At 56.7% G+C, this 56,863-nt stretch carries 60 protein-coding genes and 2 tRNA genes (1 of these 62 cut by a window edge); 22 read left to right on the forward strand and 40 right to left on the reverse strand.

Features of this window, described 5'->3' with window-relative positions; genetic code table 11:
- Positions 1–482: 482 nt before the first annotated feature.
- From Q8N04_12270 to Q8N04_12280, 3 genes are all read right to left on the reverse strand, one after another.
- Positions 483–1,373 carry a D-alanyl-D-alanine carboxypeptidase family protein gene (locus Q8N04_12270; GenBank protein ID MDP3091448.1) on the reverse strand — a complete coding sequence of 297 codons (891 nt, stop codon included), beginning with the start codon at positions 1,371–1,373 and terminating at the stop codon, positions 483–485.
- Between the two features lie 40 nt (positions 1,374–1,413).
- On the reverse strand, positions 1,414–1,602 hold the full coding sequence (locus Q8N04_12275) for a hypothetical protein (GenBank protein MDP3091449.1): 189 nt from the start codon (positions 1,600–1,602) through the stop codon (positions 1,414–1,416).
- A gap of 336 nt (positions 1,603–1,938) precedes the next feature.
- Positions 1,939–3,096: a VCBS repeat-containing protein gene (locus tag Q8N04_12280; protein ID MDP3091450.1), complete on the reverse strand. Its 1,158-nt coding sequence runs from the start codon at positions 3,094–3,096 to the stop codon at positions 1,939–1,941.
- 250 nt (positions 3,097–3,346) lie between these two features.
- Between Q8N04_12280 and Q8N04_12285 the strand changes: the two genes are divergently transcribed.
- Complete coding sequence (locus tag Q8N04_12285; GenBank protein ID MDP3091451.1) at positions 3,347–3,667, forward strand: hypothetical protein; 321 nt, start codon at positions 3,347–3,349, stop codon at positions 3,665–3,667.
- Positions 3,668–3,822: 155 nt separating this feature from the next.
- Here Q8N04_12285 and Q8N04_12290 read toward each other — a convergent pair whose 3' ends face one another.
- The 11 genes from Q8N04_12290 to pheA are packed head-to-tail and all read right to left on the reverse strand — an operon-like array spanning position 3,823 to position 14,746.
- Entirely contained in the window at positions 3,823–4,824 is a 1,002-nt protein-coding gene (locus tag Q8N04_12290; protein ID MDP3091452.1) for a PCP reductase family protein, read from the reverse strand.
- Between the two features lie 19 nt (positions 4,825–4,843).
- Complete coding sequence (locus Q8N04_12295; GenBank protein MDP3091453.1) at positions 4,844–5,122, reverse strand: HU family DNA-binding protein; 279 nt, start codon at positions 5,120–5,122, stop codon at positions 4,844–4,846.
- 59 nt (positions 5,123–5,181) lie between these two features.
- Positions 5,182–6,081 carry a signal peptide peptidase SppA gene (sppA, locus tag Q8N04_12300; GenBank protein MDP3091454.1) on the reverse strand — a complete coding sequence of 300 codons (900 nt, stop codon included), beginning with the start codon at positions 6,079–6,081 and terminating at the stop codon, positions 5,182–5,184.
- Between the two features lie 39 nt (positions 6,082–6,120).
- Complete coding sequence (locus Q8N04_12305; GenBank protein MDP3091455.1) at positions 6,121–7,830, reverse strand: 30S ribosomal protein S1; 1,710 nt, start codon at positions 7,828–7,830, stop codon at positions 6,121–6,123.
- A 55-nt stretch (positions 7,831–7,885) separates the two neighbouring features.
- Entirely contained in the window at positions 7,886–8,584 is a 699-nt protein-coding gene (locus Q8N04_12310; protein ID MDP3091456.1) for a lysophospholipid acyltransferase family protein, read from the reverse strand.
- Entirely contained in the window at positions 8,581–9,240 is a 660-nt protein-coding gene (gene cmk, locus Q8N04_12315) for a (d)CMP kinase (GenBank protein MDP3091457.1), read from the reverse strand. Before cmk ends, Q8N04_12310 begins: the two co-directional genes overlap by 4 nt.
- Before the next feature lie 51 nt (positions 9,241–9,291).
- Positions 9,292–10,608, reverse strand: coding sequence for a 3-phosphoshikimate 1-carboxyvinyltransferase (aroA, locus tag Q8N04_12320; protein ID MDP3091458.1), 1,317 nt, complete (start codon positions 10,606–10,608; stop codon positions 9,292–9,294).
- Positions 10,609–10,615: 7 nt separating this feature from the next.
- On the reverse strand, positions 10,616–11,509 hold the full coding sequence (locus Q8N04_12325) for a prephenate dehydrogenase/arogenate dehydrogenase family protein (GenBank protein ID MDP3091459.1): 894 nt from the start codon (positions 11,507–11,509) through the stop codon (positions 10,616–10,618).
- A gap of 41 nt (positions 11,510–11,550) precedes the next feature.
- A complete protein-coding gene (gene aroF, locus Q8N04_12330) occupies positions 11,551–12,564 on the reverse strand; it encodes a 3-deoxy-7-phosphoheptulonate synthase (protein MDP3091460.1) in 1,014 nt (337 codons plus the stop codon).
- Positions 12,565–12,582: 18 nt separating this feature from the next.
- Positions 12,583–13,665, reverse strand: coding sequence for a histidinol-phosphate transaminase (gene hisC / locus Q8N04_12335; protein ID MDP3091461.1), 1,083 nt, complete (start codon positions 13,663–13,665; stop codon positions 12,583–12,585).
- Between the two features lie 4 nt (positions 13,666–13,669).
- The gene (gene pheA, locus Q8N04_12340) at positions 13,670–14,746 is read right to left on the reverse strand and encodes a prephenate dehydratase (GenBank protein MDP3091462.1); all 1,077 of its coding nucleotides are present in this window, start codon (positions 14,744–14,746) and stop codon (positions 13,670–13,672) included.
- A 441-nt stretch (positions 14,747–15,187) separates the two neighbouring features.
- Here pheA and Q8N04_12345 point away from each other — a divergent pair, with 441 nt between their 5' ends.
- The 8 genes from Q8N04_12345 to Q8N04_12380 all read left to right on the forward strand — a co-directional run bounded on the left by Q8N04_12345 (position 15,188) and on the right by Q8N04_12380 (position 19,231).
- Positions 15,188–15,424, forward strand: a complete 237-nt coding sequence (locus Q8N04_12345) for a hypothetical protein (GenBank protein MDP3091463.1) — start codon at positions 15,188–15,190, stop codon at positions 15,422–15,424.
- Between the two features lie 419 nt (positions 15,425–15,843).
- The gene (locus Q8N04_12350; protein ID MDP3091464.1) at positions 15,844–16,191 is read left to right on the forward strand and encodes a DUF5674 family protein; all 348 of its coding nucleotides are present in this window, start codon (positions 15,844–15,846) and stop codon (positions 16,189–16,191) included.
- Between the two features lie 5 nt (positions 16,192–16,196).
- Complete coding sequence (locus Q8N04_12355) at positions 16,197–16,526, forward strand: hypothetical protein (GenBank protein MDP3091465.1); 330 nt, start codon at positions 16,197–16,199, stop codon at positions 16,524–16,526.
- A gap of 11 nt (positions 16,527–16,537) precedes the next feature.
- Positions 16,538–16,837 carry a HigA family addiction module antitoxin gene (locus Q8N04_12360; GenBank protein MDP3091466.1) on the forward strand — a complete coding sequence of 100 codons (300 nt, stop codon included), beginning with the start codon at positions 16,538–16,540 and terminating at the stop codon, positions 16,835–16,837.
- Positions 16,838–17,065: 228 nt separating this feature from the next.
- A complete protein-coding gene (locus Q8N04_12365) occupies positions 17,066–17,326 on the forward strand; it encodes a transposase (GenBank protein MDP3091467.1) in 261 nt (86 codons plus the stop codon).
- A 338-nt stretch (positions 17,327–17,664) separates the two neighbouring features.
- Entirely contained in the window at positions 17,665–17,991 is a 327-nt protein-coding gene (locus tag Q8N04_12370) for a hypothetical protein (protein MDP3091468.1), read from the forward strand.
- A gap of 352 nt (positions 17,992–18,343) precedes the next feature.
- Positions 18,344–18,562 (forward strand): hypothetical protein, encoded by a 219-nt coding sequence (locus Q8N04_12375; protein ID MDP3091469.1) that lies wholly within the window; start codon positions 18,344–18,346, stop codon positions 18,560–18,562.
- A gap of 282 nt (positions 18,563–18,844) precedes the next feature.
- Positions 18,845–19,231: a hypothetical protein gene (locus Q8N04_12380; protein ID MDP3091470.1), complete on the forward strand. Its 387-nt coding sequence runs from the start codon at positions 18,845–18,847 to the stop codon at positions 19,229–19,231.
- A gap of 511 nt (positions 19,232–19,742) precedes the next feature.
- Here Q8N04_12380 and Q8N04_12385 read toward each other — a convergent pair.
- Positions 19,743–19,937 (reverse strand): hypothetical protein, encoded by a 195-nt coding sequence (locus Q8N04_12385; GenBank protein ID MDP3091471.1) that lies wholly within the window; start codon positions 19,935–19,937, stop codon positions 19,743–19,745.
- 48 nt (positions 19,938–19,985) lie between these two features.
- Here Q8N04_12385 and Q8N04_12390 point away from each other — a divergent pair, with 48 nt between their 5' ends.
- From Q8N04_12390 to Q8N04_12410, 5 genes are all read left to right on the forward strand, one after another.
- A complete protein-coding gene (locus Q8N04_12390) occupies positions 19,986–21,434 on the forward strand; it encodes a DUF2779 domain-containing protein (protein MDP3091472.1) in 1,449 nt (482 codons plus the stop codon).
- Between the two features lie 173 nt (positions 21,435–21,607).
- Positions 21,608–22,681, forward strand: coding sequence for a hypothetical protein (locus Q8N04_12395; GenBank protein MDP3091473.1), 1,074 nt, complete (start codon positions 21,608–21,610; stop codon positions 22,679–22,681).
- Positions 22,682–22,934: 253 nt separating this feature from the next.
- The gene (locus Q8N04_12400; GenBank protein ID MDP3091474.1) at positions 22,935–23,420 is read left to right on the forward strand and encodes a hypothetical protein; all 486 of its coding nucleotides are present in this window, start codon (positions 22,935–22,937) and stop codon (positions 23,418–23,420) included.
- Between the two features lie 93 nt (positions 23,421–23,513).
- Positions 23,514–23,729: a DUF4258 domain-containing protein gene (locus Q8N04_12405; GenBank protein MDP3091475.1), complete on the forward strand. Its 216-nt coding sequence runs from the start codon at positions 23,514–23,516 to the stop codon at positions 23,727–23,729.
- A 106-nt stretch (positions 23,730–23,835) separates the two neighbouring features.
- A complete protein-coding gene (locus Q8N04_12410) occupies positions 23,836–24,087 on the forward strand; it encodes a type II toxin-antitoxin system MqsA family antitoxin (GenBank protein MDP3091476.1) in 252 nt (83 codons plus the stop codon).
- Between the two features lie 252 nt (positions 24,088–24,339).
- Here the strand turns inward: Q8N04_12410 and ruvB are convergent, their stop codons facing one another.
- The 13 genes from ruvB to Q8N04_12475 form a co-directional block, all read right to left on the reverse strand.
- A complete protein-coding gene (gene ruvB / locus Q8N04_12415; protein MDP3091477.1) occupies positions 24,340–25,344 on the reverse strand; it encodes a Holliday junction branch migration DNA helicase RuvB in 1,005 nt (334 codons plus the stop codon).
- A 19-nt stretch (positions 25,345–25,363) separates the two neighbouring features.
- Complete coding sequence (locus Q8N04_12420; protein MDP3091478.1) at positions 25,364–25,831, reverse strand: hypothetical protein; 468 nt, start codon at positions 25,829–25,831, stop codon at positions 25,364–25,366.
- Positions 25,832–25,846: 15 nt separating this feature from the next.
- Positions 25,847–26,455 (reverse strand): Holliday junction branch migration protein RuvA, encoded by a 609-nt coding sequence (gene ruvA, locus Q8N04_12425; protein ID MDP3091479.1) that lies wholly within the window; start codon positions 26,453–26,455, stop codon positions 25,847–25,849.
- 47 nt (positions 26,456–26,502) lie between these two features.
- Positions 26,503–27,261, reverse strand: a complete 759-nt coding sequence (locus Q8N04_12430; protein ID MDP3091480.1) for a YebC/PmpR family DNA-binding transcriptional regulator — start codon at positions 27,259–27,261, stop codon at positions 26,503–26,505.
- Between the two features lie 137 nt (positions 27,262–27,398).
- The gene (locus Q8N04_12435; GenBank protein MDP3091481.1) at positions 27,399–28,247 is read right to left on the reverse strand and encodes a hypothetical protein; all 849 of its coding nucleotides are present in this window, start codon (positions 28,245–28,247) and stop codon (positions 27,399–27,401) included.
- Positions 28,248–28,258: 11 nt separating this feature from the next.
- The gene (locus Q8N04_12440; protein ID MDP3091482.1) at positions 28,259–29,014 is read right to left on the reverse strand and encodes a PCP reductase family protein; all 756 of its coding nucleotides are present in this window, start codon (positions 29,012–29,014) and stop codon (positions 28,259–28,261) included.
- Between the two features lie 25 nt (positions 29,015–29,039).
- Positions 29,040–29,960, reverse strand: a complete 921-nt coding sequence (locus Q8N04_12445) for an Mrp/NBP35 family ATP-binding protein (protein ID MDP3091483.1) — start codon at positions 29,958–29,960, stop codon at positions 29,040–29,042.
- 140 nt (positions 29,961–30,100) lie between these two features.
- The gene (locus Q8N04_12450) at positions 30,101–31,945 is read right to left on the reverse strand and encodes a GTP-binding protein (protein ID MDP3091484.1); all 1,845 of its coding nucleotides are present in this window, start codon (positions 31,943–31,945) and stop codon (positions 30,101–30,103) included.
- Positions 31,946–32,087: 142 nt separating this feature from the next.
- Complete coding sequence (gene cysD, locus Q8N04_12455; protein MDP3091485.1) at positions 32,088–32,885, reverse strand: sulfate adenylyltransferase subunit CysD; 798 nt, start codon at positions 32,883–32,885, stop codon at positions 32,088–32,090.
- Between the two features lie 148 nt (positions 32,886–33,033).
- On the reverse strand, positions 33,034–34,086 hold the full coding sequence (trpD, locus tag Q8N04_12460) for an anthranilate phosphoribosyltransferase (protein ID MDP3091486.1): 1,053 nt from the start codon (positions 34,084–34,086) through the stop codon (positions 33,034–33,036).
- A gap of 1 nt (position 34,087) precedes the next feature.
- Entirely contained in the window at positions 34,088–34,804 is a 717-nt protein-coding gene (locus Q8N04_12465; protein MDP3091487.1) for a phosphoadenylyl-sulfate reductase, read from the reverse strand.
- 25 nt (positions 34,805–34,829) lie between these two features.
- Positions 34,830–37,322, reverse strand: coding sequence for a sulfurtransferase TusA family protein (locus Q8N04_12470; GenBank protein ID MDP3091488.1), 2,493 nt, complete (start codon positions 37,320–37,322; stop codon positions 34,830–34,832).
- A gap of 60 nt (positions 37,323–37,382) precedes the next feature.
- Complete coding sequence (locus tag Q8N04_12475) at positions 37,383–37,832, reverse strand: Rrf2 family transcriptional regulator (GenBank protein MDP3091489.1); 450 nt, start codon at positions 37,830–37,832, stop codon at positions 37,383–37,385.
- A 332-nt stretch (positions 37,833–38,164) separates the two neighbouring features.
- Here Q8N04_12475 and Q8N04_12480 point away from each other — a divergent pair, with 332 nt between their 5' ends.
- The 7 genes from Q8N04_12480 to rplT all read left to right on the forward strand — a co-directional run bounded on the left by Q8N04_12480 (position 38,165) and on the right by rplT (position 42,511).
- Positions 38,165–38,755 (forward strand): helix-turn-helix domain-containing protein, encoded by a 591-nt coding sequence (locus Q8N04_12480; GenBank protein MDP3091490.1) that lies wholly within the window; start codon positions 38,165–38,167, stop codon positions 38,753–38,755.
- Between the two features lie 91 nt (positions 38,756–38,846).
- Positions 38,847–39,119 carry an HU family DNA-binding protein gene (locus tag Q8N04_12485; protein MDP3091491.1) on the forward strand — a complete coding sequence of 91 codons (273 nt, stop codon included), beginning with the start codon at positions 38,847–38,849 and terminating at the stop codon, positions 39,117–39,119.
- A gap of 131 nt (positions 39,120–39,250) precedes the next feature.
- Positions 39,251–39,325, forward strand: a tRNA-Val gene (locus tag Q8N04_12490).
- An 82-nt stretch (positions 39,326–39,407) separates the two neighbouring features.
- On the forward strand, positions 39,408–41,339 hold the full coding sequence (thrS, locus tag Q8N04_12495) for a threonine--tRNA ligase (protein ID MDP3091492.1): 1,932 nt from the start codon (positions 39,408–39,410) through the stop codon (positions 41,337–41,339).
- A gap of 28 nt (positions 41,340–41,367) precedes the next feature.
- On the forward strand, positions 41,368–41,859 hold the full coding sequence (infC, locus tag Q8N04_12500; protein MDP3091493.1) for a translation initiation factor IF-3: 492 nt from the start codon (positions 41,368–41,370) through the stop codon (positions 41,857–41,859).
- 39 nt (positions 41,860–41,898) lie between these two features.
- Positions 41,899–42,099 (forward strand): 50S ribosomal protein L35, encoded by a 201-nt coding sequence (rpmI, locus tag Q8N04_12505; GenBank protein ID MDP3091494.1) that lies wholly within the window; start codon positions 41,899–41,901, stop codon positions 42,097–42,099.
- Positions 42,100–42,142: 43 nt separating this feature from the next.
- The gene (rplT, locus tag Q8N04_12510; protein ID MDP3091495.1) at positions 42,143–42,511 is read left to right on the forward strand and encodes a 50S ribosomal protein L20; all 369 of its coding nucleotides are present in this window, start codon (positions 42,143–42,145) and stop codon (positions 42,509–42,511) included.
- 376 nt (positions 42,512–42,887) lie between these two features.
- On the opposite strand, the gene pheT is transcribed toward rplT, so the two are convergent.
- Genes pheT through fmt form a run of 5 tightly spaced genes read right to left on the reverse strand, consistent with a single transcriptional unit; the run spans position 42,888 to position 49,287 of the window.
- Entirely contained in the window at positions 42,888–44,606 is a 1,719-nt protein-coding gene (pheT, locus tag Q8N04_12515; GenBank protein ID MDP3091496.1) for a phenylalanine--tRNA ligase subunit beta, read from the reverse strand.
- Positions 44,607–44,614: 8 nt separating this feature from the next.
- On the reverse strand, positions 44,615–46,180 hold the full coding sequence (locus tag Q8N04_12520) for a phenylalanine--tRNA ligase subunit alpha (GenBank protein ID MDP3091497.1): 1,566 nt from the start codon (positions 46,178–46,180) through the stop codon (positions 44,615–44,617).
- Positions 46,181–46,190: 10 nt separating this feature from the next.
- Entirely contained in the window at positions 46,191–46,892 is a 702-nt protein-coding gene (rpe, locus tag Q8N04_12525) for a ribulose-phosphate 3-epimerase (GenBank protein ID MDP3091498.1), read from the reverse strand.
- Positions 46,889–48,316, reverse strand: coding sequence for a 16S rRNA (cytosine(967)-C(5))-methyltransferase RsmB (gene rsmB, locus Q8N04_12530; GenBank protein ID MDP3091499.1), 1,428 nt, complete (start codon positions 48,314–48,316; stop codon positions 46,889–46,891). Before rsmB ends, rpe begins: the two co-directional genes overlap by 4 nt.
- An 11-nt stretch (positions 48,317–48,327) precedes the next feature.
- Positions 48,328–49,287, reverse strand: a complete 960-nt coding sequence (gene fmt, locus Q8N04_12535) for a methionyl-tRNA formyltransferase (GenBank protein ID MDP3091500.1) — start codon at positions 49,285–49,287, stop codon at positions 48,328–48,330.
- Between the two features lie 85 nt (positions 49,288–49,372).
- On the opposite strand from fmt, the gene Q8N04_12540 reads away from it, so the two are divergent.
- Positions 49,373–49,449, forward strand: a tRNA-Met gene (locus tag Q8N04_12540).
- 321 nt (positions 49,450–49,770) lie between these two features.
- Here the strand turns inward: Q8N04_12540 and Q8N04_12545 are convergent.
- The 7 genes from Q8N04_12545 to Q8N04_12575 all read right to left on the reverse strand — a co-directional run.
- On the reverse strand, positions 49,771–50,898 hold the full coding sequence (locus Q8N04_12545) for a recombinase family protein (protein MDP3091501.1): 1,128 nt from the start codon (positions 50,896–50,898) through the stop codon (positions 49,771–49,773).
- Between the two features lie 567 nt (positions 50,899–51,465).
- Positions 51,466–51,879 carry a hypothetical protein gene (locus tag Q8N04_12550; protein MDP3091502.1) on the reverse strand — a complete coding sequence of 138 codons (414 nt, stop codon included), beginning with the start codon at positions 51,877–51,879 and terminating at the stop codon, positions 51,466–51,468.
- 103 nt (positions 51,880–51,982) lie between these two features.
- Positions 51,983–52,354: a hypothetical protein gene (locus tag Q8N04_12555; protein ID MDP3091503.1), complete on the reverse strand. Its 372-nt coding sequence runs from the start codon at positions 52,352–52,354 to the stop codon at positions 51,983–51,985.
- A 74-nt stretch (positions 52,355–52,428) separates the two neighbouring features.
- Positions 52,429–53,640, reverse strand: a complete 1,212-nt coding sequence (locus Q8N04_12560; GenBank protein MDP3091504.1) for a hypothetical protein — start codon at positions 53,638–53,640, stop codon at positions 52,429–52,431.
- Between the two features lie 394 nt (positions 53,641–54,034).
- A complete protein-coding gene (locus Q8N04_12565) occupies positions 54,035–54,697 on the reverse strand; it encodes a hypothetical protein (GenBank protein ID MDP3091505.1) in 663 nt (220 codons plus the stop codon).
- Between the two features lie 41 nt (positions 54,698–54,738).
- Positions 54,739–55,974, reverse strand: a complete 1,236-nt coding sequence (locus Q8N04_12570; GenBank protein ID MDP3091506.1) for a PstS family phosphate ABC transporter substrate-binding protein — start codon at positions 55,972–55,974, stop codon at positions 54,739–54,741.
- A gap of 73 nt (positions 55,975–56,047) precedes the next feature.
- Positions 56,048–56,863, reverse strand: the 3' portion of a protein-coding gene (locus tag Q8N04_12575) for a porin (protein MDP3091507.1). The gene runs 642 nt beyond the window's last position; only the last 816 of its 1,458 coding nucleotides appear in the window; the start codon falls outside the window, past its right edge — the gene reads right to left on this strand; its stop codon occupies positions 56,048–56,050.

Here is a 56,863-nt window from a genome sequence, read left to right on the forward strand (position 1 = left end):
TGCTGCAAGGTCTCTCGTTCAGTTGTCGTCAAGGTCAGCGGAGCTGTCGGTCGTCCCGTTCGCAGGGCGTCCTCCCTTCGATACCTGAGGACACCAGCGAGGCACAACTTATTCCACGGACTTCAGAGACAGGACACTAGCTCTCTGTTGTGTAACTAATACCTCTCCCGCGTTTATCACCAAGCGACTATTTTCTCCTCTTATACGTTGCAGCAGCAGGGCTCCCAGCCCAGCTGCTGCACGAATCTCAATAGGACCCTGAGATCCTAACGGGACAATACCAATCAAACCCAAATCGAAGGTCACTGACACCGACTGATTTGTGGAGAATCCCATGATACCTGGATGCCCAGTAGATAAGAGGGCTTCGCGACACCCATCACGTCTGCCGAAAAACCATCCGTATGAAAAACGGGGCTGGCGATATTCGAATGGTTGTGCGCTGATTAAACCCTGCAGACTGGGATGAGATGAAGATGGACTTATTGCATCGTTGCAGTAGATTTCAGCCCGAAATCAATGAGACTCACGGCGGTGTTCCAGCGACGATTGGAGTTTAAGATCACGACCAACAAATCGCTGCCGTTCTGTGAAACTTTCGCAATGAGGCATCGGCCCGCTTTTGAGGTGAACCCGGTTTTGACGCCTTCCACGCCGGGGATGCGTCCCAACAGCCGATTGGTGCTGTGCAAAACATACGCACGGTGACCACTAATCGGGGTGATAATCTCACGTTCCTCGCGCACGAGCGCACGGAAGATCGGATTCTGTAGCGCGACCTCACTGAGCTTCGCCAGATCCTCGGCCGTTGAATAGTGCTCAGGACCATCGAATCCACAGCCGTTGCTGAAGTGGGTATCGGTCAACCCGAGTGCGGCAGCTTTCGCGTTCATGAGCATGACAAACTGCTCTTCATCGCCGCCGACATGTTCCACCGCGGCCAGACAGGCGTCATTGGCCGACACGATCAGCATCGCTTTGAGCAAGTCCTCGAGTTTGAACACTTCACCTGGACGGAGCCGAAGATGCGTTTTGGGCGCCCGCGCGGCATTGCGGCTGATGGTCGCCTGATCATCCAGCTTCCCCTTTTCCAAAATCACCAGCGCAGACATGATTTTCGTGAGACTTGCAGGCGAGAGTCGCTTGAGAGATTCATGCTGGTAGAGCACACGGCCGGATCGAAGCTCTTTCATGAAAATGCTATGAGCGGGAGCCACTCGCCAAGGAAGGCGGTCGCCCGTTGTACTCACAGCTCGGACCTGGCGCTTATGTTTATGGCTATACTCGGCCTGGGCGTCGAGAGGACTTCCCAAGACCAAGGTCCCCAATACCGCAGCCAGAACCGTTGACGTGAGGACAAATGACTTAACCAATGAGGTGCTCCTTACCCGGACGGTGAGCTACAGGGACACATTACAGCGGGTAGGATTCCCGCACTTTCCCGCCACGAACACCGCTATCAATCACCTTATGAAAGAACCGCAGGACATCCGCGAGATCAATCCAGAATCCGCAGTTCAGACAGCGCGCAAAGAGCCGCCGATTCATGAGCGTATAGTGACGCTCGACCATCATAAACCCTTTGCATTTCAAGCAACGCATACCATCGCGTCTATAGGATCATTACCGAATTCGATTGAGAACAACCGCTAAGCATCCGGCCAGAAGGCCTCCACCAAGAATGGTTGTGCCGAAGGAGACTACCGCGGTGGCGCCTGAAGCAGGCTGGGTACCTTCCAATAGATCGCGTATTCCCCCCTGCACCATGAGGACAGCAAGGGTCAGGACTGAACCCATTGCAAACCACCAGGTAAATGTTCTCAGGGGCATTACACTCACACGGACAACAATGTGTCACGGACTCACACCTGTCGGCCACTCTAACGGAGGGTCCAAGACCTGTCAAGAAGTGCCGGCATTGCGTGTCTCGCAGAGGAGTCAATGCTCATTTGAAGCAATTGGCGCTGGCTTTACCGCTTTCAGTCCACGATGAAGAAAAATTGAAACCGTCCCATTTCCATTGTCGGCCGTTACCAATCCCGGCTCTTCGACGGCATTGGTGGTTACCCAGAATGTCGCCAGTGCAAACGGGCCCGCCTTTGTAGGATAGTTCCTGGGTGGATAGTGAAAGGTTCCGTCACCGTTACCGAAGAGGATCGACAGATCGTTGGATTGCAAATTTGCAATGGCGACATCGAGGATCCGGTCGCCATCGAAATCACGAGTAACACCTGCGATAGGACCGGCATCGGCACCTGAATCCTTGCCCGGCAAAAATGTGCCAGTGCCATTGCCGAGGTATGTCGTGAAGCTATCTCGCTCTCCATTGATCACGAGCAGGTCGCGGTGGCGATCGTTATTAAAGTCGGCAAACGTCGCGGAGAGCGGACGTTTGCCGGTCCGATAGTCTTTAGGGTCGCGAAACGTCCCGTCTCCGTTGCCCAGCCAGATCGAGACGGCATTGGACATGGGTCCGCCGTTGGTGACGACCATGTCGATCTTCCCATCGCCATTGAGGTCCGACAGTGCCACAGACGTGGGGGTATCACCATAGGTATATTGCGCCCCATGGTGAAACTCTGGGGTTCCGGTTCCAAGAAATATTTGGATCTTATCGTTTCGCAGCGCAACAACGACATCGGGGTGACCGTCACCATTCAGATCCTCGGTGGCCAGGGCCACTGGCGTTCGATGGACAGGGTAGTGTGGTCCCTCTTCAAACTTGCCGTTTCCTCGACCCATCAGGAACGCGACTTCATCACCTCCCGAGCAGGCCAGCACGATGTCCGCATGGGTGTCGTGGTTAAAGTCCGCCATAACCAAAGTCCGTGGCTCGACACACACTTTGATTTGAGTTTGGTCTCTAAAGCTACCATCACCATTGCCCAGCAGGATCGAGAGGGTGTTACTGGAAATATTGGTTGTGATGAGATCCGTAAACGTATCGTGATTGAAATCGCCAGTCGTAATCGTCGTGGGGTTCTTCCCGACTTTGTAGCTCGCGTAGTAGTAAAACAGATCGGGCGGGTGGTATGGATCGGCCTTGGTGCAGGACCACATCCCGATAGCCAAGAGCCAGCACAGGGCGACTTTCATGGCGTCAACCGCTCGATGAGCGGCACGAGGCGAGACAAGCTTCACAACTTCCCTCTTCGCAAGATATAGGCCTATCGGCCTATTGATTCACGCCCTATTGCCCTATGCAACGCACGCGTGGTCCCGCCGGAGTATACAGAGGGCTTGTTTCACCATGCAATCAACCTGATTTCTTCTTTTGGGGTAAAAATCAGCCTTGTTGATGTCACGAGACTTGCGCTAGAATGAGGCTCACTTTGAGGAGGACGCAATGAGCAAACATGTGAAAGTGGACATCACCATGTACGGGATCGCGGAGGTCCTGAGCTGGTGTCACGACCGAAACAAAGGCCGCATCGGTGGCGTCGATACCGAGGGCTTCCAGAAAATGAAGACGTTACTGGCGGAGAAACCGCAATCGGCGGACTACTTCACCCTCGATCAGTTCTGGAAGAAGAAGGTCGCGCTCGATTTGACAGAAGATGAAGTGGCAACGATCGATCGGTGTCTGTACGATATTCCCAATCTCGACAACGAACCGCTTCCGCAGATCCGCCATAAATTCTGGCCGCAAGCGGTCGGCGCGATCTAGCCAAGAGACTTCTCCCTCCGGAATTGCTCACGCGATTCCGGGGATTCTCACTTATCAGACGCAGTGCCGTTGCTCGCTGACACAAAAGTCAGTAGTGCTGTATGTGTATGACTAGCACAGGAGTACGGTGAAGGTTGATGAAGGCTACAGGAGCGCTAGAGCGCCCCTTCGCCCTTGAGATACCGGCGGAATCGACCCATGAGATCGGCCCCAAGCGTCCCCCCCTCGGGCTTTTTCGCGTTGGGATCGGAAAAATGCCCACGGATTTCCTGTAAACGCTTTTCAGCTTGATCGTTCCCCTGAAGCCGCTTCGTCTTGGTTAGCGCCGTATCAAACGCGTCAAACGTCAGCTCGTTATAGCCGAACGATCGAATACGTTTCACCGCTTTCATCATCGCCTGATTGCGAAACGTCGTCAGGGAGTCCGAGTCGATCTCGGACAAGCCCAGCTTCCTCGCACGCCGTTCCGCCGCCTTTCGGATACCGCTCCTGACGAAATCAGGCGAGGTCTGGAGTCGCTTCCAGGCTTCATCCGACCAGGCCACCTTCTGCTGGGGCGCCTCCCACAATTGCACGACATTCGTCTCATCGATGGTCGTGAACCCTTTTTCCCGGGCCACCTCTTCCGTGTCGTGTCGGATCATGTCACTGACAAATTCCAGCGCGATCGGCGGCGAGTCTTTGATCTTCTGTTGCAGGAGCGCCAACGCACCCTCGCTCCACGTGAGCGGGGGCAACTCGCGCTCACGGGCATCGGCCATCGATTCGACCCGATCGAGTAAATCGATATTGACTTCCATATGCCCGCCTTCGCGAGCCATCTCTTCCGCAATCTGCTTGATCATCCCGCGCATGAACTCGGGAACGGCATCGAGCCGTGCTTTGGCAGCAGCGGTCCAGGGCAACTGCCCTTTCTCCATGGCCTCCGCCGCCGACGCCATACCGGTCGCGCCCCCCATCGACCCCATCATCTGGCCCTTGAACTGGTCCAGCTTAACTTCGTCGATCTCCTCGTAACCGAGTTCCCGCGCTTTCTTTTCAGCCAGTCGCCGGACCATGCCGCGAAGGAAGACCGGAGCACGTTCCATGCGCTGCAACGCACCATCGGTCCAGCGAATCTCGGCGCCGGCAGACTCAAGAGAATCTGAGGATGACATGGGAACTCCTTCTCGCTCGCTATTGGTTCAGTAACTCTTTGAGTTCTTTGCCGGCCTTAAAAAACGGGACGCGTTTCGCCGGCACCGCGACAGTCGCACCGGTCTTCGGATTGCGCCCTTCTTTCATCCGCCGCGCACGCAACCGGAAACTTCCGAACCCGCGGATCTCGGTCTTATCCCCGTTCTTCAGAGAGTCTCGAATACAATCAAAAATGGTATTCACGACGACTTCGGCCTGCCGCTTAGTCAACGTGGTGACTTTCTCCGACATCTGCTCGATGATCTGCGCTTTCGTCATGTCCGTCCTCCCTTCGCACCGTTGATGGACAAGTGCCCTTGCACGCCATTGCCGCGCGATTAATAGGCCATGAGATATTTCAGATTCACCCCTGAATGGAAATCGAATTTAGGCAAGACCGACGAGAGCTTCGACTCCAGCAGCTCGCGAATCGAAAACCGACGGCGCTGCTCAATGACCTTCGGCTCACCTTCGATTCCCACGACATCGGCCGCCAACTGAATCGCATCATCCAGGTTACCAAGCTCATCGACCAGCTTCGCGGCTTTCGCCTGGCGCCCGGTAAAAATCCGGCCATCGGCCAACGCCTGAACCTCGGTCACCTCGAGCGAGCGGCCTTCGGCGACGGCTTCAATGAACTGCTTATGGACATCGTCCATAACGGTTTGCAGCAACCCCCGCTCTTCCTCGCTCATCTTTCTCAGCGGAGAGCCGACGTCTTTGTACTTCCCGCTTTTCACAACCACGCCTTCGACGCCGATCTTCTGGAGAAGGCCCTCGACATTGGCCATCTCCATGATTACCCCGATACTTCCGGTCAGGGTTCCGGGGTTCGCCACGATACGGTCGGTCGCGGCGGCAATATAGTAGCCGCCCGACGCCGCCACGCTTCCCATCGACGCAATCACGGCTTTGTTGCTCTTGGTCCGCACCCGGCGCACCGCGTCGTAAATCTCTTGCGAGGGGACCACCCCTCCGCCCGGGCTATCGATTCGAAGCACGATCGCCTTGACGGAGGGATTCTCACTGAATTTCTTCAGCTCGCCGAGCGTTTCCTGGGCGTCAAGAATGACGCCCTCGATGCGGATCAGCGCAATGCGATCCTCGCCCGAGAGATCAAGATCGGGCAACAATACATTGACCAGGAACAGCAACCCCAAACCACCCCCCACGACCCAAAGAAACTTGCGCAGCAGAGAGCGTTTGGGGCTGCGTTCTGTTGGTTGGTCGTCAGCCATGATGACTCATGTTTGTGTCAGACAACCGTTGGCCTCGCATTAGTCTTCCGCCTGCGACTTTTTACGGCTCTGCTTCGCGGCTCGTCCGAGGCTTTGATCGAGCGCGCCTTGCGTTGAATGATATTCATCGACCTGTCGGCGATCGGAGTCGGATTGATGTTCGCGCAAGCTGAGCGCAATCTTCCGCTCTTCACGATCGACCTTGATAATCTTCGCGGCCACGTCATCTAACAGCTTGAACTTCTCTTCGAGCTTCGCCGCACCGTCCAGTCCGGCTTCGCTGATGTGAATCAACCCTTCGACGCCGCCTTCCAGCTCGATGAAGATCCCAAAGTCGGCCACCTTGCTGACCTTCCCAGTGACCGAATCGCCGACATGGTAGCGCGCCGGAATTTCATCATCCCACGGATCGCGTGAGAGCTGCTTGAACCCGAGTGACAGCCGTTCCTTTTCTTTGTCGATCCGCAACACGACCGCGTCGACCTTCTGCGCCTTCTTGAACAGCTCTGACGGATGCTTGATGTGCTTGGTCCACGACATATCGGAGATGTGAATCAAACCATCGATGCCCTCTTCCAGTCCAATGAAGGCCCCGAAATCGGTCAAGCTCTTCACTTTCCCTTCGATCTTCGTCCCGATCGGATACTTGCTCTCGATCATGTCCCAGGGATTGGGCGCGGTCTGCTTCATGCCCAGCGAAATCTTCCGGCTGGCGGGATCCACGTTCAACACGGCAGCTTCCACCTGATCGCCCACGGTCACGACACGCGAAGGATGACGCACTTCATGAGTCCATGACATTTCCGAGACATGGACCAATCCTTCAACGCCCGGCTCGAGCTCGATGAATGCTCCATAATCCGTCAAGCTCACTACCCGCCCGCGCACCCGCGTGCCGATCGGATACTTCCCGGCCACATTGGTCCAGGGATCGGCGGACTTCTGCTTCAGTCCGAGCGAGATACGGCCGGTCTCCCGATCGTATTTCAACACGTTGACTTCCACACGATCGCCGACGGTGAACATTTCCGACGGATGGCCGACACGACCCCACGACATATCCGTGATATGGAGCAAGCCGTCGATTCCGCCGAGGTCGATAAACGCCCCGTAATCGGTGATGTTCTTGACCATACCCTGAATCAGCTGGCCTTCTTTGAGATTGGCGAGCGTGGTCTTCCGCTTCGTATCGCGAGTCTCCTCAAGAAGGACACGACGGGACACCACCACATTGCCTCGCCGATGGTTGATCTTGATGATCTTCAGCGGGAAGGTCTTGCCGACGAGACCGTCCAAATCGCGCACGGGGTGCAGGTCGATCTGGGAGCCCGGCAAAAACGCTTTGACGCCGATATCGACCATCATGCCGCCCTTGATCCGCGAAATGATTTTCCCGTCGATGCTCTTTTCCTCATTGAAGAGCTTTTCGAGCTCTTCCCAGATCTTCATCTTGTCGGCTTTTTCTTTGGAAAGAACCAAGTTGCCGTCGTCATCTTCACATTCTTCGATGTAGACCTGGAGGCTGTCGCCCACCTTGAGGGCCTGGAGATCATCCGGCGAGAATTGATCGCTCGGGATCATGCCCTCGGACTTGTAGCCGATATCGACGACGACTTTATCCTTCGTCAATGCCACTACGCGGCCTTCGGTGATCGTGCCCTCCTCAAGATTACGGAAGGTCTCCTCATAGAGGGCGGCCAACGCGGCGCGGTCTAACTTCGGTTCATTCCCTGTTGATGCGGTACTCATGGACAGATCCTAATCCTCCGGCATGGGCCGGGTGCTGATGGTGAAGAAACCGGGCTCACTCAGCGTTGCGAGCTCCGGTAGTCGGCGGCTCCGGTGACACTCGCTCGCCTTCATGTCCCACCATGGGAGGAGGAACATTTCCGAGGGCGGCGATATGCGTGATCACCGTGCGGCTGACCTGTTGGTAAAATCGCTTGGCATCTCCCTTATCGTGTTCTTTGGGATGCCCGCTCTCGAAAGTCAGCGGGTCTCCCAGCTTCACCGTCACCTGCCGAAACCTTGGCCACCTGGCACCGGTCGGCAAGACGTCGAATGTCCCTTTCAAATAGGCTGGCACCACCGGACAACCGGTCTGCGAAACGATCACCCCAATGCCTGATTTCGGCTGCCGCAAATGGCCATCGTGACTGCGTCCGCCTTCCGGAAAGATCACCACGACCTTACCGGCCTGAATCAGGCTGATCGCTTTCCCGAATGCCTCCCGGTCTAACCGGCCCGGTCGGAGCGGGATCCAGCCAAGCCGCTGCAAAATCCCGTTAAGCACCGGCACAGGAAACAAGTCGTTGCGTCCGAGATACCAGGCCCGCCGCTTCATCCCGCAACCCAGAAGCGGAATATCGACGTAACTGGCGTGATTGGCCGCAATGAGTATTCCGCCGGTCCGCGGCAACGTCCCTTCCACTTTGTACCGAAACAAGACCGCTGCGGAGACTCGCACCAAGACCCAGAGGATCCCGTAGACCAACCCGCTCACGAGACCGCCGCAACCACCGCCAGCATCTGCTCCACCACATCTTCAATCCGCAACGACGAGGTATCGATCAATCGCGCATCGGCTGCGGGCACGAGCGGCGCGACCGCGCGCGTTCGATCCCGTTCGTCGCGACCGGACAAATCCTGATAGGTCTTCTCCATCGGCCCGCCATGGCCGGCAGCCACCAGCTCGCGATGGCGACGCTCGGCCCGCACGGTCGCGTCTGCCTCAAGAAAGAATTTCACCGGCGCTGAGGGAAACACTTTGGTCCCGATGTCACGGCCTTCAGCCACGACCGAGCCGCGCTGCCCGATTTGGCGTTGCACCGGCAAGAGCCATTCGCGGACGGCAGGGATCGCCGAGACGATAGAGGCCGCTGCCGTCACGTCGGGCGTACGCAATTCATTCGTGACATCCACATCGTTGACCAATACCAGCATCGCACCGTTTTGAAACAACATCTGAATCGAGAGGGATGGAAGCAGGGCCGTCACCTGCTCCTGATGCGACGGATCGATTCCGCTCCGCAGCGTCTTCCAGGCCACCGCCCGATAGAGCGCTCCCGTATCAAGATAGAGATAGCCCAGCCTCGCCGCCAGCTGTCGAGCAACCGTACTTTTCCCCACGCCGGCTGGTCCATCAATCGCGATGATCACTGCCGCTACCTGCCTCCTCAAGCAAAAAGAGCCGTATTATAGCCCCCGGGCCTATGCCGTCAACAAGCTCGCCAGGGTGCGCTCGAAATTCGGGAACGAGGTATCCACGCAGCCCGTATCCGCAACTGCTGTGGGAGTACTCGCCGTTAACCCACCGATGGCCAGCGACATCGCCACGCGATGGTCGCCATGGCCTTGCCCCTTCATCGTGCCGACCAACCGGCCATTCTTTCCCGCCTGTCCCAGCCCTCGGATCACCATACCGTCAGGCTGTTCTGTGATCTGAGCTCCCATGGCTTTCAGCTCGGCACTCATCGTGGCAATACGGTCGCTTTCCTTCACACGGAGCTCTTCGGCGCCGGAGATCGTCGTCTCACCTTCCGCAACCGCCGCTGCCACACAGAGGATCGGGAATTCGTCGATCGTCTGCGGGATGAGTTCAGGACCAACCGCCACACCCTTCAACGTCGCCGACCTGACACGAAGATCCGCCACCGGTTCACCGGCTTGATCGCGCCGATTGAGCACGTCGATCTTGGCTCCCATGGCCGTCAATACATCAATCAGTCCTGTTCTGGTCGGATTGATCCCGACATTCTGAATCGTCACGTCAGAACCTGGAATAATGCTCGCTCCGACCAGAAAGAATGCCGCAGCGGAAAAATCTCCGGGGATCACGATCGCGCGGCCGGTCCAGCCGGACGATGGCCGCCCTTGCAGCACCAAGGTCCCGGCATCCTGCCGCAACGGAATCCCGAACGACTGGAACATCCGCTCCGTATGATCGCGGGACAGGCGCGGTTCGCGAAACCGCATAGTGCCTTCGGCGAAGAGCCCTGCAAACAGCAGCGACGACTTGATCTGCGCACTGGCCACCGGCGAGGTGTAATCAATCCCGTGCAACCGCGTGCCGGTAATGGCCAGCGGAGCCAGTTCGCCGCCTTTACGCCCGGCAATCACCGCGCCCATCTCCCGCAGGGGCTTCACCACACGCCCCATCGGCCTCCGACGAATCGACTCGTCTCCGGTCAAAATCGTGAAGAAATCCTGACCGGCCAACAGCCCGGTCAATAAACGGGTCCCGGTCCCGGAATTGCCGCAATCGATCGGGGCATCGGCTTCCCGCAAACCCCACATCCCTTTTCCATGTACGCACAGCACGTCCGGCTGTTCATCAATGTGAATGCCGAGTGCCTGAAATGCACGCATTGTGTTTAAGCAGTCTTCCCCGCGACAGTAGCTGGACAATCGGCTTTCGCCCTCCGCCAATGACGTGAGGATGATCGCGCGATGCGTCACAGACTTATCCCCGGGCACCGTAATGGTCCCTGTGAGCGCGCGGCCTGGGGTGATCGTCAATGAAGCCATGGTTCAGTTACACCGGTACAGAAGGACGAACGTTCAATTTCTCGCGCTCGGATTTGGCACGCTCAAGCGCCTTTTCGATCCCGGCCCCGTCACCCGCATGAACTAAGCGCCGGAACTCCTGGAGCGATTCCTGATAGGCATCGATGAAGTGCACCACGTTCTCGCGATTCCAGAGGAAGATATCCCGCCACATCTCAGGAGAACTCGCCGCAATCCTCGTCGTATCCCGCAGCCCGCCTCCGGAGTGGGCGGCCAAGTCGAGGGTTGTAATTTCACGGTCGCGAAGATTTGCCAACGCTGTGATCAGCGCGAAGGCCGCAACGTGCGGCAAATGACTCACGGCGCCTAGAATCTGATCGTGCACATGCGGATCCATGGTCAGCACGATCGAGCCCGTCTCCTGCCATAACGCCCGCACTCGCTCCAAGGCTTCCGCATTGGTTTTGGAGGTAGGCGTCACGATGCAGCGCGCCCCTTGAAACAGCTGATCGGTTCCTGCCGCCACACCGGTTTTTTCTTTTCCGGCAATCGGATGCGCGCCGACGAAATGGACGCCGTCCGGCATGCTGGCTTCGGACTGTTCGACCAATAGGCCCTTCACACTCCCGACGTCGCTCACAATGGCCCCCGGGGAGAGGCACGAGGCCCAGTCCTTCAGGTGTCGGTCGTAGGTATCGACCGGGGTGGCCAGAATTATGAGATCTGCGCCACGCACACCTTCTTGAGGGTCGGCGACATAGCGATCGATTGCGCCCAACTCGACGGCCGTCTTCAGATTCTCCACCCGTCGGCCGATGCCGACCACCTGATCGGCCAACCCCTTGCGGCGCAGAATCATCCCGAGCGACCCGCCGATCAGCCCCACTCCGATAATCGCGACCTGTTTGAAATGAACTGTCATAAGCTATCGCGGCCTATTCCCCTGAGAGAATTTGTGACAGACTAAATTTCTCGCCCGACCGCTCTGCCAATATTGCCAAGATCGTGCATCAGCTCTTTGAACTTTGACGGCTTGATCGATTCCTCTCCGTCACACAAGGCACATTCCGGATTGGAATGGACTTCGATCAACAGACCATCAGCCCCAGCCGCAATCGCCGCCTTGGACATGGGCGCCACCAGCTGCCATTTCCCCGTGGCATGGCTGGGATCGACAATGACGGGAAGATGCGACAGTTCTTTCAGCGTCGGAATCGCCGCCAGATCCAGCGTATTGCGATACTGGGTTTCAAATGTCCGGATGCCGCGTTCACACAGCATCACGTTGCGATTGCCGCGCGACATGATGTACTCCGCCGACAGGAGAAACTCCTTGATGGTCGCCGACAATCCGCGCTTCAACAGCACCGGCTTGTCGTAGGCTCCGACCTCCTTCAGGAGTTCGAAATTCTGCATATTGCGGGCGCCAATCTGAATGATATCGGCCTTCTCCAGAAACAGCTCAATGTCTCTCGTGTCCAAAATCTCGCTGACGACCGGCAGCCCCGTTTGCTTCTTGGCCTCAAGCAGATAGTCCAGCCCTTCACGGCCCAAGCCTTGGAAGGAATAGGGCGACGTTCTTGGTTTATAGGCTCCGCCACGCAGCACCGAAGCTCCGGCGGCCTTCACTTCATGGGCAATCCCGACCGTGAGTTCGAGGCGCTCCACCGCACAGGGGCCCGCCATGATGACGAGCTTCTTCCCGCCAATCTTCACCCCGCCCACATCGATGATGGTCGGTTCCTTCTTGAATTCCCGGCTCACCAGTTTCCAGGGAGCGAGAATCGGCAACACGCTTTCCACCCCGGGCAACGCGGTCAGAGGCTGATTGTGCAATATCCGATCGTCGCCGATCACTCCGATGATGGTGCGCTCCTGACCGGTGGAGATTTGCGACTTCAGTCCCAACTCTCGCAGCCGATCGATAATGTGATCGACTTCGCGTTCAGATGCGTCAGGTCTCAAGACGATAATCATGGTGCCCTCTCTATTGCTTCACTTCGACTGCAAGACCTTCTTCAACGAGGTCAGGAATGCGTCATTCTCGTCCGTCTGCCCGATCGTGACACGCAGCATCGTGCCTTCAATATGCCGCACAATCACGCCCTCGCGCAGCAAGGCATCGAACAGAGCCCGACCATCGCGCTTGACGTCGAAATACACGAAATTCGCCTGGCTGGGAATCACGGCAAATCCCAGCGCTCGTAAACCGCTTTCGAGTTGCTGCATGCCCGCCGCGTTCACGGCTCGACTCTTCGCCACATGTTCGTCGTCGCCCAGCGCGGCCAAAGCCGCACGCTGCGCCAGCGTGTTGGCATTGAACGGCGGCCGCACGCGGTTCAGACAGTTCGTGATTTCCGGGGTCGTAATCCCGTACCCGATCCGCAACCCGGCCAGACCGTAAATTTTCGAGAACGTTCTCAGCACAATCGCATTCCGCCCCTGCATCACATACTGCAGGCTGTCCGGGAAATGCGGATCGCGCACATATTCGAGATAGGCCTCATCAAAGACCACGATCACATTTTCAGGAACCTGCGCCATGAACCGGGCAACGGCATCGGCGGCAACCATGGTGCCGGTGGGGTTATTGGGGTTGCAGAGAAAGACGAGCCTGGTCTTGGACGTGATCGCTTTGGCCATGCCGTCGAGATCATGCGTCCAATTGACCAACGGAACGAGCACCGCTTTTCCGTGAGCCGCCGTGACTTCCATCTTGTAGATGACGAAAGTGTGATCGGCCATCACCGCTTCATCGCCCGGCGCCAGGAACGTCCGGGCCAGCAGGCCGAGGACTTCGTCTGATCCATTGCCGAGAATAATGTGATCGAGGCTGACCTTCCATCGATCGGCCAACGCTTGACGCAATCGATACGCGCCACCGTCCGGATACCGATGCAAACTGTCATGCCCCCCGACAAGTGCGGCCAGGGCTTTCGGCGATGGTCCAAGCGGATTCTCATTCGAGGCGAGCTTGATCACGCGAGCCAGGCCCAGCTCACGCTGCAATTCCTCAATCGGCTTCCCCGGGACATAGGGGCTGAGCGAGGCAATGTCTGGATGAATTCGCAGTGTCATAGATCTAAGTGTGGGCCGGATACGAACCCAGGATCTTCATAAAAAGGCAGCGGCCTTTGATCTCTTCGATCGCTCGATTCACACGCTCTTCTTCCATGTGGCCTTCCACATCGACGAAGAAGATATACTCCCATGCCTTCCGCCTGGATGGACGTGATTCAATCTTCGTCATACTGATGCCATTTGAGGCAAAGGGCCGGAGCAGATCATAGAGCGCACCGACCTTGTCTTTAATCGACAGCATCAACGAGGTCTTATCCTTGCCAGTGCGTTGCGGTGGCTTCTGCGACAGTACAAGGAACCGGGTGAAGTTATTCAGATTATCTTCGATCCGCGCCTTGATGACTTTGAGACCATACAGCTGAGCTGCCAGTTCTGATGCGATGGCAGCAATGGTGGTATCTTCCTGACACATCTCCGCGGCGCGGGCCGTACTGGCGACTTCCGACACCAGCACATGCGGCATATGGGTTTCGATCCAGTTGCGGCATTGTGCAATGGCCTGCGGATGCGAACAGATTTTCTTGACCTCTTCCACGACCCCGGACTTAGACATCAGATGGTGGGAGACCTCTTGGAGCACTTCTCCATAGATCAGGAGGTTCGAATCGATGAACATATCGAGCGTGTGGTTCACCACGCCTTCGGTCGTGTTCTCGATCGGCACGACGCCGAAATTCGCGCGGCCTCGCTCCACTTCGTTGAACACTTCCTTGATACTGTGGACCGGAATGTATTGGGCCGACGATCCGAATTTCTGCATGCAGGCCATGTGCGTGAACGTCGCGCGGGGGCCCAGATAGGCCACCTTCTGCGGACCTTCCAGCGAGAGGGACGCCGACATGATCTCCCGGTACACGGGACGGATGGCTTCCGATGGGAACGGACCGGTATTTTGACCGACTAATCGCTCAATAATGGCGGCTTCGCGAGCAGGGGTATGCAGATTGGCGTCCGCATCCTGGGCTTTCTTGATATGACCGATCTCGATGACGCTCTTCGACCGCTCATTGAGCAGACGGAGAATCTCATCGTCGATACGATCAATCTCCTTCCGATATCCGGAAAGGTCACCAGACATGCACGAACCCCCTCCACCCATGCCTCATGAGTTGGACGACTGTCCAGAGGCAGATCGAGTGCGAGTAAGCAAGGGATGATACAGGATTCGAATCGCCTATTGCAAGGAGACTCCCTAGTCTTTCAAGAACTTGCGTCTGCGTTTTGGACGCAGCCTGTCTACCATTGACTGTCCCCATATCACTTTGAGACCATGGCACTGTGGATTTCGAATTACTCGGCCCCGTGACTCAAATTGAAACGTTTGCGGTCGGGTCGCGAATCCATGAGATCGCCCGACTTCGAAAGTTCTATGGCAAGGGACGCTGGCGAAAGCGGAAAGGCGTCGCGAGCATCCGGCTCTCGGATGGCTCAATTCATCTTGCTGAACTTCATTGGTACGAAGCAACGGGGATAGGCCGGAAGGAATACAAAATCAAGCGATTACTCTGAGGCAACCACCATGCACAAGCTCACACCTGTGGCTTCCCGACTTCTGATCTGTGTAGAGAACGAGGGGTACCTCGTTTCTCTTGAAAAGCGAAAGATCTACGTGGCGCTTCCCGATGCCATTGCCCTCAAACGTGGGCAAGTTCGTGTTATCGATGAATCCGGCGAGGACTATCTCTATCCCAAGAGCCTCTTCCTGCCGATCACCCTCCCGGCATCGCTCCGTAAAGCCATCTTGAATGCCGCCTGACACCGTCGCCGTAGCGGCTCCATGACCACCTCCGGAGAGAAGTGGGACATTGATAGATTCCCGGGTGAATTCCCGATTGGCTATGCCGACAAAAGGTTGAGGTGTTGGTTATTTCGGGTCCACCTCAACCTGGCGCCATCTTCGATCAGTTGATGACGGGAGGACAGCATAAGGTCAAGCAACAACCCCCGTCATTTCCGTCCGCATCAAGACAGCCAGAAGACTCCTTAGTTTCCCCATCCAGCCATGCTCGGCCTATCCATCCGCTGATAGAACGGACGCTCCCTGCCCGTCTTTCGTTCCTGCCCCTACGCACAGGAGAGCAGCGGACATGACTCTTGACAGGGGCAGGCATAATCCGCAATCGTGCCTCCGTACTAAGTATCGGAATACTGACACGTTGACAGGGCTGGAAGACTATGGAAATCAAGATCGTCCGTGACGCCATCACCAAGGCTGAGCTGAACGAGATGGCCAAACAGCAGTTTGGCGATATGGTCAAGGCCGTCGTCGACGTGGAACAGCGCATTATGGCGATCGGCGGAGAACTGCATTCGGACGAAGAGGCGATGCTCCTCGATCAGGGGTCTGCACAGAAAAACCTCTGGGGAATCAATCTCTACCCCGAACAGCCGATAGCAGAATGGATCGAGTTCGATTCCATGATCAATGTGCGCCCCTCAGGCGGAAATCGTTCCCGAGACGTCGAACGGACCGAGATCCGCGAAACCATCACCGCGATCGTCAATCGATTGGCTAAGGAGTAAGCGGCATGTCACACGTCCATGCGAATCTCGCGACAGGCCGATGGCAAACCTTGTCTCTCATGGAACAGCTGGCGAATGTCGGGAGCGATGTGGCACGTGCGCGTCGCTGGCAAGAGAAAGATCCCCGGCTTTCCGAACAAGCGTTCATCCGCGCATTAGAGCTACTCGACTTGTCGATAGGGGATCACCGCTGGAAAGGTCGCAGGAAAGAACTCACACGTGTGCGCGAGCTGCTCTGCGATGCGATGGCAGGGGGCGCCGCATATGGTAGCGACCTAGCCAGCCTAGACCGCTACTTCCTCCACTTCGCCGTCGCGGCACGAGCCGGCCATTAAGAAGCCCAACGATGCGCATGAAGAGCCCTCTTTATCCAGGATTGTCGGTGCGGCATGACGGCCTCGACCCGCTGGGACTTTCCGTAGCGAAAGGGGCACAGGTGCTGGGTGTTACGCGGCAGGCCATGAATAACCTGGTCAGCGGCAAGGCCTGGATTTCCACCCAAATGGCATTCCGTCTGAAAAAGGCATTCGAGGGCGGCGCGGAAACCTGGCGGCGCATGCAGGCCGCTTATGACCTGGCACAAGTGGAGAAGTACGCTGGAAAGATCAAAGTCCAACGCGTAAAAGACGCATTAGCATCGGCCTAACCCCGATCGGAGCACGGATTGCGCAGCGCCATGTAAGCCCGAGAATGGGCGGCTACGAGAACTATATGATTGCAAGACCTCCTCTGAAAGACGGCCTGGGTATCGCTAGCAAGTCAATAGTCATGCCTGACCCCCGAATCCCCAATCCTCGCTCCGTAAAGCCATCTTGAATGCCGCGTGACATCGCCGCTTCAATTTCTCCACAACCTCAGCCGGCAGAGAAGAAGCGTGCGTTATTTCGGATCCACCTCGCTCTGGCCCCATCTTCGATCAGCTGATGACGGGATGACGGTACGAGGTCAAGCAACGACCCCCGTCATTTTTTCCGAACACAAGGTCAGCCTCGGCCTGGTGGAGGGACTCAACAACAAGATCCGTATCCTCCAGCGGCGGACCTACGGCTACCGTGATGCGGACTACCTGAAACTTAAACTCGTCGCGGCGTTCCTGCCTCCGTTAACACGGAGTGCAGAAAAGCACCCACTGTGACCCACGGAGATCCTATTTATAGTTTGTCGGCGCATGTATGATTTCTACATTTAGTTAGGATTATGAACGCTAGAGCAGTAGTGTTTAGCTAAATTCGAGGTTAGCTCTCTCGAATCCGATTGGCGCTGTTTGAGGAAAGCTTGTTCAATGGGGTGAGAGCGGCGAAGTCGTACTGCTCAATGAGGAAAATGGTGACGTCGTCGCTTAGTAAGGACATGTTTTACTTGACTAAACACACGGCCCCGTATCTGCGATACGATTTGCGAAAAACAGGCGTGACATCGGCTTGCCGCATGACAGTCCGTAAATTATTTTGAAGAAACTCTAGGGAGGGGAAAATGGCTGATAAGAAAACGGTGATATTTGTGCCTAAGAAAGGGAAAGCGGCTGAGTGGGCCTTTCATCCCTCGGCTCAAGTGAGGAAGAACTATCCGGATGCGGAAGTCGAGTTTCTGGGGATGGATGTTCAAGAAGGTGAAATTCTCTCGCTTATCCCAGTGAGCCAGGAAACCCTGAAGCAAATGAAGGTCGTGACTATCGGCGAAGGACGAGTGGAGCTTTTAAATTTCGATCGCGACTGGCAAGAAGGGAAGACAGGTTCCAGCAATGCTGAGAATGTCTGGGACATTGATCAGATGATTTCTGCGTGGTCCAGTGCCGACTAAGAGTAAACCAACAACCACTCGAACAGCGGTTGCGCCGGTTGTTAATGAAACCGACTGCAAAAGGATTCTGCGCTCCTTAGGGGTGGCATCTAGCGCGGAATGGTTGCGTTGGTGCAAATCATACCCGCTTAAGCAAAGACGACTTTACCTCCCCTCTCGGCCTGAGAAATCGTATGACAATCCAGCATTCTGGCGTGAGTATTCAGGGAATTATCCGTTCCATTGGCACGAGTTTCACGGCCTGCGGCGCAACCGCCCTGAGAAATTGCCGCGTGAAGAACTTGCGAACTGGGCGAGATATGCTGCGCGGTATAAAGCCGCTTCGGCTTACCGGGGAATTCGGTTCTGCGGAATGAAAGAAGAGACCGGACGCGGCTACAGCGCGGCACTCGGTGTCTTTTTAGCCTACACGGCACTTGAGGCATACTGGACGGCGAGTGGTGAAGAACAATCAAAGGGATTCATAGACCCACAGCTGGCAGGTTTAATCCGGACCGCTTTAAAGTCAGGTGCCGACCTTGCCGACGGCCTAACAAACCAAGGTTTAAAAAGCGCGTTGTCAGTTTTCTGAACGGTGACGTAGATGATGTGCTCGTAATCGCTCGTGCTCTGCGGAATCTCGTCGCACACGGGATATTCACTCCCTGGGGAGCGCACTCAGTGAGTTTGAAGGCGGCAATGGCGTTCGATGATCTAGCGCAATGCCTGTTGCGCTACTCCGAAAGTCGGTTTCGACGGCACTGTCTTCAAACACGAGCAACAACATGACCTTGATCTACCTCGCCTATGCCAATGGGCGCAGCACGTCGGTTGGTCTGACTGCGGCACCGGATGGAGACAGGAGAAGGAACTCATGAAAGAGCGCTCTATTCCACAATGTGCAGAAATCACGCTCCCCATCGGATGCGAACCGCCAATCGTTCACTGTCCTATTTGTGGAAAACCGACTCTTGAGCCAGAAGGTGGTGGAGCCACTCCGTGTCGTCACGTCGCATTCATATACGTGGGCATAGCCGGAGAATTTGAATACGAATCTGACGAGTTCAAAAGTAAAACCCAAAGTATCGAAGACGAAGAATTTACATTATTTACCTTCAGGGAATTCCTGCAAAAGTCCGACTATGGAAATGAGTTGCTCGTGCTGGAATTCACGTCTGGAGGAATGGCCTGTGGGCCAGTTCGACGTACGGATGTTTTTGGTTTTGACTACGGCACACTGGAGCAACCTCATGATTCCTAAAAAGAACTCTCTTCTGAAGGAAGGTTCCTCTGCTGAGTTGCAGTCACTAAGGGTTCCGGTAAGCAACTCAGCTTGGGCGAGCTCTTATTAGTTTAAGCGGTTGGTTCATTCCTTCCATAGGGTAAAAATGATGCGCACGATTCCCTCGAAAGCATCTGGGTGGGTAATCAGGCTCTCAACGGGTCCCTAGGTTGCAGACCTCTTTCCGTACCGGCTTCCATTATGAACTTCTTAACGAATACGCCGCCTTGAGATGCCACTCCGATACCTTACAAAATCCCGCTTTACGCTTGCCACTGAATGTCCGACAAAACTGTATTTCACGGGCAAGGACACTGAATATCAGAATCTCAAAAAGGACGATTCGTTTCTGGAGATGCTGGCTGACGGAGGATTTCAAGTCGGAGCCTTAGCCAAGCTCATGTACCCCAACGGGCAAGGCATTACCGCGAAGGATCATGCCGCTGCTGAGGAGGAAACGAAAGAACTCCTGAAGCGCGACGAAGTCATCTTATTCGAGCCAGCCCTTCGTCACGGAGACCTCTTCGTCCGGATCGACATCCTGGCTAAACGGAAGGACGCGTTTGATCTCATCGAGGTTAAGGCGAAGTCGTATAAATCCTCCGCCCCCGAGATCGAAGGCAAGCGGGGTGGAATCACCTCGGGGATGCTCCCGTACATCCATGACCTCGCATTCCAGACCCATGTGCTCCGTTCCGTCTATCCCAACTCCCGTATTACCAGCTCTCTGTTGATGCCTGATAAGTCAAAGAAAACCACCATTAATGGGTTGAACCAACTATTCAAAATCGAACGCCAAGCTGGAGCAGTAAAGGTTGACGTAGCCTCTCGTGCCTTGAGTGAAGGATGTGGCGACGATGTCCTGACTCTGGTGAATGTTGATCGGTATATCGCAATGGTGATGAGGGAAGGGATTACGTATCCGGGCGGACACGGATTGTTGCCGGAATTGGCCGCTCAATGGGCTCAGGCCTATAAAGCCGATTTGCGGATCGCGCCTTCGATTGGGTCTCAGTGCGCCCACTGCGAATTCCGAACTGAGTCGAACAATGGCCTCAAGAGCGGATTCAAGGAGTGCTGGACGCGTACCAATAATTGGACAGATGAAGATCTAGAACAGGGGATGGTTCTGGATCTCTGGAATTTTCGAGGCAAAGATAAGCTGATCGGCAAGGGAGTAGTCAAGCTGAGCCAGGTTCGCCAGGAAGACCTCAACTATCAGAAGGGTGATCGAGGGCTCAGTAACTCGCAGCGGCAATGGATGCAAGTCGCCGGCATACCTCAAGCGGTGGACAAGGGCGGCTTTTATCTCGATGCAGATTTCATGAAAGCGGAGATGCACCAGTGGACGTACCCCTACCACTTCATCGACTTCGAGACCTCCGCTGTGGCGTTGCCCTTCTATAAAGGCATGCATCCCTACGAACAGGTTGCTTTCCAGTTTTCGCACCATGCGATGGAGTCCGACGGCAGTGTGCGCCATTCCCATGAATTCCTGCTGGCGAAGCCCGGGATTTTCCCGAACTACGAGTTTGTCAGAAAATTGAAGGCGGCGTTAGAAGGAAATACCGGCACGGTCTTTATGTGGAGCCATCATGAGAACACCATCCTCGAACGAATAGCCACACAGTTGAATGACGATATAGATCCGCCCATCGACAAGAAGAAGCTGGTGGAGTTCATAGGCAATTTAACCAAGGAGGGTGCGCGGGCGATGGTCGATCTGAGGGTCCTGGCTCAGAAGGCCTACTTTCATCCAGACACCAAAGGGAGCAATTCCATCAAGAAGGTGTTGCCAGCGGTTTTGAACACATCGGACTATCTGCGTGCGAAGTACAGTCAGCCGACTTACGGGGCTGCAAATGGTATCCCGAGTTTGAATTACAAGGATCAAGCCTGGTGGGTTCAAGATGCCAACGGAAGGGTGGTTGACCCGTATGACTCGCTCAAAGTCTATGCTCAAGATTTATTGGGCGTTGATGCTGGTGATGCAATCACGTCAGAGGAGTTTGGCATTGCAGAAGGCGGCGCAGCCGCGTCAGCTTACGCAAGGCTCCAATTCGAGAGCTTAGATGAGGCAAGTCGTCAACTGATCGAGAAAGCGCTACTGCGTTATTGCGAACTCGACTCTCTGGCAATGGTGATGATTGTGGAAGCCTGGAAAGGTGTAATCGATGCTTAAATCGAGTCGATGATGGCGTTCTCAAGTGCAAGAACCTTGGGCACTGAGGAGGAACATCGTGGCGGTGACAGATAAGTGTTAGGCAAGGGGTCGCACCTCGGTGTATCGCATTTCATTTCGGTTGGATCGGTCGCAACAATTTTATGCTGGAGGCCTGACATACAATGGGAGCTATGTTTATTACGCAGCCAACCGGCGAACTGATGAGATTGAATAAGACGGAGTACGACTCTGAAAAAATGCTTCAATCGTTGTTAGCCAACTATCCAGACATATTGGCTAGCGAGGCGCAGAGTGGAGCCTCTCGAAAGTGGATGTTAGTCAAACAAGAACTGGGTATTCCAGATAGCCGTGATGGTAAGGACCGGTGGTTTCTTGATCATCTGTTTCTCGATCAAGAGGGGATTCCTACCTTCGTTGAAGTGAAACGCGAAGCGGATAGTCGTATATACCGAGAAATAGTCGGTCAAATGCTCGAATATGTGGCGAACGCAGACGCGTACTGGCAACCGGATCATATAAAGCAGGTTTTTCAGGCACAATGCCAAGCCAAAGGGTTAGACGAATCTGACGAACTTGAAACGAAACTGGGTGTGGAGGATCCACATGAGTTTTGGAACAACGTAGAAAAAAACCGACGCGCAGGGCAGGTACGGCTGGTTTTTGTTGCGGATGTCATCCCTCAAAGATTACAGAGAGTTGTTGAGTTTTTGAATGGCCAGACCGATCCCGCCGAGATATTCGCGATAGAGGTTGGACAATATACCGACGAGCATCAAAAGATACGCATTCTCGCTCCAAAAATAATCGGCAATACACCCAAGGCGCAATCTGTAAAGAACCATGACGATCGACCCAATACTTGGCCGGAAGCATTGGCTCAAATTCAAAATGAAGATGTCAGGAAATTCTTTCTAGAGGAGTCGGAGAGATGTAAGAATAACCCTGCCATCAAGGGTGCCCCAGCCCTCAAGAAAATTTACTATGAATGTCAAAGGCTACGTCGCTGGAGAATACTCGCTAATCAATCTGATGTGAACGTGTACCAGCAAATGCGTTTTGAAGACGATCTGTCTTTTTGGAAGCGCCGATTCCCAAACATCCAAATCAGGACAACGGATGACCATAAGCAACTCTCATTCAATTTGTCTCGTCGCGAAGAATTGGACCTCTTTAGGCGGGTGATTGAGAAGGAAGGTCCAAAGCTAAACTTTCTTCCCCGTAGTAAGGCGGGTGATCCCGCTTGAATTACCGTGTCCTCAACGGACGGCGGAATAGTCAGCGTGGAAAGAGATGTGGTCGTTGCTTGACTTTGCACTTCGATAAACGATGCCCCAGTGAGATCCGCGCCAATGCCGCGACGGCTTAGTCCCGCGACCTTAGGCCTGCAACCGTCGCTTACTAGGAGCCTGTCCGACATTGACCCTAGGCCCCCTTGCCAGGAGCCTTCGACTCGTGTAATGAGCAGAATACACTAGCTATTCTATAGGAGTCCCTGCGATGCCTGGACGAACGTTTCGCCCCTACGATCAGGAGCAGATCTTCTTGTTGCCGCCCTCGCTTCGGGAGTGGCTGCCGGCAGACCACCGGGCCTCCGTCGTGGCGGACCTGGTCGAGGACTTGGACCTGAAGCCCATCCTGACGACCTATGGCGGCGTGACGCGGGGCAGCGTTCCGTATGATCCCCGGATGCTGGTGGCCGTCTTGCTCTATGCCTATGCGGTGGGCGGAGGAAACAACGGGGACATTCTGAATTTCCCGGCGCGTGGCGGTCCGGCGCCTTTCTCGCTGCCTCACCGCTCATCCAACCCATTCAACCGTTCCCCTTTCCCCAACTCCCTCTCGAACCTCACGTTCATACAATTACTATCCCCCCCCCCAACCGCAGTGGTAACCATGTCTGAGGGAAAACAAAGGTGCCGGCAACCATTCCAAGTCTCAAATTCGTTGGACGGTTGGCGAGGCCAGGATGGCGGTATTACTTGAAGCAGTTTCTTGCACTCAGCCCTTGCCTTTTGTGTCAGACGCAACTAGTCTTTCGGCCCAAAAGGACAAAGCCAAGGCCTAGAGAACTTGAGCATGACCCTTGATGAGATTAGACAGCTTGTTCGGGCAGGTCGGTATGAGGTCAGTATTCATGCACAGCAGGAGCGGCTGGAAGATGACCTGGATATCGGTGAGATTGAAGCGGCGTTACTCCAGGGAGATCTCATTGAGGAGTACCCAAACGATCCACGAGGCCCAAGCTGTCTCGTTGGCGCCTGGCGGGAGCCAAACCGATTCATGCTGTGCTAGGATGGGCTACGACAAAACAACAGGCTGGGCGTACCCTCAGAGTGATCACCGTGTATATTCCCAAGCCGCCACGATGGAAGGACCTTCGCACAAGAGGAGCCAGGCCATGACGACCTATGCAGACTGTACCTTTTGCGGCGGTGAGGTAGAGGAACGGCAAATCAACTACGATTACCGTCGTCGCGACCACCTGCTTGTACTGCAGAACGTGCCGGCCGGCGTCTGTCGGCAGTGTGGAGAAAAATATTTCACCCCCGATGCGCTCAAGCGGATGGACCAAAGCTTCCATAATATCTTCGAGCGAGACCAACAGCCTGATCAGGTCTTAGACGGGGAAGAAACAACGGGGACATTCTGAATTTCCCGGCGCGTGGCGGTCCGGCGCTTTTCTCGCTGCCTCACCGCTCATCCAACCCATTCAACCGTTCCCCTTTCCCCAATTCCCTCTCGAACCTCACGTTCATACAATTGCTATCCCCCCAACCGCAGTGGTAACGCATTAGTTACCATATCTGCGTCGGAGATCCGGCCAGCTGAAGGTTGCAATCGTATATGTTCCGGTGAGGCTTGCGCCAATGCGGCGGCAGCTTAGGCCCGCGACCTTCGTTCACTAGAAGAGCTGATCGGTCGGCTTGCTGAAGTGATCGAAGGCAAGCTTTGTCGCTTGGCGGCCGCGGCCGGTGCGGTCGAGGTAGCCGGCTTGAATGAGGTAGGGCTCGTACACATCTTCCAGCGTCCCTTTCTCTTCTTGCACCGCTGCGGCCAGGGATTCCACTCCGACCGGTCCGCCGTTGAACTTTTCGATGATGGTCATTAGGATCTTCCGATCCATATCATCAAACCCGGCACTATCGACTCCCAACCAGGCCAGAGCATCTTGAGCCACCTGTCTGGTGATATGCCCTTCGGCCTTAATCTGTGCATAGTCCCGAACACGCCGGATCAAGCGATTCACGATGCGAGGCGTGCCACGGGCTCTTCTCGCAATCTCTGCGGCACCGGCATGATCGATCGATGTGCCTAACACACCGGCCGACCGCGTCACGATGCGCTCCAGATCGGTCGGTGAGTAGAAGTCGAGCCGATAGACGAGTCCAAACCGGTCACGGAGCGGAGAGGTCAGCGCGCCGGCTTTCGTCGTGGCTCCGATCAACGTGAATTGCGGGAGATCCAGCTTGACCGTTCTGGCCGCAGGCCCCTGCCCGACGACCAGATCGAGTTGGTAGTCCTCCATCGCCGGATAAAGCGCCTCTTCGACCGAAGCCGGCAACCGGTGAATTTCATCGATGAAGAGGACATCGTGCTCTTGGAGATTCGTGAGGATCGCCGCCAGATCGCCGGCATGAGTCAGCACGAGCCCGGAGGTTGAACGGAGCGACGCTCCCATTTCCTTGGCGATGATGTGCGCGATCGTCGTCTTCCCAAGACCGGGAGGGCCGTAGAAAATCGTGTGGTCCAACGCCTCACCCCGCTGCAGGGCCGCATCGATGCAGATACGCAGCGACTCTTTCATCCGCTCTTGCCCGACGTAGTCGTTGAAGGACTGGGGCCGCAGCACGTTTTCCATGCTGCGGTCATCGTCGGTGGTCCGCTGTGCGAGCAGCCGTTCAGTCATACAATCTCTTGCGACAGTGCTACTTGTTGTCCGGGGCCTGCTGAAAACGCGGGACTGGCGGCAAGGCTCCCTGCCCAGGTTGACCTGCGCTCCCGCAATAAGGAGGACAGGTCTTTGCGCCTTGAGTGGGATCGGGAAGATTCTGTTCCATCTTCTGCAACTGACATTGCGACAACCGTCCCCCATCCTTATTCCCGCAACGGGAGGGGACCGACGAACTGCCGATCTCCGAATAACCCTCGGGGCAGGAACCGCACACAGGAAGCATGTTGGCCCCAAGTGGCACACACTGGACCAGCGTTGGATCCCCATCTTTACAGACTGACGGAGCCTGCGTGGTGCCGGTGGTCGCGTACCCATCGGGGCACGTTCCACAGGTCATGCGAATGCTCTTCTGCTCGCCAGCCTCCTGCGCCCATCCGGCAAACGAGACCCCTAAGAGAATTCCCGCCACCAAACTGCACTGGACCATCGCTCGTGCGCGCATAGATATACTCATCGTTTACCCCCTCGCAAGTTCTTTCAAACCCTCACGAATCAATTCCTTGAGACCAGCCTGACTCTCGACCGTCTTAGAGACTCTCTTCAGGGCGTCTTTGACATCTTGAGGGCGATACCCAAGATTGACAAGAGCCGAAAGCGCATCATCGTAGGGACCTGCCGGGACCGCTGGTTCCTCGATCGTTGCGGAAGTCAGACCGGAATGAATCTTCACGATCTTCTCTTTGAGTTCGAGGGCGATGCGAGCGGCCGTCTTCTTCCCGATCCCCGGAATCGTAGCGAGCTTCTCGACATCCTCGGATTGAATAGCACGGACGAGCTCGGCGAGTGGAAGCCCAGACAAGACACCGAGCGCGAGTTTCGGGCCAATACCGGAGACAGTCGTTAACAGTAGAAAGGCTTCTTTCTCGCTCAGTGAAAGAAAGCCAAACAACTGGATCGCGTCTTCGCGCAGATGGGTGTGAATATTGAGCGCGGCGACTTCGTCGAGATTCGGCAGGGCGTAGTAGGTACTCAGCGGAATATGGACTTCGTAGCCCACACCCTGCACATCCAACGTGAGGTGGGTCGGCGCCTTAAAAGCCAGCCGCCCCGTTAGAAAGGCGATCATCGTGGCTCACGTCTCGTATGGCAGATAACGGCTGAACAAGTCGGCACTTATCCCGCCGCGGCGGCGGCCACCTTCTCCATCACTTCCTCTGAGATGTCGAAATTAGCATGGACCTTCTGGACGTCATCATGTTCGTCCATAGCTTCCATCAGCTTGAGCATCTGCTCGGCGGCTTTTTCTTCAAGGCGGATTGTATTCTGGGGAATAAAGGTGACTTCAGCGAGCGTCGTCTCGATCTTGGCGTCCGCCAAAGCCTTTTTCACGGCTTCAAATTCGTGGGTGCCGCAAATCACTTCGAAGGTCTTGTCGCCCACCTTCACATCCTCTGCGCCGGCTTCGAGTGCCAGCGTGAGTAACTGGTCTTCGTCGGCCTTCCCCTTGTCGATCGTCAGGAGGCCCTTCTTGTGGAACTGCCAGGCCACCGCCCCGGCTTCCGCCATATTGCCATGATTCTTCGTGAAAATATTGCGGATCTCCGCCACGGTACGATTGCGGTTGTCGCTGGTGATTTCGAGCAAGACCGCGGTGCCACCGGGGCCGTAGCCTTCCAACGCATACTCCTCGTACGCCACACCGGGAAGTTCTCCCGTTCCGCGCTGGATGGCTTTCTTAATCGTGTCGCCGGGCATGTTGGCTTCTTTGGCCTTTGCGATCGACAGGCGCAGGCGCGGATTGCTGTCGGGGTCACCACCGGTGCGAGCGGCAATGGCGATTTCGCGGATAATTCTTGTAAAAACCTTTCCGCGCTTGACGTCCTGCGCGCCCTTATACCGCTTGATCGTCGCCCAATGGCTATGTCCACCCATGTGTCCCTCGTCTATGTCTTTGAAGCTCTCAACTGATGTGAGACCACAGCCCACGACTGTATGCCCCACCGTCGTAGACGTAGCATAGGCCTTTGAAAGGTGTCAATCAATCGGGAACCGCGCAGAAATGGCCCAGGCTATTCAGAGTAAACCAGAAGCTGGAGACCGATGAGAAGGATGAGACCCGCCCAGATCGTCTCCCAACGGGAACGAGACCATCCCATGAAGACGCCTCTCCACGCGGAAGCGAGCTTGCTGGAACCGGCCAACACCGCCAGTGTACCCATGACGGCATGATGCATCGCAATCTTTTGGGCGGCGGGATGAGCACCGTGGGAATGGGCAAACAGCATGATCCCGCCGATCATGGCAAACAGCGGAAGCGGGATCATCCAGCTGACGTGGGCCAACCGATCAAGACGCCGATACAGTTCAATCAGGCCCACGGTCAGGGCAAGGAGGCCATAGGTCTTATGCTGGAGAATTTCATGATCGTTGCCGAAAAATGTCTCGGAGAAACTCAGCGGTCCGATGGGCCAAGCTTGATGATCGCTCCAAATCAGCAGAAAGGTAGCCATTCCCAGCAAGGCCACCGGCAGGAGCATTCTCGCCCAGCCAAGCGAGGAAGACCGCAGCGCCTGCGCCATCTCAGTAAAGCCGATCAGGAGCACGAAGAGTCCGGCGAGATGATGATTGAACTCCGAATAGGCCACGCCGGCCTGAGACCCTTCCCAGCCGTCCGACGTAGAAATGGACCCGTGATGATCATGGCCATGCTCCAGAGACAGCCCAGCAGCCACGTCATGACCCGACTCACCATGCTGAGCAAAGATCGGCGCACCGTCCAGGCCTAACAGCAGGACGACGAGCGAGCAACACAGCGCCCACAATCCGGCAGGATTTGACCGGAGGGACGCTCCAAAGGCGGACGCTAAAGGAAAGGCCCATCCGATATTCCGGATGGGCCTCTGGTGACCCTGGGGCATGAAGCTCCTGTTTACATAAACTTCATAAACTTGTCTTTGGTCTCATCCATGACTTGCGCGGTGATCGTCACCAGGCCGCGCTCTTTGGCCACACGTTCAATCTCTTTTCTCGCCATAGGCCGAATGAAGTCGGGGATGTTCTCCAGCCGCTGCTCGGCTTCCCGTGACCAGGTCATCCCATTCGGCGAGTCGGTCTTTGAATCATCCATGACTTGCAACGTGATGGATTTGAATCCGTTCTTCCGCGCATAGGCCTCGACGCTGCTCTGCACCATCGGTTTCACGAAAGCCGGCAGCCGATCGAGCTTTTCTTTGGCATCGGCCGTCCATGTGAAGTCTGAGGATGCGGGAGCAGTTCCATTGCCCGGCTTCCCGGTGCCCGTCAAGCCCATTTCCGCAACCATCGCGGAGAAGGGACAACCGCCGCTCGCTTTTTCTCCGGCTTTTTCCGGTGTCGCCGCTGACGCCGCCACCGGCTGCCCGCCCTGGATCTTTTCGTTCAGATAGGCGCCCATCTGCCCGGCGCCGGCCTGGGCCTCATCCTTGAGCGTGCCCCGCGTCATTTCAAATGGCTCAGCCGCCACCGTGCGACCGCCTAATTTGACTCCGAGGGAGCTGACCATCTGCGTTTCGCCGGGATTGGTCACCATCGAGAACTTGGCGTTGCAGGATGGGCAACCGAAAAAGACGCCCAGCGATCCCTCGCCGGGCTTTTCAACTTTTTCGAAATTCATATAGGTTTCGCAATTGAGACAAACAAATTTCATAGGAACTCCTCTCGCATCTCTCGGATCACAGCTTATCCGCCAACACCTTCTTGTAATCGAGCAACGTGCGGATCCGCCCGGCTATTTCCTGGTACCGCTGAATGGTCGGATAAGTTTCGTCGAGCAACGGCTGGCCCTTATCGAATGTTCGGGCGAGTTTTCGATCAAACGGAACCCTCCCGAGGAGCGGAAGATCGAGCGCTTCGCACATCGCTTCGGTGTTACCTTCAAACAACTCATTGACTTCACCGCAGGACGGACACCGGTACTCGCTCATATTTTCGACGATGCCCAAGACTTTGATGCCCATGTCTCGCGCGTAGGTCACCGATTTCTGCACCACATCCGACGCCACTTCGGAAGGTGTCGTCACGACAATGGCTCCGGCCAGGTCGGGGATAAACCCGGCGATCACCGGCGGCTTATCGGCTGCCGCCCCGGGAGGCAGATCGGCAAGCAGATAGTCCAGCTCGCCCCATATCACATCGGAAAGGAATTCCCGAATCACATTCATTTCCATCAAGCCGAGCCAGACCGGACTCACATCCATCGGCCCCTTCCACCGAACCGGCGACGCATCGTCGAGAAAGAAGTCCATCGACGCTACTTTCACGCCAAGCGGGCCAACCGGAGGGATGGCCCCCTGTGGAGTCATCTTCAATGATTGCCCATGCAGACCGAGCATGCGCGGCACGCAGGGCCCGTTCAAATCGACATCGAGCAACCCGACCGTCGCACCCTGACGGGCAAAGGCCAACGCCAAGTTGACCGTCGTCATGCTCTTCCCGACGCCGCCCTTCCCGCTCATGACCGCCAGCTTGTACTTGATGCCGACCATGCGGGCATGGACCTGTTTGGTCTGCTCGGTAATTTGCTGGAGGACCTTGGCATCATCGGAATACTTCAGTTTGCCAAGAATGGTCTTGAGGTCTTTGTCAGCCGCCATACAAGTCTTTCTATCCACAGGCTAAACGATGCAGGGCGGTACGGTAACACAGCGGTTTCTGGGGAGTCAAACCAAGCGAAAGGTGGGGGTCCTATAAGAAAATGAACTTTGCGGAACCCTCTTTCTTTCGACCTCGCGCACTAAATCGAATACTGAAAGGTCGGCTTGGCCCCGATCGCCTGAGCCAGTACACCCCGTTTCTTGAGCTCGTCCATAATTTGCTTGGAGGCTTTATCCAGATCCGTCGGTCCGCTCAAGACAATGTCCGTATTCGGCGGCGGCTCTTCACTGGTCTTGCTCATGTGGACCGCGATCACCGGGGCAGGATGGACGAGCGTCCGGATCGCCTGCACGGCCTCTTTATAGTGCATGCCGAATGGATTGGTGGTGGAGACCACGATCAACCCGGTATCGATGAGCAACCGAGCGACTTCACCATACCGCCTGGCCATTTCATCGGTCTGCCCTCGTTCCTCGTCAGTCAAATCTGCATCGAGTCCACGGCGAAGATTCTCTCCGTCCAGCAGATAGGCATGCCGCCCGTCAGCCACAAGCCGTCCCTCTAACTGCCTGGCGAGCAGGGACTTGCCCGTATGTCGCCCACCGGTAAACAGAACGATGGCGGCACGATGCCCGTACTGCCGCGCACGGTCCTCGACGCCGACTTCGCCTTTGACCCAGGCGAAATCTCTGCGCCGGGCTTCCTCCCGCAAAATCTCTTGATCATCGTGAATCAGTTCCGTGACGATGCCGCCGCCGGCGATATCATATTCATCGACGAGGACAAACCGTCCGGTCGCTTCAAACGAGGCCGAGAGATCGAACGCGACCGGCGTCTTCGTCCGCAATGTCAGTTCAGCCACCTGATTCTTGTTGACCGTCGTGCTCCCCTGTTGCTGCGCTAGATCCATCGTGTCGATAATCCGGTGAATGGTCGCCACTTCGCAGTCGACTTCTTTATTGGCCACCCGCAGCTGATATTTGCGGCCGCGCTCCAGCGGACGCTTCCCCAGCCAAAACAGATTGGCGCGAAACGCCGTCGAGACAGACGGCAGATGGTCCTGATGCGTGGCAATCTCTCCGCGCTCCACGAAGATCTGCTCGTCGAGCGTAATGCCGATCGATTGACCGGCATAGCCTTCCGTCAGCGGCGGATCGATGTTGAAGGCTTCGACCGACCGGATATTGGCCCGCTTGTTCGACGGGGAGAACACCAGGTGATCGCCGACTTTCAACTTCCCGGCGGTAATGCGACCGGCGACGATGCGGCGAGCATCGAATTTATATACGTCCTGGACAGGGAACCGCAGCGGCTGTTCCGATCGTGCCGCTTCCTTCTTGAAACGACTCAGCTGATCCAATACCGTCGGCCCGGTGTACCACGCCATGTGGGTGCTGCGATTCGCGATATTATCGCCGAGCTTGGCGCTCACCGGAATAATGCATTCCGGCACGGCCTTAAACTGGCCAAGAAACTCGCGATACTCTTTCTCGATACCGTCGAACACATCCTGCCGATACCCGACCAAGTCCATCTTATTGACGACCACGGCGAACTGCCGGACACCCAGCAGCGATAGCAGATAGCCATGCTTCTTGGATTGCTCCTTCACACCCTCCAACGCATCGATCAGCAGCAGCGCCGCCTCCGCCCGCGCAGCGCCCGAGATCATATTCTTGAGAAATTCCTTGTGGCCCGGAGCATCGATGATGATGTACTGGCGCCCCTTCCAGATGAAGAAGGTGCGCGCCGTATCGATCGTGATTCCTTGCTCTTGCTCTTCCAGGAAGGCATCGAACAGGAAGGCATACTCAAACTCCTTGCCCTGCTGGCGGCAGATCGCCTGCACCTTCTCGAGCTTGCCATCGGGCAATGACCCGGTGTCGGCATAAAGCCGTCCCAGCAAGGTAGACTTGCCGTGATCGACATGCCCGACAATGACGATATTCAGACTCTCCGAGGGCTTCTGTGTTTGATTATCCATAGTTACCTTCTCTTATAGAGGATGATCAAAAAGGCCATCCAACAAGGCCCGAGGCGAATCGAAACCGGACGCGTACCCTTGCGGTACGTTGAGGATTTCGATGAGCCGAGAACGAAGTTGGGGACCTTTTTCATCCTCCTCGTTACATGTACCCGTCTTTTCGGAGCAGCTCCATGCCTCGCCCCTCATCCTGGGCGCGGCCGGCCCGTTCGGCCACCGTCGTGTGACGCAATTCGTCAATGATCTCGTCGACCGTCTTCGCGGTCGACTTGATGGGCGTCGTGCAGGGCGCGCAACCGAGGCTCCGGTAGCGAGTACCCTCGCCCTTGTCGAGATACAAATCCATGAAGGGAATATTTTCGTACTTGATGTACTCCCAGATATTGATCTCCGTCCAATCCAGCAACGGATGGATGCGAATATGGGTGCCGGGTGGGAAGGTCGTCTTGAACTGATTCCACAATTCGGGCGGCTGATCGCGGAAATCCCAGTCGCCATGCTTATCGCGGGGCGAAAAATACCGCTCCTTCGCTCTCGTCCCCTCTTCGTCCGCCCGCACACCGAGAATAATACCGGTGTACCCCTTCTGCTCGATCAGTTGCTTCAACCCGTTCGTCTTGAGGGCGGTACAACAGGCGACACGGCCCATTGTATGATTCATGCCCGCCGCCAAGGCTTCTTTGTTTTGCCCCACCACCAAATCCAAACGCCATTCCCGCGCAATCCGATCGCGGTATTCGATCATGGCGGGAATTTTGTAACTCGTATCGACGTGGAGCAATGGGAAAGGCACCTGCCCAAAGAAAGCCTTGCGGGCGAGCCAGAGCAGCACCGTCGAATCTTTGCCCATCGACCAGAGCATGCCCAGATTGTCGAAATTCTTGTAGGCCTCGCGAAGAATGTAGACGCTTTGATCTTCCAACTGACGAAGATGGTTCACGACCGACGACCTTTCCATTAGCAGGCTGTTGATAAAGTCCACCGGCAGCGTTCTCTCGGCGCTCAGAGACTCCACGTACCACAAGAGTACGCCTCGCCTCTTCGCTCGCTGCGGCCTTGCTGGACAGCCTTCCTGAACAGCCTGTTAGTTATCCCCGCTTACCCGCCGCAAGAGGCGTCTGCACCAGTTCATCCAGCTTGCGTCCGGCTGCGCCGCTTTCGAGAGCGACGCGTGCCATCGGCAGACAGGCCGGTAACGTAGCCCCTTTGCCGGCGGCATACAGCAGCAACGCCGCATTCATCAAGACCCAATCTTTCGGACCGCCCGGAATCTGATTCTGAATAATTCGTCGCAACAGCTCCGCTTCCTTATCCTGCTGGCCCGGAGGGAACCCGGCCATGTCGCGAGAGGTGCCCAGCGCCAATCCGAAATCCTTCGGCGAAATCCCTAACGGAGTGATCCGCTCATCCCGCAACTCCAATACCCGGGTCGCCGCCGTGACGGAGAGCTCCGGATCGCCTTCGACGCCCCGAATGACCAGCGCCCGCGGACAGCCCAACATCCGCAACACTTCCGCCGTTTTTTCGAAATGAGGCGGATGCGATAACCCGATCACTTGCGCGGCTGCCCGCGAAGGATTCAGTAAACGGGCAATCGGATGGAAGAGATTGCGCACCCCGATTTCCTGGCGCATCTCCAGAAACCGATAGAGCGGCGGATGGTACATCCCGATATCGAGATAGACGAATCCTTTTTTTGTGACTGCCTCGCCGGCCATCTTCGGGTCGAGATCGATCGGAACTCCGAGTGCCTTCAAGACACCCGCAGCACCCGGACGCCCGGGAATGCCGTCATACCCATGCATCACGATCGCCGCGCCCGCGGACGCCGCCACGATCGCTCCGGCAATCAAGCCATGGAAGGTCTCTGACTTGCCTGCATAGCTCGGCACATCCACCACGGCCAACTCTTTGGGAATCGACAGCGGAGCGACATAGGCGCGCGCCGCCGCCGTAAAGGCCGCCAGCTCCGAGACCGATTCCATCTTGAATCGCATCGCCATGAGAAAGGCGCCGATCTGCGCCTGCGTCGCCTGGCCTTCGATCAAGAGCTTCATGACCTGTTTGGATTCATCCCACGTCAAGTCTTTGGAGGCTCTGGGCCCCTTGGCAATTTTTGCAATAAAATCTTGAATAGGCATATTAGGTCTTGTGGAGCCCACACTCGGTCTTGGTAAATGTTTTCCAACGTCCGGCACGCGGATCTTCTCCCGGCGCGACCGGCGCAGTGCAATGGGTGCACCCGATACTCGGATAATTCTGATCATGCAGCGGGTTGTAGGGCACCTCATAGACCTTGATGTAAGTCCAGACGTCGGCCCAGGTCCAGCGAGCCAGCGGATTCACTTTGACCAATTGGAACTTGCTGTCCCATTCGATCAACCCCGCATTGGCTCTCGTCGGCGACTGATCCCGCCGGATTCCGGTGATCCAGGCCTCATACCCCTTCAATACACGCGTCAGCGGTTCCACCTTCCGTAACTGGCAGCAGCGATCCGGCTCCGTCGACCAGAGCGACGGCCCATGTTGCGCCGCCTGCTGATCCGGAGTCAGCAACGACTGCACCTGAATGACCTGTGTCGGCTTCAGCGCATACTGCTGAATGATGCGATCGCGGGTCGCATAGGTTTCGGGAAACAAAAAATCCGTGTCCAAGTAGAACAGCGGAATCGAAGGATCGACGCGATGCACCATGTCGACCAGCACGACATCTTCCGCACCAAAACTGCAGGCCAAGACGATTTTCGGCGTGTACTGCTTGATCGCTTCCCGCAATACATCTTGCGGCTGCTGAGATTCGAACGCGTCACTCGCGCGTTTCAACTCCTCCACCATCTCTGGACTTCCGCTGCCAGTCATAGCCGTGCCCTGACTCCCTTAGCCGTTAGCCTTCAACTTTTTCCACGAGAATGCGATAGTGCGCGGCCTCCGGCTCCAGCGCTTCCTGGAGGAGCAGGAGATGCCCGTCGTTCTTCAAACTCATCGGCACATTCTTGATCGGCTCACCGGCGTCCAGCCAGACTTCGAGCTTTTCGCCCGCGTCCATCATTTCGAGCTTGAGCTTCGTCTTCACATAATTCAGCGGACAGGCGACCCCGCGGAGATCGTACACCGGCGCCCCGGTTGGTGCAGGAGCGGCCGACACGACCGGCGCCGCCGCAACCGCTTCTTTCACAGATGCTACGGTTTCTTGGGCCGGCGCAAGCTTCAAATCTTTCCCCATCTGGTCTGTCGCCGCGCGACAGGCATCGACGAACCCCTTCGCGAAGACCATCTTGTCACGCGCCGACTCCGCGGTCGTATCCTTCGGGCCGAGATCGCCTACTTTCTTATTGAGCTCGCGATATTGCGCAGGAATGGCGCCCCTCTGCGCGATCCGGCGATCGAACTCAATGAACGTTTCCGAGTCGGTCGAGGGCTCGAGTCCCTCCGTGACCAACATGGCTTTGGCCGCCGCCAACACCGCACGATACGACTTATTCACCGACACGGAATACTGATGATTCTCGACCAGCAGCTTGGCCTGATACAGCTCCTGGTCTGCCTCAAGAATCCCGTTCTCAATCATCTCCAGCGCACCGCCGGCGCATTCGCCGGGACCGAGATCCTCCAGGATGAACTCTGCTTCTCCTTCCCAGTCGTAGTAGAAGGTGGGATCGTCCTTATACGCAGGAACGATGGTGTAGGGGATCAGTTCGTCCTTGAGTTTATTTTTTCCGGCGCGCGCGATGAAGGCGGAGAGGGTTTCCTTCGGCAGGCGATCCCGCCGATACACGGTGACAAGATGCGACAGGGCCGCCGGCACAGACTTCGCCGGCAGCTTGACCGTCATCTGCCCGATCTTCGGAGTACCATCTACTTGCCCGCCGAGGTGCAGCTCATAATGCGGCGCCACGTGCTCCCCCAACCGCTTCCCGACGCCATGCAACCCGATCGTCGAGATGTGGTGTTGGGCGCAGGAGTTGTGACAGCCGCTAATCTTGATACTGACGTCCGAGAGATCTTCGGGCACCCGGCCGGCCGGGAACACTTCGCCCAATGCGCGCGCGAGCCCTTTGGATGAGGTAATGCCCAGACCGCACGTATCGGTTCCGGGGCAAGCGATGATGTCTTCGACAAGTTCGGCGCCCGGATCGGCCAGCCCCTGCGCGACAAGATCCGCATGCAGCGATTCGATCTGCGATTCCGGGATCCACCGAATCACCATGTTCTGATTGATGGTGGTCCGGATGTTCCCGTTGGCGTACCGCTCCGCGAGGTCCGCCACGCCAAGCATTTGCTCAGATGTCAGATCGCCCATGAAGAGCTTGATCGCCGCCGTAACATACCCGGGCTGCTTCTGTTTGACGACATTCGTCCGCTTCCACATTTCAAAAGGCGTTTCGTGCCCGATGCCAGAACCAGACCCATTCCCATTCGACGACGAGGGGCCGGATCCATTCCGCGTCGGCATGATGAGCGGCACAGGCTCGTCCGCATAGGTAAGCAGCTTGATCGGCTCATGCGATGGTGTGGCGTACCCCATCGATTCGTAGGCAGCTTCCCAGCGCCGCTTAAATTCATCGAATCCCAGCTTTTCGATGACGAATTTCATGCGGGCCTTGTTGCGGTTCTTGCGGTTTCCGAGCGTATCGAACACCTTAATGACGGCTTCGATGCTTGGCAGCAATTCTTCCATCGGAGTAAATTCTCGCAGCACTTGGGCGATGCGTGGAGCCGACCCCAAGCCGCCGCCTGCGACCATGCGAAACCCGATCGTCCCGTCGGCACGTTTGGCGGCCAGCAAACCGACGTCATGAATCGGCGTCAGGGCGCAGTCCTGCTTGCAGCCGGACAGCGCGATCTTGAACTTTCTCGGCAGACTTTGATTCAACGGATTGCGCAACAGATGATAGGCGATGGTCTTCGCGTAGGGCGTCACATCGAAGACTTCCCCCTGGCAGACCCCGGCCAAATGGCAAGCCGTGACGTTACGAACCGTATTGGCGCACGCTTCACGCGTCGTCAGCCCCACCTCGGCCAGGCCGCGCATGATGGTCGGCACGTCCTTCAACTCGACAAAGTGCATCTGAATGTCCTGGCGCGTCGTGACATGCCCGACGGCGGTGGCATGGCGATCGGCCAGCTCAGCAACTCGTCGGAGCTGATTCGCCGAGATCCCCCCGAACGGAATTTTGATGCGGACCATCTGCACGCCAGGCTGACGCTGCCCATAAATCCCGTACTGCAACCGAAACGGCTTGAAGAGATCGTTCGAGACTTCCCCCGCCATGGTGCGAAGGGCTTCCGCCTCAAATGTTTCGATTTCCTCCAGCAGGGCGGGAGGAATCGGAGAGGTCTTGATCTCCGGTATGATCAGCTGATCTTGGGGGCTCATAAATATTTCTCCCTTGCCGCGACTAACACACCACGGTGCCGCCGGAACCAGCCTGCCGAATCAGATGTGATACATCGGATTCTGTTGCTGATCGAGCACCCGCTGGCGTTCAACCAATTGATCGATCGTGATAGCAGAGAGGACTCCGCGTTCCGCTCGATGCACTTTTTCCCACACCGCCCCGAGTAACAGCTGTTCTCTCGTATCACGGCGATTCTGCCCGGTCGCATTCTGTGATGCGTCGTGAAACACCGGTCCATCAAGCGCCTCAAGCAAATCGGCCACTGACAGCTCTGAGGGAGCACGCAAGAGGAGATAGCCCCCCTGTGCACCCCGCGTACTATCGACGAGACCGGCCTTCTTCATCGCATGCAGCACTTGCTCAAGAAATCGCACAGGGATTGATTGCCGCCTGGCGATGGCCCGTGCTTGAATGGGGACTTCTTTCCCATTCATGGCAAGGTCAACGGCAGCCAAGATTCCATACGTTGCGCGATGCGAAACTTTCATTCTTGATAATTCCGGTAGGAATTAATCTTTCCACGATATACAGCTCCCCGATCCCAACTGTCAAGCAACCAATTTCCCCGTTGAGAGAATTTCGATTCTCGCAGGGGAAGGCTCGACAATATTTCAGCCCGTGAGCCGCTTCCCGAGACTCTTCCATGGCGACGCCGACTTTCTGAAAATCGTACGCTCAGCTTTCCCATGACACACGAGGGGACACAGACTCTTCTCTCTACCCGATTTGCTCACGGCCGAGCCCCTACCAGAGAAATATCCATTTGACATCATGTCCACCCTGGGCAATAATCCCGCCCTCTTCTTCTCATGGTGCCCGCATGTCGGTTCCCACATCGGTTTTTTCCATTCTATTACTGACGGCGGATGCCGACATCCATGCTCAATTCAAAGCCGTTTTTGGAAACGCCTCCGTCACGATGGTTCGCGATGCAGCCTCGCTCCCCAAAGATCTCCCCAGACGCCCATATGATGCGGTGGTTGTAGAGGCTCGCCCAGGGCAAGGCCACTCCGAGGTGCTTCCTCCACGGATAGATCCCGCCCAAACTTTGGTCATTGTGGGATCACGAACTGTTCTGAAGCGGGCTCCGGCTATGCTCCAACTGATGAGCCAGCACCGCGAGGAAACCCAGAAGAGCAAGGGACACGATCTCTCGCTGGAAGATTTCCTCGACCAAAAAATGGGAGACTTCGTCAAGGGGATGCATCACGGCGCCGCCAAGAACCTTCATCCGATGCTGATTTCAGCCGTCGAACGCCCTCTGATCTCGTCAGCTCTGCGAGAAACCCAAGGCAATCAAATCCAAGCGGCGGAATTATTGGGCCTGAATCGCAATACGTTGAGAAAGAAGATTACGAATCTCCATATTCCATTGAAGCGGGGTCGCGTAAAGGCCACTGGCTCCTCCTAGTGCTGCGGTGCAGCAGGAGACTCTGTCTGGACAATGGGAAAGGCTTCAGGCGTTCGGCATCCTCATTCATTCATAACCAAGGAGGGGACTGATGACGAAGGAAGAGCTGATTGCGAAAATGGCAGCCTCGGCAGGAATCACAAAAGTTGCCGCGGGCACGGCCCTGGAGGCCTTCACCGGAGCCGTCACGACGTCGCTAAGGAAGGGACAGCGGGTTTCTCTGGTGAATTTCGGTACCTTTACGATTTCAAAGCGGAAAGCGCGGATGGGCAGAAACCCACGCACCGGGGAATCACTCAAAATCCCAGCCGCCAAGGTCCCGAAGTTCTCTGCGGGAAAGGAACTGCGTTCGGCGGTCAAGTAACGACCCCGCGGCATTTTCAGTAACACAAAGAGAAGGCGGTGCCTTCCAGAACCTCCGGAAGAAGGCTGCCTTCTCTTTTGCATTTCTTGACAGTATGGGCAGGGCTATATTAGCATGCCCACCCGGACAATAGGCGCGTAGCTCAGGGGGAGAGCGTTACCTTGACACGGTAAAGGTCGACGGTTCAAGACCGTCCGCGCCTACCATTCCGGCTAGGGGCATCCGTTTGCCTTGAGGCGGCGGAATGCCTTTGTTGTTTTTGTTTGAATAAGAAAAGCACTGGGACGGATGAAGATCACTCTCAAAGGCGGGAATAGCCAGGTCCTGGAAACCGGACAGACCGTGGGAGCGGCCTTGAAGGCTTGCGGCCTGTCGATCGGATCCGATGTCCTCGCCGCCAAAGTCAACGGAGTCGTGGTCGATCTGTCACGGCCGCTGACTGAAGACGCTGTCGTGGAACCCGTCCGGTTCGATACGGCAGAAGGGCGAGAGGTTTATCGCCATAGCAGCACCCACATCATGGCGCAGGCGGTAAAAGAAGTATTTCCAACCGCACAGGTCACCATCGGTCCTGCGCTTGAAGATAGCTTCTTTTACGACTTCGCCTTCGAGCGGCCTTTCACGCCGGAGGATCTCGAGAAAATCGAAGCTCGCGTCCGCGAGATTATCAAGCGGAACCTGCCGGTCACGCGGAAGGAGCTGTCGAAACAAGAAGCTATTCAGCTTTTCCAATCTCGCGGTGAAGCCTATAAAGTCGAATTGATCCAAGGATTCCCTGAGCATGAGCCGATCTCGGCCTATAGCCAGGGCGAGTTTATCGATCTCTGTCGTGGGCCCCACCTCCCCGCCACCGGCCACATCGGCGCATTTAAGCTCCTGACCACCGCCGGCGCCTACTGGCGCGGAGATGAGCGTAATCCGATGTTGCAACGGATCTACGGAACATCCTTCCCAACCCAGGCCGAACTCGACGCCTATCTGGCGCGCCTTGAAGAGATTAAGCGGCGTGATCATCGTAAGGTAGGGAAAGAACTCGATCTCTTTACGATACAGGATGAAACCGGTCCTGGATTGGTCCTCTGGCATCCCAAAGGCGCACTGGTTCGGCTCTTGATCGAGAACTTCTGGCGCGAACAGCACATTAAGGATGGATACGATCTGGTGTATTCGCCCCATGTAGCCAGGCTCGACCTTTGGAAAACGAGCGGCCACGTTGACTATTATCGGGAGAATATGTTCGCGCCGATGAAGCTGGAAGGCAGCGAATACCAGCTCAAGCCGATGAACTGCCCCTACCACATCATGATTTACAAATCGCACTTGCGGAGTTATCGGGATCTCCCCATCCGCTACGGCGAGCTCGGTACAGTGTATCGGTATGAACGCACGGGCGTCCTGCATGGCCTCTTGCGCGTGCGCGGATTCACGCAAGACGATGCGCACCTCTTTTGCCGACCCGATCAGATTCAGGATGAGGTCAGCCGGGTATTGGACTTCACCTTCTTTATTTTGAAATCGTTCGGCTTTGTCGACTTTGAGATCTTTCTGTCGACCAGACCGGAAAAGTCGGTCGGCTCTGATGACAAGTGGGTCCTCGCGACAGATTCGCTGGAGGGAGCGCTCAAGAGCCGTGGGATCGCCTTTCATTTGGATGAAGGGGGCGGGGCCTTCTACGGACCGAAAATCGACATTAAAATCAAGGACGCTCTTGGCCGATCCTGGCAATGCTCCACCATTCAGGTGGACTTCAACAATCCGGAACGGTTTGAGCTCAGTTATATCGGGGAAGATGGAAAATCTCACGAGCCGATCATGATTCATCGGGCCTTGATGGGGTCCATTGAGCGATTCTTCGGGATTCTCATCGAACATTATGGCGGCGCATTCCCAACCTGGCTGGCGCCGGTCCAAGTCGTGGTCATGGCGATCACCGACAATCAGCGGGAGTATGTGAATACCGTCGTCGCGCAGTTGAAAGCCGCAGGGTTTCGGGCTGATGCCGACCTGCGCAACGAAAAAATCGGCTTTAAAATTCGCGAGGCGGAAAAAGCCAAAATCCCCTACATGCTCGTGGCGGGGGATCGGGAAGTCCAGAGCGGCACGCTCTCCGTCAGAGGACGGAGCGGGGCAAATCTTGGCAGTATGACAGGGGCTGCAGTGATCGATCTTCTCAGGAACGACGTCACGCGCGCGCAGCCGGAGCTACAACCAACACACTAAGAGGTGGGTTATCGTCCCCAAACTGCGCGTGAACCGCGAAATTCGAGTGCGAGAGGTTCGAGTCATCGGTCCGGAAGGAGAGCAACTGGGGATCCTCCCCACGCCAGACGCGTTGCGCCAGGCTCAGGAGGGCGGCTACGACCTCGTGGAAGTCGCTCCCACTGCAGCGCCGCCGGTTTGCCGAATCATGGATTACGGCAAATACAAATTCGAGCTCAGCAAGAAGGACCATCAGAATCGACGTCACCAAAAGTCGACCCAGGTCAAGGAAATCAAGCTTCGGCCACGCACCGATAAGCACGACCTAGGCATCAAGATCCGTCAGATCAAGGAATTTTTGGCTGACGGGAACAAGACCAAGGTCACGTTGACGTTTCGTGGCCGGGAAATGGCCAATCAAGAGATGGGCCGATCACTCATGAGCTCAGTCATCGCCGAAATGACCGAGATTGGAACGATAGAGTACGCCCCGCGCATGGAAGGCCGCAGCCTGATCATGATCGTGGCACCCAAGAATTAGGGATACATTTGCAGCCTACAAACGGAGAGGATGGATTCGATGAAAACGAAAGCCAAGACACACAAAGGGGCTAAAAAGCGGTTTTCCCGCACCGGAAGCGGCAAGCTTGTCCGACGGAAAGCCGGGAAGCGCCACTTGTTAAGCCATAAGAAAAGCGATCAAAAGCGCCGGTTAAGCGGAACCGCCGTGGTGGATGCGACTTCCACCTTGTCTTTGAACCGCCTCTTGCCGTATAATTAAGCCCTTAAAGAGCGACCCTCACGGATAAAAGGAGTATTGAGTCATGCCCCGCGCAAAAGGTGGACCGAAAACAAGAGCGAGACGGAAAAAGCGGCTGAAGCTAGCAAAGGGACAGTACGGCGCGAAGAGCCGGTTGTTCCGCTCAGCCACGGAATCAGTTGATAAGGGACAGCAGTACGCCTATGACGGAAGAAAGAACCGGAAGCGGGACTTTCGGCGGTTATGGATTGCACGCATCAGCGCCGCCGTCCGGGCACAAGGACTGACCTACGGCCGGTTCATCAACGCCCTCAAGAAAGCGGAAATCCTACTGGATCGCAAAGTTCTCTCAGACATGGCGATCAAGGATGCCGCAGGCTTTGAAAAGTTGGTCGGATTGGCCAAGCAACACTTGACTCCTGTCGCTGCATAACGACACCGCCTCTGAACCACGGTTTCAAGTAGCTTCTCTGATCTTGGAGGGCGACAAGCTGTCGCCCTCCATCAACTTACCAGCCTCAGCACCCCATCCCCCAACGCATCTCAGACCTGATACTTGTCGGCTCCGGTATTTTGAATTCGCCCGTTCGTCTGCATTCACATCTCTGCAATAAGAAAATATCGTCGGTTCCTCACCGTGACCTCAAATCATGGGCAACCGCAAGACCAATAGTCGGATGGAGATAATATAGCGCTAGCTAACGCAGCTCATCGCTCACGCCAGGTCCGCGCCATGAGGTGGCAAAAATGTGATGACCGCCGTGAGAAATTCCAGGGACGCAAGATGAGATGGCAAGGCGAAAAAACAACTAGCTCAGATCGAGCAGTTGAGAGAGATTCACGTCGAACGAAACGACCGGCACGGTGATCTGCCAGCGCTCGAGGACTTCGGGATGGACTTCGCCGATGACGCCGATGGGTTTTCCTGCGACGACGATGCGCCCTGCGCGGCCTTCCAGGAAGGACGGATGCTGGACCGGCTCCAGGCTGTAGTCTTTCCCCAGATGATAAAACAGGATATCGAGACACGAGTGGATTTCCGAGAAGTGCGCGGTCGCATGGGCAATGACGGCGCCCAACACCGTTTCCGTGCGTGAGCCTAGCTCATGCGTGGGATCGGGGATCGCCACATCGCCGGCCTCGAACAAACGGTGCGGATAGAACGCCCGGCTCGACGCTGTTTCGACACGCAGCAACGAAGGAAGCAGCCACTGTCGCAGGCAGGAGAAGGTCAGCGTCATGGCATTCTCCACTTCGACCATCCTCCCCCACTCTGTATCAGCCAGACGCATCGTATCGCGATAGCTCTCCGGCGATCCCATAATGTTGGAGATGATTTCCTGGAATCCCAGCCCGACCATGAGCTCACGCGCTCGATCCGACCTCTGCTCAATCCGCGAGAGCCCTCCTACCGTAAATTGCGCCGGCATGACCGGAGCGAACTCTCCGTAGCCACGGCTGATCGCGACATCTTCAACCACGTCCATCGCATGCATAAGGTCCTGCCGATAAGGCGGCAACGTTGCCTTCACCGCCCCCTTCCCAGCTGAGACCTCGTACCCGTACACTTCGAGCGCCTGCTTCACAACCTTCACACCGAGTTCTTGACCTAGTGCTTGTTCAATGGTCTTGAGTTGAATCGTCTTGGAATTCCCGAGATCCTGCGGCGTGACCACCCGTTTACCCAACGGGGTGCTCTTGGGGTAGTGCACTTCAACCGGTTCGATCACGGCGCCGCGATCGGCAAGGTTGGCAGCAAAGATATTCAGCGTAAGGACAACCATCAACTGATCGGTCCCGGTCACTTCGACAAACAGTTCGTCGTCCCCGACGCGCACTTCCCCCACTTCTCGACTGTTGATGATCGGCGGGAACGACAAGGGTTGATTCTTCGCATCACGGAGAATCGGGAGACGACTCTGCCCGGCCAGGATATGCCCATGCTCCAGCCCTTTCGGATGGACCATGAGAATTTCCGCCAGCGTCATCACCGTCTCCATACCCAGCGGGGTAAACTTCGCCTGATCCGGCTTGACCAACTCATAGGTGACCGGGAAGGCAATCTTCGCCAGCTGGTAGATCCCGATCGAGACGGTCTTTCGCTTATGCCCGAAGATATCCGCCAGCTTCTCCTGCGTCTGAATGAGCTGGGCTAAGCCTTCCTCAGTAACCCGATACCCCCTGGCTGTGCAAGCAGCGACATAGGGACGCACCTGTTCGAGCCCCGGTGCGACAATGAGCACGTGTCCCTTCTTCGCCTTCTTGGCGAAGAACGGATACGGCTTGAGCTTCCCCTGTTGCTTGATACGAATTTGCCGCGCGATGCCTTCGCAACACCAGAGGTCGGGCCGATTGCTGTCTTGCAATTCGATGCGCAACTCTCCGGTTTCAGTATTGTGCCCCTTGAGCTCACCCTTCACGAGCATGAGCCAGTCTTCCAACTGCTCGATCGAGACCGGGCGCTTGGCGCGACCGCCGAGAGCCAGCAGCGATTCGAAGTCGTCTTTGAAAATAGAAATCGTGGGCATGGCGTGCGCTAGAAGATCCCTCTGGTAGTCCGGATCAAGTCCAGATTGTCGGTGAACAATTCGCGAATGTCGTGAATGCCGAGCGCCACCATCGCCATGCGATCCAGGCCCAGTCCCCAGGCGATGACGGGCACGGCGACACCCAATGGCAAGGTGACTTCAGCGCGGAATAGCCCCGCTCCGCCCAGCTCCATCCACCCCAGGCGCGGATGCCGCACATGCATTTCGACCGACGGTTCGGTAAAGGGGAAATAGGCCGGCAGGAATTTCACTTCCTTCGCCTGGGCCACTTCACGCGCAAAGAGATTCAGGAGGCCGAGCAGCGTACGGAAGTTAATATCCTCACCCAGCACAATGCCTTCGACCTGGAAAAAATCGGTGGCATGCGTGGCGTCGACCTGGTCATAGCGGAAGCAGCGAGCGATCGAGAAATACTTTCCCGGCACGGCCGGCGCCGACGCCAACGTCCTTGCGGAAACGGCGGTCCCCTGACTCCGCAATACCAGCCGCTTGGCTCGTTCGGCATTGAAAGCGTACTTCCACCCTGTGGAACCGGTCTTGCCGCCATCCTGATGTGCCTTCGTCACCCGTGACAGGAACGGCTCGACGATCTTCGCGGCATGCGTGGGTTGCTTCACGAAGTAGACGTCGTGAATATCGCGGGCCGGATGGAACTGCGGCATGAAGAGCGCGTCCATGTTCCAGAATTCGGTTTCCACCAGCGAGCCGCGCATTTCCTGAAAACCCATACTCACGAGCTTTGTCTTAACGGTATCGAGAAACTCGCGATAGGGATGCTTCTTCCCCGTTCCGATGCGGGGCGCACGCAAACTGATGGTGTATTTGCGGAATCGCTTATTCCGCCAACTGCCGTCCTTCAACAGTTCGGGGGTGAGTTGAGAGACTTCCTCCGCCACTCCTTCCTTGGCGAGGTGCTCTGCCGCCTCGACTCCGGACGGAGAGAGCGTAAAGGATCGCGTGACCCGATCATCCACCCGGAATGGCTCTTTGGCGTTCCCGCGCTTGACAGCGTAATCCTCGATCACTTGGCGATGGGGTTCAGGAAAGCTCTTTAGTTCTCGAGCCGCCTCGCTGACCTGTTGCAGCAAGACCCTCATGGCCTCGACGGTCGGACTGGGACGGCCAGTGGATTCGATACAGCCGCCCTGGACGATCAGCAACACTCCTTCTTTTTTCAAACGTCCGACCGCTTTGCTGACATCGGATGGATCCAATCCATCCTGCGCCTGCAGATCGGGGATGGTCAGCCGCTTCCCCGTGCTGGCCACTTCTCGCGCGGCTGAGAAGACCCGTTCGATCGGTGAAGCGCCACTGACATACTGTTCGCCCACCTTCGTCAGGGACACCATCGGCGTCACCGTCTCGGCAGGCACCACCAGCAGAGACTTTGCGAGTAACCACTCGATCGCCATGCTGAGCTGGGACGGCTCCAATTCAGCCGCAGCGGCCAATGGCTCGGTCTCGAGCACGGTGCCTGCAGGACGTGACCCGAGGGCCATGAGGACCTTGATTTCGAGGGGATGCAGACTGTCGATGAGTGCGGAAGTATCCACCCTGAATGGCCTATCGATGGGAAGCGGCGTGAGAGGTGATTGTGGCGGCCGGCTGCCCCGCGGTCCGCAGCGCTGCAATGGTGCCGGCATAGTCTCGGCTCGCAAAAATCGCCGAGCCGGCGACCAGGACGTCGGCTCCCGCCGCGATGATCTGCGCGGCATTGTCCGGTTTCACTCCGCCGTCGACTTCGAGCAACGCCCGGCTTTGGAGACGATCCAACATCTCCCGAATTGAGGCAATCTTCTTCAATACGGACGGAATGAACTTCTGCCCGCCGAATCCTGGATTGACCGACATGACGAGCACCAGATCGACGTCGGCTAAAATCTCCTGCAGGACACTGACCGGCGTCGCAGGATTGAGCGTCACGCCCGCCTTGACGCCACGCTCCTTGATCGATTGAATTGTCCGATGGAGATGAGGGCAGGCTTCGACGTGCACCGTGATGTAATCGGCTCCGGCCGTCACAAACTCCGGAATGAACGCATCGGCATTGGTAATCATCAGATGCACATCGAGCGGCACTTTAGCGACCTTCTTGATCGACTCGACGACCGGAGGACCGATCGTGAGGTTCGGCACAAAGTGTCCGTCCATCACATCGATATGAAGGAGATCCGCGCCGGCTCGTTCCACAGCCGCAATCTCATCAGCCAGACGCACGAAATCAGCTGCGAGAATCGAGGGGGCAATCAATACCGGACTACTCATAGCGACCCTTGCGTCTTTCTCAACCGGACGGCATAGAACCCGTCCATCCCGAGGGTATTTCCCATCGTGGACAACGCGCCCTGTGCCGTCACAAACGGACTGGCAGGAGCGGGAATCCACGGCACGACGGACTCGCGAGCACAATCGGCGTGGTCCTGGCAAAACCGGATGATGACGGCTTCAGTCTCTTCCGGTTCTGTCGAGCAGGTACTATAGACCAGCACCCCGCCAGGCCGCAAGACAGTGAACGCCCGTTCGAGAATCTCTCCCTGTAAAACTTGATGGCGGGCGAACATTCCGACATCTTTTTTCCCCTTCGCATCAGGGTGTCGACGCAGTACGCCAATGCCACTGCAAGGAGCATCGACCAGGATGCGATCAAACAGGCCCATCGGCGGGAGCTGTGTCTCTATCTTCTGGCGAGGGGCAATCATGCCAAGCTCTCTCGCATCCCCCACAACCGGAGAAATGATCGCCGCACCAAGCCGCTGGCAGTTCTCTTTCAATACCTGTAATCGCACGGCGTGACGGTCCATTGCTACGATCTGACCACGATTCGACATCAGCTCGGCCAGATGCGTCGCCTTTCCTCCAGGGGCCGCACAAACATCGAGAAGACGCTCGTCCGGATGTGGATCCAATAGAGGTGGAACGAGTTGCGCGGCTTCGTCTTCGACATAGAACAATCCGTCTTGAAACCCCGGGATCGTAGTGACGGCCCGTCCCTCTTCGAGCATCACCCCGACGGGGCTGACAGTTGTCGGACGGGCGGCAATCCCCGCGCCGACGAGCTGCGCAAGAAACGCGTCACGGGTCACTCGCTGACGATTCACCCGCAGCGTCAGAACTGGAACGGCACTCACGCTCTGACAGGCAGCTTCCGCCCTTTCAATCCCCATGTGTTCGACCCATCGAGTACAGAGCCACTGGGGTACCGCGTAGCGGATCGAGAGTGCCAAAGCCGGCTCTGGGTGGAGCCCGGGGAACGGCCGTTCCGGCAAACGGATCACGGTTCGTAACACGGCATTCACGAGGCCGCTCCAATCCCTCCCAAGCTGGGCCTTGTTGACCTTGGCCAGATTCACGGATTCATTCACGGCTGCAGAGGCCGGCACACGATCCATGTAAGCCAACTGGTACATCCCCATGCGCAGAAGCATCTGCACCATCAGCGGGAGTCGCGGCAAGGGTTTCTTCAGTGCGGGCTCCAAACGCCAATCAAGCGTCTCCTGGCGGCGCAACACTCCATAGACTAATTCCATGGCAAAGGCGCGATCACGCCCATCCATCGCTTGTCGATCCCACAAGCGATTGCAGACCTCATCGAGTGGGTCGCCTGATTTGGACTGGGTCAACAAGGCCACCAGCGCGCGGGCCCTGGCGGAAGAAGAGGCGGACTGCATTGAGACAGGAGGAGAAGACATGGCGTGTCCGATCACGCCGGTGATTCTGACGGCGGCGGCTCTGCACCGAAACGTTGGCCGGCGCTCACGCGATGCCCCGCCAAATACTGCGCCACAGTGAGTCGTTTACTATTGGACGGTTGAATCTCTCTCAGGACTACCACCCCGTCTCCCGTCGCGATTTGGATAGACTGCTTCGTCACCTCGATGATGGTGCCGGGGGCAACATCAGGCTTCCCCGGACTCTGAGTTACGGTCCACACCATCCATCGTTCACCACCGATATACGTATAGGCACCGGGCCAGGGAGAAAGACCGCGGACACGATTGGCAATGTTGCTCGCACTCGTTGCCCAGTCAATCACCCCGTCTTCTTTCTTCAAGGGCGGGGCCAAGGTGGCCAAAGCATGATTCTGCGGCTGCGGCGTAATCGTTCCCGCCTTGAGCCTCGCAATGGTCTTCGCCAGCAAACTTCCTCCGAGTACGGCGAGGCGCGGCGCCAGCGTTCCCGATGTGTCTTCAGGGAGAATCGGCAGTGACTCCTGCAAGAGCATGGCGCCTGTATCCATCCCCTCATCCATCAGCATGGTAGTGATGCCGGTCTCGGTCTCACCGTTGATCACCGCCCATTGCACTGGCGCCGCTCCACGATATTTCGGCAGCAGCGAACCATGTACATTCACGCAACCCATCGGCGGCAAGGTAAGGATCGGGCTATGGAGAATTCGTCCATAGGCCGTGACAGCGATCAGATCGGGCTTCCAGGCTGCGAGGGCCGTGAGAAACTCAGGCACTCTGATTTTCACAGGCTGGAGAAAAGGTATGCCTTCTCGTTGCGCAAGGAGCTTGATCGGAGGCGGAGTCAAGACTTGGCCGCGCCCTTTAGGACGATCAGGTTGCGTAACAATGCCTACGACCTGGTCATCAGACTTCAGCAGCGCCTCAAGTGAAGGGACGGCGAATTCCGGCGTGCCCATAAAGACAATCCGCATGCTATGCCTTTAACATCGCCCTGCACTGAATGCAACGGGTGCAACTCAGCTTGACTTGCCGTTCAACGCTTTGTTAGTCTCCATCTGCGGGGTGGAGCAGCCTGGTAGCTCGTTGGGCTCATAACCCAAAGGTCAGAGGTTCAAATCCTCTCCCCGCAACCACGAAACCGTACTCCTTCCCAGTCTTCGCAATTCCTTCCGGATTCGGTTGAATGCTCAACCGAGCCCGCTTTGTAAAACCGACCTCAGGGTAGCGACGGTAGGCCTCCTGGAAAGTGAGCCGATGCTTGCGGAGATGTTGAACGGTCAGTTTCGGAAAGGACTTCTTGCAGACGGGGCAATCAGGCCGCCCGTTTCCGATCTTGGCAACCCGAGCGCTCTTGAGGGTCTCGTTCAGAAATTCACGCCCTATTCTCACGTCCGTCCGTAGCGCCGCGGGAAGATCGTTTACAAAGGCCTTAATCGCTTCGGGATCGTACTTCGTCACCTCGATTTGTTCTTGTTTTCTCTTCCGCCCCTGCTCACTTTCCAATGTGTCTGCACGGCTCCAGAGACGCTGGCACGCGGCCAACGCCTCGTCAAGTGCTCGGGGCCCTGTAGGCGGCCTTGTCCAATGGCCCCCATGATGGTCGCTGCTTCCTTTCGCAAGGCATCCATTTGAGCACGGGTATCTCGATCATCCTCAGACTGATTGGACATGATTTGACTTGCGGCATCCCGGAGCAATTCGATGTACTGTGGTAAATGTGCTGCAAACTCACGGACGATGATCTCTTCGATCGTCTCTCGATGAATCCTGAGATCATTCTCACAGGTGCCTAGCACCACATGGTTGCGACAGGCATAGTAGTCCTTTGCTGCGATGCCGAGTCGGCCACTACACTGATCACAAACAAGCAAGCCTGAGAGCAAGTGGGTCGTCCGCTGCCGAGCATGTGTGAACAGCTTCTCCCGTGACGCCAGTCGCATCTGCACGGCATCCCAGAGTTCTTGGTCGATAATTCGAAGCTCTTCAATCTCTCGCTGTTCCCATTGCTCGCGAGGCCGCAGTCGGCACACGCGCCGGCCGGTTTCCGGGTGCTTACGCCATTCCCGTCTATTGAAGTAGAACAGCCCACGATACTTGCAGTTCTGTAACATCAGATAGATGGTATTCGGCCGCCACACTTTGCCTGTTGTTCGAGCATTTAACTTCTTCGCGATAGCTTTTTCACCTTCTCCATCTCGAAAGCGTGAAAAGATGTCTCGGACTGTTGTTGCTTCATTCGGCTCAATGGCCAGGCGATATCCGACAGGAATTGGCTGCCCACGCGGATCCGTTTTCCCTGATTCGTCAAACACGGGTTCAGAGCGATACCCATACGTCCGCCCACCTGTGGAAAGACCTTTCAAGAACTGCCCATCAAGTCCGCGCTTGGTCGTCTTGCGTAAATCGTCCAAGAACAGCTCATTGACCAAGCTTTTCACGGTCACGCTGATTTTTGTCGTCTCCTCCCCGGTATCGATCCCGTCTGAAACCGCAATGACTCGGACACCGGCAAATTTCAGCCGCTTGATAATGGTGTCGGTGTCGCCCACATCCCGCGACAGCCGGGAAAGCTGATCAACCACGAGCGCCTCAAAGGTCGGGGGGGGGGGGGGTGAGTGAGTGCGTAGCGTCCAGTGCGGCCTGCAGACCTTCTCGCGTTTTTGCACTAGCACCGGAGACAGCGGCGTCAGAAAATTCCCCGATAATTGCATGCCCATACCGTTCCGCCCAGCGTTGAACGACACGATGCTGATCTTCGATCGATGCCTCTCGCTGGTTGTCGGAACTATACCGACCGTAAAATGCAATTCTCATGATTACCCCTTTCCGTCACCAATTACCGTCACGGTGCACACGCGTCGCTGGCCCACTTGTCGAGTCTGCCGCTGAAACTTCTCTGGATGAGCAGCGACGTATAAGCGGAGACATTGTATCAGAGCCGGAATTCCTCTCGGAACCGCAGTTATTCGGGCAGATCCCATTGAATGGGGCGTTGTCATGTGGGTATGGACTTTCTGTACTGCCCGACCTTTTCTCATTTCTTTCCTATGGCTACCGCGATCAAACCCACTTCCATCTCATGAATGTGCAGGTGCTGGCTCAGATGGCCCGCAGGCGCTCCCGTTCCCCCGTAGGCAACTCTTGTCCCTTCACGGAGTGAAGAAAGAGCTCTTCCATGGTTCGCTCAACGAGTGATGCCAGCCGGGAGGGAGGGGCAGGGCGTGGTATGCCACGGTGTGGATCTGGCCATATTCTCCAGCACTCTGAACCGCCCACTGAATAGAATCAGGATCGGATGATGGCCAAAAGTAGATTCCCATCGCGTAGCCATCCAGGCTGATTGCCACATGTGGGAGATCCACATCCAATTCAATAATTGGCGAGGCTGGCACGCCTTCCAGCCAGAGAACATTGGCCACATGGCGGAGCATCAGCCCAAGCACCGTCTCGGCCACCGCACGAAAGCGCGGTTTCGCGAGGGCCGGCGCCGTCACCACGTGGCCTTGGGTACGAGCCTCACGAATACAGGCACGAAGCGCGTCGAACGGGGGATAGGTTGTCATCGACCACCTCAGATATAGGGTTCAACAAGTCTTGAGTGATGGCCCAGGCCTTCCTTGGCCCGAGCAGGTAAGGACACTGATGAAACGGAACGGACTGTCGAGCTCAGGCATGCAGCGCGAGTTCCTCGATGCGAATCGAGAGGACCACCCGTTCGGCAACCGTCGGAGCGTCGGCGCGGCATAGATAGTCCAGAGACCCGAGAATCCGCAGGCGGGTTCCGACCCGCATCGTGGCCAGCCAGTCTGCGACAGGGCTCATGGCAAAGGCATGGACGAAGTAGGTGTGCCGGATCATCGTGCCGGAAGCGTTCGCTTGCAACTTGCCTTCAATCGCGAGTACCGCCACGGCTACTAATTCGCCCGTGGCTCCCACCAGTAAGTCAGGTTCCTGGACAAGCGTACCGGTCACTGAGAGCGCATTGAGATCGGTGAGGGGCCAGGTGTTGGCAGGGTCAAAACTCCGCTGTGTACCCATAAGAACCTCCAGTGGAAAAGGGTTAACGATGGTCAGCGAGCCGGAGTTGGCCCGCGTTGGGAGTGAGGAGCGGGTTATCGTCCTGAGGGGATTGCGTGATTCGGTAGGTGTCGAAGCAGATCCTGAAAACGTATCGCGAGGACATCCAAGGCGCCGGACAGCCCCTCTGGGCCTGCTGCCACATCAATGCGCGTAAGCAGTTCTCGCGTCTGGATGTTGAGACAAGACAAGCTCACGCCTGATTGGTTCGCGTCACCATAGCCACTGAGGATGACCAGGAGGGTGGCCGCGCGCCAATGGCCCAGTCCGATGGCCGGGTCATCTTCGACGAGGCCATTGAGGTTCCGTTCAAGTTCCCGCCGGACGAGGGGTTGTTGGGCCTCCGAAGCCACGACGGTCAAACCCTGCTGCACGAGCACGTCTTGCACGGTGCTGAGGGGATCGGGTCGCGCCGCAGGCAGAGATTCGATCGCGATCTTGAACACCAGTGAGCGGGGCCACCGGCTGCGGGGAGCCACGACGGGCATCTCCATCCGCACCGCCGCCTCGAGCTGGTCGGCGGTGACATCGACGGGCCATCGACGGAGCACCTGATCGCGGTGCCACGCGACCAGTTCCATCCGGCCATGCGCCACCGCCGTGAACGAGACCTCGTGCTGCTGTAACGCCGTGGCCAGATGACTCACCCGAACGATGGCTCGTCCGTCTGCCGTGACGGGATATGGCACGCTGACGTCACGTGTCCCCTGCCAAGAGAGGGTGACGCGCCCTTCCGTGAGAGGACGCGAATCCGGTTCCTGCTTGTGCTCGACGACCGTTTCGACATCCTTTACCTTTCGCTCAGTGCGGACGATCGACAACGCCATCAGGCAACTCGTGAAGGTGAAGTCCACCAACGCCTTCCGTTGTTCAAGTTGGCGCGTGGGATCTGGGATGGTCGCGACAACGCCCCAGAACCAGCCCCACACGGAAGATGGGCAGGCGAACACCCCCGCTGGAATTGCGAAAGGATTCGGGTAATACGAATGCTCCTCTTTTCGTTCGGTTCGCAGGATCTCGACCTGACGGAGCAAGGGCTGCGTCAGCCTGATGGTCCATCCCTGATGGTCCGGATGGATCAGGAGCTGAGCATCAGGCACCCCCTGTGACGTGACTGCGGTTTCTTGCCGAACGGTTGAACCAGGGATCACCCGATCGGTGACCGTGAGGCAGGCGGTCTGATTAAAGAGGAGCCAGATCAGGAAGAGATAGTAAGGAGCGCGCGTAAGATGCGATGCGTGATGCATGATGGGTTTGTCCCTGTGAGAATGGTCGGATTATCGGAATGGATTGTAGAGATGCATCTGGATCAACCTTCACTGTGAGCCGCGATGGCTCGCAGCGTTTGGAGCGCAGCTATCGACATGCTTTCGGGATGGTCGGTGAGGCTGTTCTCAGGGCTCGACCCGGTATCCGAATCAGGAGCAGGCGAGAAGCAGCACCACTAGGAGGGTCGTCACTGACCCTCCCACAGAATCGGTTGCTGCTGGCTCAAGGCAAGGGGTAGCACGGAGAGCACTCCGAGGGAATTGAAGCCATGACGCCTTCCGACGTTGATGCCATTGCCATCAGTCCGCCAGGGGAGACTGTCCTGTTTCAGCTTAGCAATGCGTGCCTTCAGTTCGGCCGCAGCCTGGTCTTCTACCGTTCCAATGGACGCTCGTCTGATTGCGCCTTCGAGGTCTCCCGAGAGAGTTGAATCAGATCGATCACGACGACGCGCCCTTCATCGATATAGGGCCATGACTCACGTTCATCGGCGGGAACGACAGCCAACGCAGGTGTGAACGTGACACGGAAGTCTGATCGATCGATCGGCAGCAACGGGCTGTCGATGGGATCAATCTCCGCCACGATGTTCTGATTCATCCCTGCGGACGGCAGCGTACGCTGATTGGCCAACACGACATAGAGATGAGTCTGGCGGACAAAGAACCCTCCGGAGGTGATCGCCAGCCCGACGCTCGCATCAGCGACGCGACGGTAAAACGTGACAAGTTCCTCCGGCCTCGCCTGCTCGATGGCACGGCTGAGTTGGGGCGCGAGGCGCTGGATTTCTATCGTGGAGAACGCAGGAGACTCCTGGGTGTTCCCCATGGTGATCGGCGACATGACGCCTCGTCTCGGGACGACGCGTAGGCCGGAGAGGACCTGCGTGATCTGCTCCGTCGTGATGCGTGCCGGGTGGCTATGGCCATTTCTTGCCCGTTTGTCGACATGCAAACGGACGGAGGTGATCGGATCCTGATAAACCTGGCGGGACTGCGGCAATCCGGCACAGCCAGGCAAGAGAAGAAGACCCACGCCACACAAAGCGAATAGCCGGTATCGGAAGGGATTTGTCCTCACAGAGCTTTTTCCCTCTGCATTCCCTTTTGATCGGTCAGTCGGTGCCGGGTCTCTCCAGAGTCTTGCAGTGGCGGCCGCCATGCCCCACCTACCTCCGCGGCGCGTTGCATCTCAAGTGATGGTTCTGGGCTTGCCATCATGGCGCCATGGCTCAATCTCAACGCCTGCCGGTTCCTCGTCACATGAACGCCTGTCAGCGGATACAAACCTGCCCGGCCGACCATCTCTTGCCCTTCCCAGCTATTGATGAACGATAGAAACTCGCTGACGACTTGATCAAGCTCCTCCTTCAGACTCTTCTTCACGTAAAGATAGAGGGGCCGACTTAGAGGATACACTTCGGACAGCACGTTGTCCTGCGACGGCAACAAGGCCGGCTCACCGGGCTTGCTTGCGATCGGCACCAGGCGAACCGATGGCATCTGAAACCCGACCCCGGCATAGCCGATCGCCAAGGAATCTTGTGCGATGGCGAGAACCGTGGAGGCGGAACCCGGTTGCTCGATCACCTCCTCGTTGAGTTCACCGTCAAGCAGCGCCAGATGCTTGAACACGGCGCGGGTGCCCGAGCGTTTGTCGCGCCCGTACAGACGAAGCGGCTGCTGCGCCAGCGCCCCTTCAAGGAGACCGGCCTGCTTCCACGTCACAACGGGGGCATGGCCTCGCTTGCGCTCTTTCCCAAAGATGCCATCCAGCTGCGCCAAGGTCAGTTGCGGCAGGGGATTATCTTTGTGGACGTAGATTGCCAGGGCGTCCATTGCGATCGGAATGCCGATGGGACGATAGCCATGATTGCTTTCGAATCCGGCGAGTTCATCCTCGGTTAACCCACGAGACGAAGCGAGTAGCTCGACCCGAGTGGCGCCTTCATTGCCTTTCCCTCGAGCTTTGTCCCCACGTCGCTGGTAGGAATGGCCTAATTGAAACTCCCGGATTGCGGCATGTGTGCCGACACCGTCCACGGCGATCTTTATGCCAGGATGACTGCTCATGAACCGGGCGGCCAACTTCGAGACGAGCGGATTCATCGTGTCTGATCCCGCGATGCTGAGTCGGCCCGTCAGGCCATCATGATCAGGGATGTAGCGCTCAATGGTGGAATCCAGCGCAAGTCCTCCGGGCTGAGTAATTCCCCCTTGTTCAGCCAAGCCGTGCAGCGGGAAAAGGGGTAAGCAGAGCAGACTCGTGAGGAAGAGCATCCGGACTCCTGTCTTATCCGCGCGTCGTGGCATTCACTGTCCTCCTACGAATGGATGCGAGGTCATTCAAGTCATTTCAATTCGAGCGTCCGCCTGGGTGAGGTGATCAATTCCAAAACCATTGCGCTTGAAATCGCAGTTGTGAGGCGTCGAAATCGTCTTGAGGGCGCCCGACGACCAACTGCGAATTCAACCCGTTCTTGATGACATAATCGGCCATCAATCGGAGGTGCGTATCCGGCTCCCACACCAAACCGAAGTTCCAAGTCCGTGATTGGCCGTCGGGCGCGCCATTGAGCGATTTGAACCCGCCGTAGTACTCGCCCCAGCGAATATAGGGCGTCAGCATGCCGACATCGGAATAGCGCCAAGTGTAGTATCCCTGTACATAGCCGCCGTGCAGGCTGGCTTCATCGATGAAGCCTGTTTGGGCGTTCCGCTTGGGACCACGACCGACGGTAAATTCGGCCAGGAAGCCCCAGGGCTGCGGTGGGGTCCACAGATAGGCGGTCACACGCTGGTCCTTAACATCACAGCCTCCTTCCTTGTTCAAACTATTGTGACATCGCGCCGCGCTCGCTACCGCTGGTTGACTGGCCCCTTGCACCGAGAACGTGCCATGAAATGCCATGACGCCGGTTTCCAGCAGCCGCCCGTTTTGAAACTCAAACGGATAGGCCAGCTTCGCCCCGACGTGCTTGTCCTTGTTCAATTCGTCACGGTTTCGAGCCTGACCGTTGTAGACCATGATCCCGAACACTCCGTAATCTCCCGGACCATTGTGATAAGCAGCCAGCTCGGTGAACCGTTCCTGCGCGATCTTTGGGCTCCAATAGTAGGCGATGCCTAGGTCTCGCTCGCCGGGAGCCCCACTCTGGATTGATTCGTGCCGATCCAGCTCTTGCCGGTTTGTGCTGGAGCG

Origin of the sequence: Nitrospira sp., assembly GCA_030692565.1 — a bacterium.
Classification (GTDB): Bacteria; Nitrospirota; Nitrospiria; order Nitrospirales; family Nitrospiraceae; genus Nitrospira_D.

Coding starts and splice junctions, on each gene's coding strand:
- Q8N04_12480 (MDP3091490.1), top strand. CDS start 38,165: ATGTCGGTTCCCACATCGGTTTTTTCCATTCTATTACTGACGGCGGAT.
- sppA (MDP3091454.1), bottom strand. CDS start 6,081: ATGGCTGACGACCAACCAACAGAACGCAGCCCCAAACGCTCTCTGCTG.
- rplT (MDP3091495.1), top strand. CDS start 42,143: ATGCCCCGCGCAAAAGGTGGACCGAAAACAAGAGCGAGACGGAAAAAG.
- Q8N04_12555 (MDP3091503.1), bottom strand. CDS start 52,354: ATGGGTACACAGCGGAGTTTTGACCCTGCCAACACCTGGCCCCTCACC.
- Q8N04_12360 (MDP3091466.1), top strand. CDS start 16,538: ATGCGCATGAAGAGCCCTCTTTATCCAGGATTGTCGGTGCGGCATGAC.
- rsmB (MDP3091499.1), bottom strand. CDS start 48,316: ATGTCTTCTCCTCCTGTCTCAATGCAGTCCGCCTCTTCTTCCGCCAGG.
- Q8N04_12420 (MDP3091478.1), bottom strand. CDS start 25,831: ATGCGCGCACGAGCGATGGTCCAGTGCAGTTTGGTGGCGGGAATTCTC.
- Q8N04_12440 (MDP3091482.1), bottom strand. CDS start 29,014: ATGAAATTTGTTTGTCTCAATTGCGAAACCTATATGAATTTCGAAAAA.
- Q8N04_12470 (MDP3091488.1), bottom strand. CDS start 37,322: ATGAGCCCCCAAGATCAGCTGATCATACCGGAGATCAAGACCTCTCCG.
- Q8N04_12485 (MDP3091491.1), top strand. CDS start 38,847: ATGACGAAGGAAGAGCTGATTGCGAAAATGGCAGCCTCGGCAGGAATC.
- Q8N04_12400 (MDP3091474.1), top strand. CDS start 22,935: ATGCCTGGACGAACGTTTCGCCCCTACGATCAGGAGCAGATCTTCTTG.
- Q8N04_12275 (MDP3091449.1), bottom strand. CDS start 1,602: ATGCGTTGCTTGAAATGCAAAGGGTTTATGATGGTCGAGCGTCACTAT.
- Q8N04_12450 (MDP3091484.1), bottom strand. CDS start 31,945: ATGGATAATCAAACACAGAAGCCCTCGGAGAGTCTGAATATCGTCATT.
- Q8N04_12380 (MDP3091470.1), top strand. CDS start 18,845: ATGAAAGAGCGCTCTATTCCACAATGTGCAGAAATCACGCTCCCCATC.
- Q8N04_12305 (MDP3091455.1), bottom strand. CDS start 7,830: ATGAGTACCGCATCAACAGGGAATGAACCGAAGTTAGACCGCGCCGCG.
- Q8N04_12350 (MDP3091464.1), top strand. CDS start 15,844: ATGGAAATCAAGATCGTCCGTGACGCCATCACCAAGGCTGAGCTGAAC.
- Q8N04_12385 (MDP3091471.1), bottom strand. CDS start 19,937: ATGGGTCTGGAATGCGAGGTCATGGATGTACGGGAGCATCCCCGAGGT.
- Q8N04_12395 (MDP3091473.1), top strand. CDS start 21,608: ATGTTTATTACGCAGCCAACCGGCGAACTGATGAGATTGAATAAGACG.
- Q8N04_12375 (MDP3091469.1), top strand. CDS start 18,344: ATGAAAGAAGAGACCGGACGCGGCTACAGCGCGGCACTCGGTGTCTTT.
- rpe (MDP3091498.1), bottom strand. CDS start 46,892: ATGAGTAGTCCGGTATTGATTGCCCCCTCGATTCTCGCAGCTGATTTC.
- pheT (MDP3091496.1), bottom strand. CDS start 44,606: ATGCCCACGATTTCTATTTTCAAAGACGACTTCGAATCGCTGCTGGCT.
- Q8N04_12560 (MDP3091504.1), bottom strand. CDS start 53,640: ATGCATCACGCATCGCATCTTACGCGCGCTCCTTACTATCTCTTCCTG.
- Q8N04_12295 (MDP3091453.1), bottom strand. CDS start 5,122: ATGACGAAAGCGCAGATCATCGAGCAGATGTCGGAGAAAGTCACCACG.
- ruvA (MDP3091479.1), bottom strand. CDS start 26,455: ATGATCGCCTTTCTAACGGGGCGGCTGGCTTTTAAGGCGCCGACCCAC.
- Q8N04_12325 (MDP3091459.1), bottom strand. CDS start 11,509: ATGACAGTTCATTTCAAACAGGTCGCGATTATCGGAGTGGGGCTGATC.
- aroA (MDP3091458.1), bottom strand. CDS start 10,608: ATGGCTTCATTGACGATCACCCCAGGCCGCGCGCTCACAGGGACCATT.
- hisC (MDP3091461.1), bottom strand. CDS start 13,665: ATGACACTGCGAATTCATCCAGACATTGCCTCGCTCAGCCCCTATGTC.
- Q8N04_12345 (MDP3091463.1), top strand. CDS start 15,188: ATGCACAAGCTCACACCTGTGGCTTCCCGACTTCTGATCTGTGTAGAG.
- Q8N04_12430 (MDP3091480.1), bottom strand. CDS start 27,261: ATGGGTGGACATAGCCATTGGGCGACGATCAAGCGGTATAAGGGCGCG.
- Q8N04_12570 (MDP3091506.1), bottom strand. CDS start 55,974: ATGCCACGACGCGCGGATAAGACAGGAGTCCGGATGCTCTTCCTCACG.
- Q8N04_12405 (MDP3091475.1), top strand. CDS start 23,514: ATGACCCTTGATGAGATTAGACAGCTTGTTCGGGCAGGTCGGTATGAG.
- Q8N04_12370 (MDP3091468.1), top strand. CDS start 17,665: ATGGCTGATAAGAAAACGGTGATATTTGTGCCTAAGAAAGGGAAAGCG.
- Q8N04_12280 (MDP3091450.1), bottom strand. CDS start 3,096: ATGAAAGTCGCCCTGTGCTGGCTCTTGGCTATCGGGATGTGGTCCTGC.
- rpmI (MDP3091494.1), top strand. CDS start 41,899: ATGAAAACGAAAGCCAAGACACACAAAGGGGCTAAAAAGCGGTTTTCC.
- fmt (MDP3091500.1), bottom strand. CDS start 49,287: ATGCGGATTGTCTTTATGGGCACGCCGGAATTCGCCGTCCCTTCACTT.
- thrS (MDP3091492.1), top strand. CDS start 39,408: ATGAAGATCACTCTCAAAGGCGGGAATAGCCAGGTCCTGGAAACCGGA.
- trpD (MDP3091486.1), bottom strand. CDS start 34,086: ATGCCTATTCAAGATTTTATTGCAAAAATTGCCAAGGGGCCCAGAGCC.
- Q8N04_12285 (MDP3091451.1), top strand. CDS start 3,347: ATGAGCAAACATGTGAAAGTGGACATCACCATGTACGGGATCGCGGAG.
- Q8N04_12355 (MDP3091465.1), top strand. CDS start 16,197: ATGTCACACGTCCATGCGAATCTCGCGACAGGCCGATGGCAAACCTTG.
- aroF (MDP3091460.1), bottom strand. CDS start 12,564: ATGATTATCGTCTTGAGACCTGACGCATCTGAACGCGAAGTCGATCAC.
- Q8N04_12290 (MDP3091452.1), bottom strand. CDS start 4,824: ATGTCATCCTCAGATTCTCTTGAGTCTGCCGGCGCCGAGATTCGCTGG.
- Q8N04_12410 (MDP3091476.1), top strand. CDS start 23,836: ATGACGACCTATGCAGACTGTACCTTTTGCGGCGGTGAGGTAGAGGAA.
- pheA (MDP3091462.1), bottom strand. CDS start 14,746: ATGTCTGGTGACCTTTCCGGATATCGGAAGGAGATTGATCGTATCGAC.
- Q8N04_12435 (MDP3091481.1), bottom strand. CDS start 28,247: ATGCCCCAGGGTCACCAGAGGCCCATCCGGAATATCGGATGGGCCTTT.
- Q8N04_12390 (MDP3091472.1), top strand. CDS start 19,986: ATGCCTGATAAGTCAAAGAAAACCACCATTAATGGGTTGAACCAACTA.
- Q8N04_12475 (MDP3091489.1), bottom strand. CDS start 37,832: ATGAAAGTTTCGCATCGCGCAACGTATGGAATCTTGGCTGCCGTTGAC.
- Q8N04_12465 (MDP3091487.1), bottom strand. CDS start 34,804: ATGACTGGCAGCGGAAGTCCAGAGATGGTGGAGGAGTTGAAACGCGCG.
- ruvB (MDP3091477.1), bottom strand. CDS start 25,344: ATGACTGAACGGCTGCTCGCACAGCGGACCACCGACGATGACCGCAGC.
- Q8N04_12550 (MDP3091502.1), bottom strand. CDS start 51,879: ATGACAACCTATCCCCCGTTCGACGCGCTTCGTGCCTGTATTCGTGAG.
- Q8N04_12445 (MDP3091483.1), bottom strand. CDS start 29,960: ATGGCGGCTGACAAAGACCTCAAGACCATTCTTGGCAAACTGAAGTAT.